Source organism: Amycolatopsis sp. NPDC059657, from assembly GCF_042734395.1.
GTDB lineage: Bacteria > Actinomycetota > Actinomycetes > Mycobacteriales > Pseudonocardiaceae > Amycolatopsis.
In genome coordinates, this window is record NZ_JBHWEB010000001.1 from 1 (window position 1) to 57071 (window position 57071).

Here is a 57071-nt window from a genome sequence, read left to right on the forward strand (position 1 = left end):
GGGTGCGTACTACGCACCCAACGGCCCCCTCACCTCAAGCCCGCCCGAGGCTTGCCCCCCCCGCCGGACTTGGTGAAGGAGTCCCTCACCAGCCAGCCACATTCGGCTTTCCGCGCAATAGCCGTCGGGAACGCTCACGACCTCGGTCAGGCGAAGTGGCGCGAAACTCGGTACGAAGTGTCGGACCCCTCGGGCAGACTGCGGGGCATGAGTGCAGAACCCAAGCGTCCCGAACCCGAGATGGTCGGGGATGAGCGCGCCCAGCTGACCGGCTTCCTCGACTTCCTGCGCGCCACCGTGGTGTGGAAGGTGAGGGGGCTCACGGACGAGCAGGCCCGCCAAACCCTCCTGCCCAGCAAGCTGTTCACGATCGCGGGGATCGTGAACCACCTGTACCTCGTCGAGAACTACTGGTTCGGTGTCGTACTCAACGGGGAAGAGGACAGCTGGAAGGAGCGGCTCGACGAAGACCCGGACGCCGAGTTCCGCGAAGCGCTCGACAAGCCGCTGAGCCAGATCATCGACGACTACGAGAAGGAATGCCTGCGCTGCAGCGAGATCGTGGCCAAGCTCGGCTTCGACCACGAGGTGCCGTACCGGGACAAGCGGGTGAACGTGCGCTGGGTCGTCACGCACATGATCGAGGAGACCGCCCGGCACGCCGGTCACCTCGATCTGCTGCGGGAACTGACCGACGGGCTTACCGGGGAGTGACGTTCTTGCGCGGTGGCAACGGGAAGAAGCCGCTGGTGCGCTCGACGTAGTAGGCGTAGCCGGGCCGGGAACGCCGCATGCCCTTTTCCAGCAACGGTTTCCCGGTGCCCTTCGCCAGCAGGTAGGTCATCGCGATCGGGGACAGCACGGTCGCCGCGCCCGCCCAGGTGGTGCACGCCATGAGGTACAGGCCCCACCAGAGGCAGGCGTCGCCGAAGTAGTTGGGATGCCGGGTGTAGCGCCACAGACCGGTGTCGAGGACCTTGCCCTTGTTCTCCGGGGCGGCCTTGAAGCGGCGCAGCTGGTCGTCGCCGACGGCCTCGAACGCGAACCCGACGATCCACACCACCACACCGAGCCAGCTCACCCAGCCCCAGCCGGAAGCGAGCTGGACCGGCAGCGAGACGAACCACAGGATCACCGCTTGCAGCAGGTACACCCGCAGGAACATCGGCAACGCCGGGTTCGGGCCCATCCGCTTGGCCATCTTCACGTAGCGCGGGTCCTCCGGGAGGCCGTGGTTGCGCAGATGGAGATGCACCGCCAGCCGGACACCCCAGACCACGGTCAGCGCCATCACCACGAACGGCGTGTCCGCGACCAGGAAACTCGTCACCGCGACGATCGCGAAGCCGAGGCCCCAGAAGGTGTCGATGGTGTCCCAGCGCTTGCGCGCCACGGCGATGCCGAACGTCAGTGTCACCGCCACGAGCGTGACGCCCGCGTTGACCGCCAGTGTCGTGCCGATCATCCGAAGTCGCGGGTGGCCGGCATCCCGCTCGATCCCTCATCCGTCGGCCGCACCGCGAGAATCTGATCCACGCCCATCCTGTTCTCTTCGAAGGCCATCGCACCGCCGACGAGGTACAGGCGCCACACGCGCGCGCCCGCTTCGCCGATCAACGCCACCGCATCATCCCAGCGCGACTCCAGTGTGGCAGTCCAAGCACGCACAGTGTCGACATAGTGCTCACGCATCGCGTGCACATCGCGGATTTCGAAGCCTGCGGACTCGAGGTGCCCCAACGTCCGGGACAGCGGCCGCATGGTCATGTCCGGAGCGATGTACCGCTCGATGAACGCACCGCCCCCGGGTGCCACCGCGCCGCGCGACATCTGCTGCAACACGAGCCTGCCGGTGGGTTTGAGCATGCGGAACAGCGTGTTCGTGTACGTCGGGTAGTTGTCCTCGCCGACGTGCTCGCCCATCTCTATGGACGCGACGGCGTCGAACGGCTCGTCGGCCAGTTCGCGGTAGTCCTGGCGGCGTACTTCCACCCGATCGGTGAGATCGTGCTCGGCGAGCCGCACCCGGATGTGCTCCAGCTGCTCGGCGGACAGCGTGATGCCGACGGCTTCGACGCCGTGATGTTTCGCGGCGTGGACGAGCAGCGAGCCCCAGCCGCAGCCGACGTCCAGCAGGCGCATGCCCGGCTGGAGGCCCAGCTTGCGGCAGATCATCTCCAGCTTGTCCCATTGCGCTTGCGCCAGCGAGGTCTCTTCGAACCGGAAGTACGCGGACGAGTAGGCCATGGATTCGTCGAGTAACAGCTGATAGAAGGCATTGCTCGTGTCGTAGTGGTGTGCGATCGCGGCCTTGTCACGCAAGAGGCTGTGCAACCGGCCCTTCAGCCGCGCCTCCTCGGCCGGCGGACGCGGCGGCAGCCCGAGCACGCCCAGCGAGGCCGCCAGGCGGACGGCTTCGGCCCACTCGCGCGGTCCGAGCCGCACCCGGTTGAGCGCACCCGACCGGGTGAGCGCCCAGATCCGCCGGAAACCCTCGGTGAGATCACCTTCGACGTCGAGATCGCCGGAGACGTACGCGCGGGCGAGCCCGAGCTCGCCGGGGGAGTAGAGCAGCCTGCGCAGCGCCCTGCGGTTCCGGAGCACCACGGTCGGCGCGTCGGACGGACCGATCCGCACGCCGTCCCAGGTGCGAAGGCCCACCGGGAGCGCGACACCGAGAAGCTTCTCCACGAAATCCACCAGACGATGACAGCTGCTGTTCGGCATAGCCGTGATTCGGCACCCGGCGGCGAGCGGATTGGTCCGTGACCCGATCCAATCCACGCGCGGACCCGCTCCGAAACACCTTCGTGCAGACATCCAAGCAACGCATCGGCGTGGTCGGCGGCGGGGTGGCCGGACTGACCGCGGCCTACCTGCTGCAACGGCGCTACGACGTCCTGTTGTTCGAGGCCGACGACCGGCTCGGCGGGCACGCCCACACGCACGACGTGCCCAGCGCGCACGGCGGCACCATCGGCGTCGACTCCGGGTTCATCGTGCACAACAAGCGGACATACCCGTACCTGCTGCGGCTCTTCGGCGAACTCGGCGTGCGCACGCAGGACACCGAGATGTCGATGAGCATCCGCTGCGACGGCTGCGGCCTGCAGTACGCGGGCGCCAAGGGCGTGCGCGGCATGTTCGCCCAGCCGCGCAACCTGGGCCGCGCGAAGTACCTGCGCATGCTCGCCGAGGTCAAGCGCTTCCACCTGCACGCGCACCGGCTGCTGCGCGCGCCGGACACCGGCGACGTCACGATCGGCGCGTTCCTCGCGATCGGCGGGTACACGAAGTACTTCGTCGACCATTTCATGCTTCCGGTGGTCTCGACCGTGTGGTCGGCCGACCGCAAGGACACCCTGCGTTACCCCGCGCGGTACCTCTTCGAGTTCCTGCGCAACCACGGCATGCTCTCGATCGGCGATTCACCGCGCTGGCGCACGGTCACCGGCGGCTCCCGCGAGTACGTCGAACGCGCGGCGAAGCAGCTCACCGCCGTGCATCTGTCCACACCGGTCCGCAGCGTCTCGCGCACGGTCTGGGGCGTGGAGGTCCGCGACGACGCCGACACCGTGCACTCGCTGGACCATGTGGTCATCGCGGCACACGCGGACCAGGCTTTGGGGATGCTCGCCAAGCCCACGGCCGCCGAGTCCGAGCTGCTCGGCGCGTTCCGCTACTCCGCCAACGAAGCCTGGCTGCACACGCACGACGCGATCCTCCCGTCGGCGCAGGCCGCGCGGGCGGGCTGGAACTACTCGGCGGCCGAATGCGGCGCGCACGACGGCGCAGTCCAGGTCAGCTACGACATGAACCGCCTGATGTGCCTGAAGGAACCGAAGGGGTACGTCGTCACGCTCAACCCGGCCGCCCCGCCGCCCGCGGCGTCCGTCATCGCGAAGATGAACTACGAACACCCGGTCTACACGCCCGAGTCCGTCGCGGCCCAGCGCCGGCTGCCCGAGCTCAACGACGGCAAGCTCGCCTTCGCGGGCGCCTACCAGGGCTGGGGTTTCCACGAGGACGGCTGCGCGTCGGGTGTGCGCGCCGCGGCATCGTTCGGAGTGGACTGGTGACCGCGCTCTACGACGCCACGGTCGCGCATGTGCGGCGGATCGACCCGCCGCACTCCTTCGCGCACCAGATCTACCTGTGGCTCGTCGATCTCGACGCGCTGCCCGAACTTCCGTGGTACCTCAAGCCGTTCGCCGGCTTCGACGGCCGTGACCACTTTGGACCCGGCGACCCCGGCAGCATCCGGTCCAAACTGGACGCCTGGCTGGCCACCCGCGATGTCGACCTGCGCGGCGGCAAGGTCGCGATGCTCGCGAGCGCGCGCGTGCTCGGCTACGTGTTCAACCCGATCACCGTCTACTGGTGCCACTACCCGGACGGCGAACTCGCCTGCGTCGTCGCCGAGGTGCACAACACCTACAAGGGCCGCCACGCGTACCTGCTCCATCCCGACTACGACGGCTCGGCGCGCGCGGACAAGGAGTTCTACGTGTCGCCGTTCCAGTCGATGGAGGGGGAGTACCGGATGCACCTGCCGCGGCCGGAGGCGTTCCTCGCGGTCACCGTGGCGTTGCGGCAGCGCGGGGACACCGTGCTCACGGCTACCCTTCGCGGGGTGCGCCGCCCGGCGGGCCGCCGGGCACTCGTCCGCCTGCTGCTGGCGAGGCCGCTGCTGCCGCAGCGGGTCGCCGCGCTGATCCGCAAGCACGGCATCACACTCTGGTTGAAGAAGGCACCGCTGATCCGGGAGACGAGCAATGGATGAGCCGGTACGGTCCCGCATCGCCCCGGTCCCGTCGGGGCCGAGCGCCGAGGACCTGCTCGTGCGGGTCGCTAAGGGCGACGAGCGCGCGTTCGAGCAGCTCTACGACAAGCTCGCCGGGCCGGTGCTCGGCCTGGTGCGCCGGGTCGTGCGCGACGGCGCGCAGTCCGAAGAGGTCGCGCAGGAGGTGCTCGTCGAACTCTGGAAGACCGCCACGCGGTATTCGCCGGACAAGGGGAGCGCGCTGAACTGGGCGCTCACCCTCGCGCACCGGCGCGCGGTCGACCGGGTGCGCTCGGCGCGCGCGAGCACCGACCGCGAGCAGAAGGCGACCTTCGAGGCCGCCAGGAACCGTCCCTTCGACGAGGTGGCCGAGGCGGTCACCTCGCGCTGGGAACGCTCGCAGGTGCGCAAATGCCTGTCGAACCTGACCGAGCTGCAACGGGAATCGGTGCTGCTCGCGTACTACCAGGGCTACACCTATCGCGAGGTCGCCGAGGTGCTGTCGACCCCGCAGGGAACCATCAAGACGCGGCTTCGTGACGGGCTGATCCGGCTGCGTGACTGTCTGGGGGTGACGGCATGAGCTCACCGGAGATGCACACGCTCGCGGGTGCTTTCGCCGTGAACGCGTTGTCCGAGCACGAAAGGGCGCGCTTCCAACGGCATATCGAGGAGTGCGAGTCCTGTGCGCAGGAGGTCCGCGAACTCCGCGCGACCGCGGCCAGGCTCGGCGCGGCCGTCGCGGAGGAGCAGACGAGCCCGCAGCTCAAAGCACGCGTGCTCGCCGAGGTCCGCGCGACCAGGCAGGAACCGCCGACCGCGCGGCCGGAGCCGGAGGAGTCCGTCCGCACGGCGGCCAGGGTGCCGCGCTGGGCGCTCATCCTGAGCACCGCCGCGGCGGTGATCGGGCTGGCGCTGGCCGGTGTCTTCGGCGGGATCGCGCTCAACACGCAGAACCGGCTCGAGACCGCGCAGTCCAAGTACGCGCCGGTGGCCGAACTGCTCGCCGCGCCGGACGCGCAGACCCTGCACGGGCGGTCGGCGATCGGTGGCGGCGGGACGGTCGTCATGTCGCCTTCGCTGGACAAGATGATGTTCATGGCGTCGAAGCTGCCCAGTCCCGGCGACCGGGATTACCAGGTGTGGCTGATCCAGGACGGCAAGGCGCGCTCGGCCGGTGTGCTGCCGAAAGCCGCGGGCGGGCAGCTCGTGCTGGCCAGCGGTCTCACCGGAACCACGCAGGTCGCGGTCACTTTGGAGCCGCCTGGCGGGTCACCGGAACCGACCACCGACCCGTTTTTGCGGGTTTTCACGGCTTGATGACGAAAAACCCTGTGGCGAAACAGTTTTGACGACACACGGCGTGGCAACTGGATTAAAGGCCTCCTTTTACCTACCTTCCAGTCAACGCAGGTGGTTGACATAACTCTCAGCCTAGGGTTTAGGTCGAGGGTTCGACGCTGCCAGCGTGGCTGTACGGGCAGAACGAAAAGGAAGGCGGACCCGATGACGCCCCCGCACAACTACCTTGCGGTGATCAAGGTCGTCGGTATCGGCGGCGGCGGCGTGAACGCCGTGAACCGCATGATCGAGGTCGGCCTCAAGGGTGTCGAGTTCATCGCGGTGAACACCGACGCTCAAGCACTGCTCATGTCCGATGCCGACGTGAAACTCGACATCGGCCGCGAACTGACCCGCGGCCTGGGAGCCGGCGCCGCCCCCGAGGTGGGGCAGAAGGCCGCCGAGGACCACCGCGAAGAGATCGAAGAGGTCATCAAGGGCGCCGACATGGTGTTCGTGACCGCCGGTGAGGGTGGTGGCACCGGCACCGGTGGCGCTCCCGTGGTCGCGCAGATCGCCCGCAAGCTGGGCGCGCTGACCATCGGTGTGGTCACCAGGCCTTTCACCTTCGAGGGCAAGCGCCGCGGCAAGCAGGCCGAGGACGGCATCCAGGCGCTGCGCAACGAGTGCGACACGCTCATCGTCATCCCCAACGACCGGCTGCTGCAGCTCGGCGACATCGGCGTCTCGCTGATGGACGCCTTCCGCTCGGCGGACGAGGTGCTGCTCTCCGGTGTCCAGGGCATCACCGACCTGATCACCACCCCCGGCCTGATCAACCTGGACTTCGCCGACGTCAAGAGCGTCATGTCCGGCGCGGGCTCCGCGCTGATGGGCATCGGTTCGGCGCGCGGCGAGGGCCGGGCGATCCAAGCAGCCGAAAAGGCGATCAACTCGCCGCTGCTCGAAGCGTCGATGGACGGCGCGCACGGCGCGCTGCTGTCGATCGCGGGCGGCTCCGACCTGGGCCTGTTCGAGATCAACGAGGCCGCCTCGCTGGTGCAGGAGTCCGCACACCCGGACGCCAACATCATCTTCGGCACGATCATCGACGACTCGCTCGGCGACGAGGTCAGGGTCACGGTCATCGCGGCCGGGTTCGACGCGGGCACACCGACGCACAAGAAGCTGGACCCGTCGACCTTCGCGTCGGCACGCAGCAGCTCGACCGCGTCGGCCACCTCCGGTCACGTCGGCCAGGGCGCGACCCCGGTCGGCTCGAACACCACGCCTTCGCAGCAGACGACCAGCAACGGCTACCCGGTCGCCCCGCCGCGCACGCACACCCCGGTCGGCTCGACCGGGTCGATGTCCGGCGGCCTGCCGCAGCCGGGCAACTCGCGTGGCTACCCGGCCCCGCGCAACACCTCGGGAACGGGCAGCCTGCCGGGACGGGCGATGCCGGTGCAGGACGACCCGTCCGATGACGACGTCGACGTGCCGCCCTTCATGCGCCGGTAAGTTTCCGCAGCTCAAGGCTCGTGAGTGTGCCCGCCGGTGAGAACCGTCGGCGACACTCACGAGCCTTTGCTTTGTCAGCGATAGGGTCGAAAGCGTGAAGATTCGCAGGGTAGTGACGACTCGTGCGGGCGGGGCGTCACGCGCTCCGTACGACACGTTCAACCTCGGTGACCACGTCGGCGACGACGAGGGCGCCGTGTACGCGAACCGCAAGCGGCTCGCGGCCGAGCTCGGGCTGGCCGAGGACAGGCTCTCCTGGATGGAGCAGGTCCACGGCCGCACCGTGACCACGGTCGACGGGTCCGAGACCTCGGCCGCGGAAGCGACCGACGCGCTCGTGACTGCTCAGCCCGGCGTCGCCCTGGTCGTGCTCGTCGCGGACTGCGTGCCCTTGCTGCTGGCCGACTCCGAAGCCGGAGTCGTGTCGGCGGTGCACGCGGGCCGCGTCGGCACCCGGGTCGGCGTCGTTCCCGCGGCCGTCGAGGCGATGGTCAAGGCGGGTGCCGAGCCGCATCGCATCGAGGCCTTGCTCGGCCCGGCGATCTGCGGCGACTGCTACGAGGTCCCCGCCGATATGGCGGCCGACGTCGAGAAGCATGTGCCGGGCAGCGCCTGCAAGACCCGCAAGGGCACCTCCGGCCTCGACCTGCGCGCCGGTCTCTGGCGTCAGCTGGCGGATCTCGGCGTCGGAAAGATCGGCGTCGACCCGCGCTGCACCAATGAGGACAAGACCCTCTTCAGCTTCCGCCGCGACGGCACCACGGGCCGCGTCGCCGCGATCACGTGGATCGAGGCATGAGCGAGCGGCTCGCCGAGCTCGAGGCGAACCTCGCCGAAGTCGAGGACCGCATCGCCCGCGCGTGCGCGGCGGCCGGGCGCGCCCGTGACGAGGTCCGGCTGCTCGCCGTCACCAAGACCTTCCCGGCGTCCGACGCGGCGCTCCTGGCCGATCTCGGTGTAACCCACATGGCTGAAAACCGCGATCAGGACGCCAGCGTCAAGGTCGCCGAGATGGCCGTGCTGCGGCCGGACGCGGCCATCAGGTGGCACATGGTCGGGTCAGTGCAGCGGAACAAGGCGCGTTCGGTCGCCCGGTGGGCCGACGAGGTCCAATCCGTGGATTCGCCGAGGCTCGCGGCCGCGCTCGCGAAAGCGGTCCGAAGCGCCCTCGACGAAGGGCAACGCACGGCGCCTTTGGACGTCTTGATCCAAGTGAGCATCGACGGCGACCCGGCGCGCGGAGGCTGCCCCATCGGGCAGATTTCGGCGCTGGCGGAGGAGATCACTCTTACGGGTGATTTGAATCTCGGCGGCCTGATGGCCGTCGCGCCCATCGGTGCTGACCTGGACAAGGCGTTTCACACGTTGGGGCAAGCAAGCGAGCGGCTACGCCAAGATCACCCAAATGCCCGTGAGCTTTCCGCTGGAATGAGCAATGATCTGGAGCAAGCGATCGCGGCGGGCTCGACCTGTGTGCGTGTCGGAACCGCGCTGCTCGGCAGGCGCGGTTTAGCCTCGCCTTAGGGAGTATCGGCCCGGCGGCGAGGGGAAAAAGTTTGAACGTCCGCCGAGCCGGGTAGCACGGTGCGGGAGCGGCGAGGCTAGGGAGAGGGCATGAGCGCGCTACAGAAGCTGAAGGCCTACTTCGGCATGGTCCCCGCCGATGACGACGGGTACGAGTACGAAGACGGTGCCGACGAGGATTACCGGCGTGGCTCGTATGCCGACGACTCCTACGACGACTACGAAGAGCAACCGCGCCAGCGCACCAGGTACCGCGCCATCGACGACGAGGGTTATGAGCCCGCCGTCCGCACGCGTCCCCGCACTTCGCTGCCGGAGCCGTCGACGCACGGCGCGCTCGCCGTCGATCGTCAGCCCGAGCCGGTGGCCAGGCTGCGGCCGGTCATGGAGCCCGCGAAGCCGCCGATGCGTGACGCGCTGAGCCGCATCACCACGCTGCACCCGACGAACTACGCCGAGGCGCGGGCGATCGGCGAGCACTACCGCGAGGGCATCCCGGTGATCATGAACCTCACCGAGATGGAGAACGCGGACGCCAAGCGTCTCGTCGACTTCGCGGCCGGGCTCGCGTTCGCGTTGCGTGGCTCGATGGACAAGGTGACGAACAAGGTGTTCCTTCTCTCACCGCCGGATGTCGACGTCACCGCCGAGGATCGCCGCCGGATCGCCGAGGGCGGACTGTTCCTCCGCGGTTGATCCACACCGACACGCCGTCGGCTACGGAACGTGAGAAAACCGACTCAGAGCCACGAAGTACCCCTCCAACTGCGTCTTCCGGGCTGAGCCATGGCAGAGTGGTGACGTGGATTTGGTCTGGCTCATCGTCTGGTACGTGCTGTTCGCCTTCTGGTTGTTGCTGACAGCACGTGTCGTCATAGAGCTCGTGCGCGCCTTCGCGCGCGAGTGGCGTCCCGCTGGAGGGGTTGCGGTAACGCTGGAGACCATCTACACAGTTACGGACCCGCCGGTCCGTTTGGTCCGTCGGATAATCCCGATGGTGCGGATTGGCGGCGTCGGACTGGACTTATCGATTATGGTGCTGCTGTTGGTTGTGTTCATAGCGATGCAACTGGCGACGCCCAAGTGACTCGGGGATGCTTGGGTGGACCTGCAGGCCATGGAGTGCGTGAGGTGATCTGATGTCGTTGACCCCCGCTGACGTGCATAACGTCGCGTTCAGCAAGCCTCCTATTGGCAAAAGGGGCTACAACGAAGACGAGGTAGATGCCTTCCTCGACTTGGTGGAGACCGAACTTGCCAGGTTGATCGAGGACAACAACGAACTCCGGCAGCAGGTGGAGCAGCTCGATGCGGAGCTCGAGTCCACCCGCGGCGAGCTGGAGAACGCGAAGGTGAGCGCGGTGCAAGCCCCGCCACCGGTGCGTGAAGAGCCGCGGCGGCTTGCCCCGGTGCCGCCACCCGCTTCGGCGATGGAGCAGACCCAGTCGCACATGATGGGCGGCGACAACGGCGAGCCCAACGTGCAGGCGGCCAAGGTGCTGGGCCTGGCCCAGGAGATGGCCGACCGGCTCACGGCCGAGGCCAAGACCGAGTCCGACGGGATGCTGGCGGAGGCCCGGACCAAGTCCGAGCAGCTGCTCTCCGACGCCCGCTCGAAGTCGGACTCCATGGTCAACGAGGCGCGCACGCGTGCCGAGACCATGCTGAACGACGCTCGGACCAGGGCGGAGACCCTGGAGCGGCAGGCGCGCGACAAGGCGACCACCATGGATCGCGAGGCGCAGCGCAAGTACACCGAGACGATGAACAACCTCAACGCCGAGAAGACGTCGCTGGGCAAGAAGATCGAAGAGCTGCGCACCATAGAGCGGGAATACCGCACTCGGCTGCGTGGGTTCCTCGAGTCCCAGCTCCGCGAACTCGACGATCGGGGATCAGCGGCACCCGCTTCGGCGGCCCCGGGTTCCGGCCAGCAGGGCCAGGGCGGATCCGGTGGCAGCGGCGGCGGTGGCCAGGGCTACTCGTTCGGCCCCCGCGCCGAAGCCGGCTGATAGTTGCTTGACTGACGGAAACGGTTCCGGCACTCCTTGCGGAGGGTCGGAACCGTTTCCGTGCGTCCACGTGTTGTAATGCACCGTGCTCTACATCGTGCTCGTACTGGTGCTGGCGGCTCTCGGGCTGTTGGTCACGGCGCTCATCACCGCCAATTCGCTCTGGGCCTACATCTCGATCGGCCTCTCGGTGCTGGCCGGGATCATCCTGTTCGCCGACTGGCTACGCAGAAAGTCCCGGAAACCCGCTGAGGCGGCCGGCTCGGTGGATACGCCCGAGGAAACCGTCGAGGATTCGGACGACGCCGAGCAGACGGCGTTGCTCCCGGCCACCGGCGAGCTCGACGAATCCGCGGCCGAAGACTCGGCCGACACCGTGGTCGTACCGGTCGTCGAGTCCACGGAAGAGCCGGAGCCAGAGCCCGAACTCGAGCCTGAGGTCGAGCCCGTCGCGGCCCCGGTCCGCGCGAAGGACGAGGGCGACCCCGGCGAAGAGCCCACCGACGCAGCCGACCTGCTCATCGTGTCGGAACTCGACGTCGAGGTGGTCGTCGTCGACGAGTACCCCCGCTACCACCTCCGCGCCTGCACCTGGCTCGCCGACCGCGACCTCATCCCGATCGGCGTCTCCGAAGCCCGCGAACTCGGCTTCACCCCCTGCGTCCGCTGCGGCCCCGACGCCAAGCTCGCCACAGCCCACCGCACCAAGAAGAAGTCCAAGGCCGACAGCTGACCCTCGCGCCCAAGCTTCCCGCTGGGCCCGCCCAACCTCGCCTTCTCCGTCCCCGGCCGGACGACGCGCGCACGCGGATGGACGACGCGCGTACCTGGATGGACGACACGTGTGCCTGGGGAGTCGGCGGCGTACACAGAGAGTCGGAGCGCGAGCCTGAAGAGTCGGCTCGCGTACCCCGGCGGTCGGCACGCGTGCCTGAGGAGTCGGCACACCCGGCCCGGACGTAGGACACGAGAAACCTGAGCGTGGGACACGCCGGGTGCGTTGGCCGGGCGGCGTGTCGAACGTCGGGGTAGGCCGTGTCCCACCGTCTGGTCTCTCGTGTCCCACGTTCCGGCACCTTGTGGTGAACAGTCGCGCACCCGCATCCCGACTCCCTGGGTACCCGTGCCGACCCTCCTGGCACGCGACCCGGCTCCTCAGGTACGGGTGCCGACTCCTCAGGTACGGGTGCCGACCGTTCCCGTACGCGAGCTTGCCGGTCGCGCGCCGGGTCTGGCCTGGCTCGGGGCGTGGGGTTAGGGGGTCAGGTCGTCGAGGAGGGCTTGGAGCTGGGCGCGCTGGTGGGTGGCTTCGGCGGGGAGGGCGGCCAAGGCGTCGGTGAGGACCGCGCGGGCCTCGGCGGGGCGGTCGAGGTCGCGGAGGATCCGGCCGTGGAGGGAGCCGGCGATCGCCACCTCGGTGAGCGCCTCCAACGCGACGAAGCCTTCGGTCGCCTTCACGATGCGGGGCAAGGCCTCGGCCGGGCGGTCGAAGTTGGCGAGGATGCGCGAGGCGTCGTAGTTCAGCATCGAGTGCTCCCAGAGGGTTTGGGGATCCTCGGCAGGGAGCGTGGCGGCGAGTGCGTCGGCGACCGCGAGTGCGGCGAGGGACCTGTCCTGGTCGCGGGCCCAGTGCCAGGAGAGGGTCGCGCGGCGGCGGGTGCGGAGTTCGTCGACGCTGAAGCCTGACTCGGCGAAGAGGTCCGCGGCGCGGGTGAAGCTCTCGGCCGCCTGGGCGTCGCGGTCGAGTTCGTCGAGGATCTCGCCGGAGAGGTCGTGCATCTGGCCAGCGCCCGCCTGGTTCTCCTGGGCGAGACACAGCGCGGCGACTTCGTCGAGCAACTCGAGTGCCTGGTCCGGCTGACGCAGTTCGCGGTAGGCCTTGGCCAGCAGGAACTGGGGCTGCGAGATGTCCGCTTCGAGGCGGCTGAGCACGGAGATCGCGTCTTCGAGTGCGTCGGCGGCTTCTTCGGGGCGGTCGGCGCGGAGACAGAGCCCGCCGAAGTCGACCCGTGCCTGGGCGGCGGCGAGCGGGTTGCCGAACGCGGTGAAGTCCGCGATCACTTGGGGGAACAGGCCGTAGGCCGCTTCGACGTCGCCGAACGCGGCCTTCAACCTGGCCAGCGTGTGCGTGGCCCCGGTCGCGCGGATCGGGGCGCCCGCCGCGCGGAAACGTTCGGCCGCGTCTTCGAGCAGCTCGATCGACTCGATGGTGAGCTCTTCGCCCAGCGCGGCGGAGAACTCCGCCGTCTGGTTCACGAGCTGGGCCGTGAGCAGCGGGATGTCCGCCTCTTCGGCGGGCTTGCGTGCCTCGTCGAGAGTGGCCATCGCGCGGTCGGGGTCGCCGGTGACGAGTGCGGCCTGCGCCAGCCGCAGCAGGCTCCACGCGTACTGCTCCGCGTCGCCAAGCCCGGCCAAGCGCTCGACACTCGCGGTGAGGTCGTCGAGCCCCTCGCCCGCGAAGCAGCTCAGCAAGCCGAGACGCGCACGCACGGCTTCGTAGCGGACCTCGTTGCCGAGTTCGCGGTAGACCTCGGCTGCCCGCGTCCAGTGCCGACCCGCCGCGTCGCGATCTTCGTTCACCACCAGGCTGCCCGCGGCGACCAGGCGGCGTGCGAGCAGATCCCCTTCCGGGGCCGGGAGAAGCTCGTCGAAGCGCGCCCAGGTCACGGCGGACGCCGAGTTGTCGTCGATCATGAACTGGTGCTCCGCCAAGGTCGCCAGCTCAGCCGGACTGTCCGGATAGGACACCGCGACCGGCTCGGGGACCGAAGGCATCGGGCCGGACAGCGGGAGCCTGTCGAGCAGGGGACGCGCGTCGAGGATCGCCTGGATTTGGGAGCTCTGCGTGGAATTCCCGTTGCGGGCGTCGAAGCGCGCCGCGACGGCGAGTGCCCGCGACGTGAGCTCCGCGAGCAGGTCACCGGCGGAGACCGGGCCGTCCGGCCGCTCGATGGCCGCGTCGGCGTGGCCTGATTCGGCGACCACCCGCAACGCCAGCGCGGCCATGGCGCAGAACGTCATCTCCGCCATCGGGGTCGGCGCCTCGGCCAGCCAGCCGAGATGACGCTCGATCAGTTCGAGCGCGCGGCCCGGATTACCGGTGAGCGCGCAGAATTCGATGTGCTCGGCGACCGTGTACAGGTACGCGGGCTGGGTACGGATCGCACGGTACGCCTGCCGGTGCGCACTCGCCGCTTCCGCAAGCCGTCCAGTGTGGACATACGCGAGCAGCAGTGAGGACTGCATCGAGTGCGGCTGCTCGGAGCAGGTGAGCGTGCCGGCGAGCACGGGCTCCGCGAGCTGGACGGCTTCCTCGTGACGGCCGAGCCATTTCAGGTGCGCGACCTTCGAGTCCGGCTCGCAGCCGACGCAGTCGGACATCTCGCCGCGCGGCGAGGCGTTCCAGAGCCGGTACTGCTCGGCGGCGGTCTCCTTGTCGCCGAGGTGGCGCGCGACGCTCTCGCGGTGCTGGTGCACCGGGTTCATCGTGTGCCCGGCGAGCCGGTAGCGCCGCTCCATGTCGTCGAGCACCGCGTAGGTGCGCTCCAGCGGGATCTCCGGGAAGTTGGTCATCGAGCTGACCATGAACTTGAAGTACCACAACAGGTTCGAGTCCCAGCGGGAGTCGGCCTCGCCGCGGTCGTGCATCGCGAGGCACCACGAGAACGGCACGAACGCCTTCGCGGGCTCGCCACCTTGCTGGTACGCGCTGGTGATGAAGATCCGCACGGCGTACTGGATCTCGGGGGAGCCCTCGGCGTCGGCGCGGCGCAGCACCTCTTCGAACGCCGCGATCTGCCCCTTGCCGTGCGGCAGCCGCTCGGCGGCCCAGAGGCGCTCCCAGAGTTGCTCGTCGCTCATCGGTTCTCCTCCGTGGGAACGGCCTGATCGAGCAGGCCGAGGAACGACCGATTGAGCAGTGCCGCGTCGGCCGGGCGAATGGGGTGGTAGCCGAGCAGCAACGCCTGGCCGTAGAGCGCTTCGACCGCGAGCGCGGTCAGCGCCTCGTCACGCAACGCGGAAATCCGCCGTACCAAAGGATTCCGGTGATTGAGAACCAGCTGCGGGCGATCGTCAGCGGGCTTTTCGAAGGCCGACAGCACGCCCGCCCACAGTTCGTCCACTTTGTCCTTGGTCGCGCGCAGTTCGCTCTGGAAGGCCGCCGAGCGGTCCACGAGATACAGCACGGGCAGCGACGCCGGTTCGAACTCGCGCAGCACGACCTCGCAGCCGAGCTTGTCCATGCTGCGCTGCGCCGAGCCGACGAACGGCCGCGTGGCCAGCTCTTCCGCCCGGCCGAGCGGCGAGAACGCCGTCGCCAGCGTGCTCGGGTCGAGCCGTTCGACGGTCAGCCCCGGCTCGATGCCCGGCAGCCGCTCGATGATCTCGCTGTCGTAGGTGTACCCGCCGTTGACCAGCGCGAGGTCCTGCGCCGCGGCGACCCCGGCCAGCTGCCGGAACTCGTCGGTGGTCGCGCTGTAGCGGACCAGCCCGTGGCGGGCGCGGAACTCGGCGAGCGTCATCCGGCCGACGTTGGTCTCCATCGGCCACCACTGCTCGACCAGCCGCAGCATCTCGTCGTCGTGCAACGCGAGCGCCTTGACACCCAGGTGGTGCACGCCGAGGAACCGGGTCAGCCGCTCCGGGCTGGTCCGCGCGAGCCCGACGAGCCAGCCGCGCAGCCGGTCGCCGAGTGCTTCGCGGGTCGCGTCCAGCAGCCCGTCGTCGTAAAGTGCCTCACGGCTCGCGGTCGGCCTGAGTTCGCTCGCGTCGACCACGCAGCGGGCGAAGAACGCCCAGTCCGGCAGCAGGCTGGTCGCGCTTTCGGCCAGCAGCATGCGCTTGAGGTACACGCGGTGCCCCGCGTGCTCGGCCGGGTTGGCGGGGAACGGCAGCACGTACGCGACGCCGGTCAGCCCGGCCTCGGGCACGTCCAGCTCGATCACGTCGAACGGCGTGAAGCCCAGCAGCTCCTGCGCGTGCCCGACCAGATCGGCCTGCCGGTGCCCTGGCGAGCGGCCATCGGCCCGCCACGGCACCTCGGTGGTGACGGCGACGCCGTTGACCGTGACCTCGAATGGCAGCATCGAGCCGTACAGCCGCGCCAGGTCGGTGACGGTTTCGGGCACCAGCCACTGCTCGGCGCCCGGCCGCGCCTTCAGCGTGACCGTGGTGCCGATCGCGTCCCGCTCGGCGGGCTCGATCGCGTAGGTCCCATCGGAGCGGCCGGTCCAGGCGACCGCGGGCGCGCCGGTGGCCGAGCGGGTGACGACGCGGACCTCGTCGGCGACCAGGAAGGCCGACAGCAGGCCGATGCCGAACTGGCCGAGGAACTCATGCCGCGCGAAACCCAGGTCGTCGCGCTTCGAGCTGCGCCCGATGGTCGCGAGCAGCTCGTGCACCTGCGCCTCGGACAGGCCGATGCCGGTGTCGGTGATCGTGAGCGTGCCCTCGCCGACCGCGATCGCGATCGAGGACTCGGCGCCGCGCGCGGTGACCGCGTCGACGGCGTTCTGCAGTAGCTCGCGGACATAAACGCGCGGGCTGGAGTACAGGTGCTGGCTCAGCAGATCGACGACACCGCGCAGATCCACCTGAAAGGTGCGGCTCAAAATGAAAGTCCCCCTGATTGATGTGCGCCCATCGTAGCGATAACCAGGCCTGTGCAAACCCGCTTTACCGTGGGCGTTAACCTAGAGAGACAAGGCGTTGATCCGGCCATCACCGGGAAGCCTCCGGAAGAACAGGGCGCCGGCGCCCCCAGTAGAACCGGACGGGTACGGCCCGTCACAGCCGAAACGAAGCGGCTCATGTGAATGAGCAAGCGGGGTGGTACCGCGGAACCGCCGGAAACGGCGCGTCTCGTCCCCGTGTAGGCGAACAGCCTGTACGAGAAGACGACGAGGAGCACCGCCGATGTACCCCAAGGCCCAGCTGGACGGAGAGACCACCGTCCCGTCCCAGCCCTCATTCCCCGAACTCGAGAAGCAGGTGCTCGCGTACTGGGAGACCGACCGGACCTTCCAGGCGAGCATCGACGCGCGTGAGGCCGGGGTCAACGGCGCCAACGAATACGTCTTCTACGACGGCCCGCCGTTCGCCAACGGCCTGCCGCACTACGGCCACCTGCTCACCGGGTACGTCAAGGACCTGGTGCCGCGCTACCAGACCATGAAGGGCAAGCGCGTCGAGCGCCGCTTCGGCTGGGACACGCACGGCCTGCCCGCCGAGCTGGAAGCCATGCGCCAGCTGGGGATCACCGAGAAGTCCGAGATCGACGCGATGGGCATCGACGTCTTCAACGACGCCTGCCGCGAGTCCGTGCTGCGCTACACCGGTGAGTGGGAGGAGTACGTCACCCGCCAGGCGCGCTGGGTCGATTTCGACAACGACTACAAGACACTCGACGTCAAGTACATGGAGTCGGTGATCTGGGCGTTCAAGCAGCTGTGGGACAAGGGCCTGGTCTACGAGGGCTACCGCGTCCTGCCGTACTGCTGGCGCGACGAGACGCCGCTGTCCAACCACGAGCTCCGGATGGACGACGACGTCTACCAGAGCCGCCAGGACCCGGCCGTCACGGTCGGATTCCGCTTGGAGGGCAACGAAAACGAGCTCGACGGCACCTACCTGCTGATCTGGACCACGACCCCGTGGACGCTGCCGTCGAACCTCGCCACGGCCGTGCACCCGGACGTGCAGTACGTGGTCGTCGAGTCCGACGGCAAGCGGTTCCTGCTGGCCGAAGCCCGCGTCGCCGCCTACGCGCGTGAACTCGGCGAGGAGCCTGTCGTCGTCGCGCACTACACCGGCACCGAGCTGCTCGGAACCCGTTACGTGCCACCGTTCCCGTACTTCGCCGGGCACGAGAACGCGCACCGCGTGCTGTCCGCGGACTACGTGACCACAGAGGACGGCACGGGTGTCGTCCACATCGCGCCCGCCTACGGTGAAGAGGACAAGGCGGTCACCGACGCGCACGGCATCGTGCCCGTGACACCGGTCGACTCGCAGGGCAAGTTCGACTCCACCGTGCCCGACTACGCGGGCAAGCTGGTCTTCGACGCGAACCCGGAGATCATCAAGGACCTCAAGAACGGCACGGGTTCCGCCGGCCGTCAGGGCGCGGTCCTGCTGCGCCACGAGACCTACGAGCACCCGTACCCGCACTGCTGGCGCTGCCGCAACCCGCTGATCTACCGCGCCGTCTCGTCGTGGTTCGTCGCGGTGACCGAGTTCAAGGACCGGATGGTCGAGCTCAACCAGCAGATCACCTGGTACCCCGAGCACGTCAAGGACGGCCAGTTCGGCAAGTGGCTGGAGAACGCCCGTGACTGGTCGGTCTCACGCAACCGGTACTGGGGCACGCCGATCCCGGTGTGGCAGTCCGACGACCCGAGCTACCCGCGCACCGACGTCTACGGCTCGCTCGACGAGCTGGAGCGTGACTTCGGCGTGCGCCTGGACAACCTGCACCGGCCGTTCATCGACGAGCTGACCAGGCCGAACCCGGACGACCCGACCGGCCGCTCGACCATGCGCCGCGTCGCGGACGTGCTCGACGTCTGGTTCGACTCTGGCTCGATGCCGTACGCGCAGGTGCATTACCCGTTCGAGAACGCGGAGTGGTTCGAGCACCACTACCCGAGCGACTTCATCGTCGAGTACATCGGCCAGACCCGCGGCTGGTTCTACCTGCTACACGTGCTGGCGACGGCGTTGTTCGACCGGCCGGCGTTCCGCGCCTGCGTCTCGCACGGCATCGTGCTCGGCTCTGACGGCGCGAAGATGTCCAAGTCGCTGCGCAACTACCCGGACGTCAACGAGGTCTTCGACCGCGACGGCTCCGACGCGATGCGCTGGTACCTGATGGCGAGCCCGATCCTGCGCGGCGGGAACCTGATCGTCACCGACAAGGGCATCCGCGACGCGGTGCGCCAGGCCGTGCTGCCGCTGTGGAACTCGTACTACTTCCTCGCGCTGTACGCCAACGCCGAGGGTATCGAGGGCACCTGGCGCACGGACTCCAAGCACGTGCTCGACCGCTACGTGCTGGCGAAGACGCACCAGCTGGTCACCGACGTCGAGTACGCGCTGGACACCTACGACGTGGCGGGCGCCTGCTCGATCGTGCGTGAGTTCCTCGAGGTGCTCACGAACTGGTACGTGCGACGGTCGCGTGACCGCTTCTGGGCCGGCGAGCAGGACGCGATCGACACCCTGCACACCGTGCTCGAGGTGACCTCGCGCGTGGTCGCGCCGCTGCTGCCGCTGACCGCGGAGTCGGTGTGGCGCGGGCTGACCGGTGGCCGTTCGGTGCACCTGACCGACTGGCCGAACACGGTCGAGCTGCCGGCGGACGCCGCGCTGGTGACGGCGATGGACCACGTGCGTCAGGTCGCCTCGTCCGCGCTTTCCCTGCGCAAGGCCAACAAGCTGCGCGTGCGCCTGCCGCTCGCCCGCCTGCTGGTCGCGGCGGACGACGCCGAGCTGCTGCGCGAGTTCACCGACATCCTGCGTGACGAGGTGAACGTCAAGTCGGTCGAGCTGACCACGGACGTCGCCGCGCACGGCGAGTTCCAGGTCGCGGTCAACGCCCGCGCAGCCGGGCCGCGCCTGGGCAAGGACGTGCAGACGGTGATCAAGGCCGTCAAGGCCGGTGACTGGTCGACGTCCGCGTCGGGCGCCGTGGTCGCCGCCGGGATCGAGCTGGTCGAAGGCGAGTACGAGCGCAAGCTGGTCGCCAAGGACTCGGGTGCGGCCGCCGAGCTGCCGGGTGGCGGCGGGCTGGTGCTGCTCGACACGGACGTCACGCCCGAGCTGGCCGCCGAAGGACTCGCGCGGGACCTGATCCGCGTGGTCCAGCAGGCCCGCCGCGACGCCGGACTCGACGTCGCGGACCGGATCGAGCTGGTCATCGACGCGCCTGACGAGGTCGTCGAGGCGGCGAAGGCGCACGAGAAGTTCGTCGCTTCGGAGACGCTTTCGCTCGCGGTGAGCTACGGCGAAGTGACCGGCGGATCCGAGGGCACCGTCGGCGAGGGCGTCAAGGTGACGGTCTCGGTGGCAAAAGTGTAGATCCTGTGATGGTTCGGAACACGCACAGGAAACTCGGTTAATCTCGGCCTCCAGTAGCGCATAACTGGGGGATTGTGAACGTGAGTACCGCGCGTAAAAGAGGGATTCTCATCGGGGCCGCGGTGGCGGTCGTGGCGATCGTGCTGGCTGGGGTGGTGCTGCTCAACAGCGGTTCCACCCCGGACGCGGCCGCCGGTGAGTCCGCTCCGACCACCACCGCCGCGCCGGGCCCGAAGGACATGGCGACCAAGTACGTGCTGGCGTTTTCGTCACACGACGCGGCGAGCGCAGGCAAGTACACGGACAACCCGGCGGCGGCCACGGCCGCCATCACCGACGTGTATTCGGGTGTCTCGCAGAAGGCCCAGGCGTCGCTCACCGAGGTGGCGCCCGCCGGGGCGGAGGCGACCACGAGCACTGGGAAGTTCCATCTCGTGTGGAGCCTGAGCAGCGGCAAGTGGGACTACGACGTGCCGATGGAACTGGTCCGCACGGGTAAGGACTGGAAGGTCCACTGGACGCCGGCGCTGCTGCATCCCGACCTCAAGGAAGGTCAGCGGCTGCTGCTCAAGACCGCGGGCAAGCAGCCGGCCGTCGTCGACCGGGACGGCAAGGCGCTGGTGGGCGGCGACGTGACCACGCCGCTGGTCCCGCTGCTCGACTCCGCGCTGACCAGCGCGAAGGCCCAGAGTTCCGGTGACGCCGGGTTCGCGATCGGGATCGTCGACGGCGCGGGTGCCGTGGTCAAGGAGGTCTTCACCAAGGCAGGCACGGGTGGTGAGGCCAAGCCCGCCACGTCGACCGTGAGCCTCGCGACGCAGGCGGCCGCGCAGGCGGCGGTCGATTCGGCGGGCGGCAGGCCCGCCGTGATCATCTCGATGAAGGCGAACGGCGAGATCACCTCCGCCGCGCGCAACGCGGCCGCCGCCGCCAAGAACACCAACCCGTTCAGCGGCCAGTTCGCGCCGGGCTCGGCCTTCAAGATCGCCACCGCGACCGCGGCGCTGGAAAGCGGGATCGGCGCGAACGACGTCCGTGACTGCCCGGAGACCGCGACGATCGGTCAGCGCACGCTCAAGAACGACGGTTTCGGCTTGCCGCCGAGCCCGCTGCACACCGCTTTCGCACGGTCGTGCAACACGACGTTCGGCCAGATCGCGGCGGACCTGCCCGCGGACGGGCTGAAGAAGGCGGCCGACCAGTTCGGGCTGAACGCCGACTTCTCCATCCCAGGGCTGACCACCGAAGCGGGCAAGGTCGAGGCGGCTGACGACAAGTCGCAGCGGGTCGAGGACGGTATCGGGCAGGGCCGGGTCACGGTCAGCCCCTTCGGCGCCTGCCTGATGGCGGCGACCGTGGCTTCGGGCAAGGCCGTCACCCCGCAGCTGTTCACCGACCTGCCGACGGAGGTCGGCACCGGCTACAAGGCGCCGCCCGCCGGCGTGCTGGGCCCGCTGCGGTCGATGATGCGCGAGGTCGTCACGGCCGGGACGGCCACCGGCCTCGCCAAGAGCGGTGACGTCCGCGGCAAGACCGGGACCGCGCAGTTCGGCAGCGGTGAGAACGCGCATGGCTGGTTCGTCGGCTACAAGGGTGACACCGCGTTCGTGGTGTTCATGGAGGGTGCCGACTCGTCGAAGCCCGCGGTGAGCGTGGCTGCGAAGTTCCTGGGGTGACGTGTCGGCCTCGGCCGACACATTCCTGACCTACCGTGGGCTGATGGAGACGATCGCGCTGGCCGAGGTGGCCGCCGTACTGGCCGACCCGAGCCGGGCGGCGATGTGCCTGGCGTTGCTCGACGGCAGGGCCTGGACGGTCGGCGAGCTCGCGGCGGCGGCGAAGATCGCGCCGTCGACCGCGAGCGAGCACGTCACGCGGCTGCGCGAGGCGGGGTTCGTCGGGAGCCTCAAGCAGGGGCGGCACAGTTACGTCCGCATCGACGACCCGAGGGTGGCCCAGCTCATCGAAGGCCTCGCACAGCACGCCGACCATCGCCCGGCCATCGGCCTGCGCACGTCGACGCGCGTGCGGAAGCTGGAATTCGCGCGGACCTGTTACGACCACCTGGCCGGGAAACTCGGCGTGGCGCTGCGGGACGGGATGATCGCGGCCGGGCTGCTCGAGACCTCGTCGGGCCTGACGCTGACCTCGCGGGGCAGGTCCGTCCTCGATGGACTCGGCGTGGTGATCGAGCAGGCGCCGCCCGCTGCTGCGCGAGTGTCTGGATTGGACAGAGCGCCGCGAGCACCTGGCCGGTGTGCTGCCCGCCGCGATCCTGCACCGCGCGGTGGACGCGGGATGGCTCTCGCATGACCCGTCGAGAGCCATCCGGATACTCCCCGCGGCGCAGGAACCCTTCGCCCGCTTGGGTGTGGACAGCTCACTCCTCATCCCGGCAGGCTCGCCGAAACTTGTCGGTACCCGCCGATAAGCTGGATACCGGGGGCCGGAGGCCGTAGCACAACAGAAAACCCCGCCGCTCCGGTGATCCACGATCGAGTGAACGACCCAGCCTCTCTATTCTGATAGCCCACGGGGCGACCGGGACGGAGGCATGCATGGAGCAGCTCCCGATCGTGCTGGGCACCGGTGGCCTCGTGCTCCTCTCCGCCGTGATCGCCGTCCGTGTCTCGATCCGCCTCGGCCTGCCCTCGCTGCTGCTCTACCTGGCGATCGGCGTCCTGATCGGCGAAGCCGGGTTCGGCGTCGAATTCGACAATCCGGGGCTGACCCAGTCGCTGGGGCTGGCCGCGCTGGTCATGATCCTCACCGAAGGTGGCCTCACCACCCGCTGGAGCGCGGTGAAACCGGGGCTCGGCACCGGAATCGCACTGTCCACAGTGGGCGTTGGCGTCAGCATCGCGATCACCGGCTCCGCGCTGCACTGGCTGCTCGACCTCGACTGGCGGATGGCGCTGCTCTGGGGCGCGGTGCTCGCGTCCACCGACTCGGCCGCGGTGTTCTCCGTGCTGCGCACGATCGGCGTCGGCAAACGGCTGGTCGGCACCCTCGAACTCGAATCCGGTATCAACGACGCGCCCGCGTACATCGCCGTCGTCGTGCTCGCCGAAGCCACGGTCGTCGACTGGACGTTGCCGCTGCTGGTCGTCTACGAACTCGCGCTGGGCCTGGGTCTCGGCCTGCTCTTCGGCTGGGGCGGCGCGCAGGCGCTGCGCCGGGCCGCGCTGCCCGCGACCGGCCTGTATCCGCTGGCCACGGTCGCGGTGTGCGTGCTCGCGTACTCGAGCGGACAGCTCGCGCACGCGTCCGGGCTGCTGGCCACCTATGTCGCCGGGGTGGTGCTCGGCAACTCCCGGCTGCCGCACCGCTCGGACACGCTCTCGTTCGCCGAGGGCCTCGGCTGGCTCGCGCAGATCGGGCTGTTCGTGCTGCTCGGGCTGTTCGCGTCACCCACCAGGCTGCTGGACGCGATCGTGCCAGGCCTCATCGCGGGCGCGGTGGTGCTGGTGCTCTCGCGGCCGATCTCGGTGCTGATCGCCGCGCTGCCGTTCAAGGTGCCCTGGCGGGAACAGACCTTCCTCGCCTGGGCGGGGCTGCGGGGCGCGGTGCCGATCGTGCTCGCGATGATCCCGCTTTCCGAGGGCGTCCCCGGCGCGCAACGCCTGGTCGACGCCGTGTTCGTGCTGGTCATCGTGCTGACGCTGCTGCAGGGCGCGACGCTCGCCCCGCTGGCGCGCAAGCTCGGGCTCGACGCGGTCCGCGAGGCCAAGGAGATCGAGGTCGACTCGGCGCCGCTGGACGAGCTCGGCGCGGAACTCCTGCAGGTCCGCATCCAGACCGGCTCCAAGATGCACGGCGTCTACCTGACCGAGCTGCGGCTCCCGGAAGGCTCGACGATCAGCCTGGTCGTCCGCGACGGTCAAGGCTTCACTCCGCAGAAGACCACCCGTTTGCAGGAACAAGACCAACTACTTGTAGTCACCACCGCCGCGGCTCGTGATGCCGCCGAACGACGGCTCCGCGCGGTCGACCGCGCCGGCCGTCTGGCCCGCTGGCGCGGGGAGTCCGGCCACTAGAAAACGGCCGTTTCCGTACGCGGGCAGCAGACCCGTGTACACGAAAAGCAAGCATGCGTACGCGGAGAGTAAACTCGCTGCGCTTTAGTCTGCGCTGCTCAGGGGCCTGTGATCACCGTCCCTGTACGTGTGCTCGCTGTTGCGTACCGCTGGGTGGCTTTTTTGGCGCGCGAGCTGCGGGAATGTCTCGGTTAGGACTCGTACCGGTGTCGCGAGGGACTCGGGCTTGTCTCGTTAATGTCTCGAAAAGTAGACGAAAGACTATTCACTTCAAGATCGCGATGCCTTACCTTGCGTTCAATCGTGTTAGTCCGTTTGGGGGAGTGAGTCCAGAAAAGGAGGACGCAGAGTGACGAAGGTTCGCATGCGTCTTGGCTTTGTCTCCGCCGCGGCCGTGCTCGCGGGTGTGCTGGTCGGGCTGCCGACCGCGGCCCACGCGGAGGCGTTCCCGGCGTTCGCGCTGCCGTTCCAGACGGGCCAGCAGGTCTACTCGGCCGGAATCCACTCCGACGACGGCAACTCGGGCGTGAAGAACGCCATCGACTTCTCGCCGTACGACAAGACCGTGCGTGCGCCACTGGCGGGCACCGTCGCGATCCAGCACTGTTCCGGCGGCGACTGGGTGACCATCGACCACGGCAACGGCTGGCGTACCGGGTACTACCACATGGAGAACATCGCGGTCACCGACGGCCAGGCCGTCGAGGCGGGCACCGTGCTCGGCAAGACCGGGAACGCGTTGCCGTGCGGTGGATCCTCGACCGGCGCGCATGTGCACTTCACGCTCTGGTCACTTCAGGAAAGCGCTTCCAAGATGCGGGTGGACAAGGTCGCCGCCGGCAACTGGAGCGGCATGTCGTACGAGCAGGTCTCGGCCGACGTCGCCGAGGCGTTCGGCGAACCCGTCGACGGCAAGACGCTCGGTGGTTACAAGTTCACCGCGGGCGCCGAGCAGTACACCGGCACCGCCACGCGCGTGCGTGACAACGCGGTCACCCAGCTGCCCGGCCGATTCCGCTTGGACCGCTGAGAAAACGCCGGTCGCGCGGGTTTTCGTTCCAGAATCTGGGACGGGGGTTCGCGCGATCGGCGGATCTTCGGGTAGTGTCCCGAATCAGGTCACGAGTGCCAGCGTTCAGCCCCGGCTTGCTGGCCGGCAACCCTCCAACCGCGGTGGGGTGCCCCGGGTGAGGACCAGGCCTGTCGCACACGGCGACGGGCAAGCGCGGGCCCTCATGCGATGCGGGTCCCTGGACCCGGAGGCGTCATGACACTCGCACTCGATCGCACTGAAACCGTTGCCGCGCAGGACATCCCGGCCGTCGCGGGCGCCGAGCTCCGGGTGCCGCTGGTGACCGGCGAGGCCATCGGCTACGCCAACCTCGACCACGCGGCGAGCGCACCCTGCCTCGGCGCGGTGCGCGACGCGGTCGACGAATTCCTGCCCTGGTACGCGAGTGTGCACCGCGGCGCGGGCTTCGCGTCGCAGGTCTCCACCAAGCTTTACGAGCGCACACGCGGCATCCTGCGCGACTTCGTCGACGCACGCGCCACCGACACCGTGGTGTTCACCCGCAACACCACCGATTCCTTCAACCTGCTGGCCCGCAGCCTGCCGAAGGGCACCTCGGTCGTGGTGTTCGACACCGAGCACCACGCGGCCCTGTTGCCTTGGCGTGGCCCGAATGTGCGCCGCGTCCAGACCCCGCGCACCCGGCTCGCCGCGGTGTCCGCTGTGGACAGTGCACTGGCCGAGTGCCCGGAAGGCCCGCGCCTGGTGGTGCTCACCGGCGCGTCCAACGTGACCGGCGAACTGTTGCCCGTCAAGGAGATCGCGGCCGTCGCACGCAGGCACGGCGCCCGCATCGCGCTCGACGCGGCCCAGCTTTCCCCGCACCGCAAGATTTCCGTGCGCGAACTCGACGTCGACTACGTGGCTTTCTCCGGCCACAAGCTGTACGCCCCGTTCGGCGCCGGCGCGCTGATCGGCCGCGCCGACTGGCTGCGCGCGGCCCAGCCGTACCTCGCGGGCGGCGGCGCGACCAAGATCGTCACCGGCGACGCGGTGGTCTGGAACAACGGCCCCGAGCGCCACGAGGCCGGTTCGCCCAACACCGTCGGCGTGTACGCGCTCGGCGTCGCCTGCCAGACGCTCGCGAAGCAGTGGGACGAGGTCGTCGAGCACGAGACCGTGCTGCTCGACCGTCTGCGCAAGGGTCTCGCCGCCGTCCCCGGTCTCACCGAGCTGAGCCTGTTCGACGCACCGGTCGACCGGGTGGGCACGCTCAGCTTCGTGCTCGACGGCTTCGAGCCCGGCTGGGTCGCCGCGGTGCTGTCGGCCGAGTACGGCATCGGCGTCCGTGACGGCGCGTTCTGCGCGCACATCGCCACCAAGCGCCTGATCGGCGAGGCGGGCGCAGCCGGTCAGCAGGCGCTGCGCGTGAGCCTCGGCCTCGGGACCACCGAAGAGCACGTCGACCGGTTGCTGCTCGCGCTCCGGCAGATCGTCGCCAGGGGAGCGCGCTGGACCTATGCCAAGGTCGACGGCCGCTGGGCGCCCCTCGACGACCCTCGTGAGCTGCCGGGCTTCCTGCGCTGAAGGGCTCTCGCTGGCTAAACTCGGCCCATGGGGGCTAGGTATTGGTTTCCGCTGGCGTTGCTCGGCTTCGCGCAGATCGCCATGGCCGCGCTGTCCGACGCCGGGGCGGGCTGGTTCGAGTCGACGCCGTTCGCCTACACCGACCAGACGTACGGGCACCTCAAGGCCTTCGTATCCAGTGAGGCTTACGAAGCGTCGCTGAACCTCTCGTTCGACCGCGGTGTGACCCGGTTCTGGCCATACCTCATGGCGGTCGTCTTCCTGGCGACCGTCGTCTGGTATGCGGTCAAGGCGCATCGCGCGGGCACGCCGTACCCGCTGCCGCGGACGCTGGGGATCGCGTTCGGCGGGCTGGTCGCCATCGCGGTGGCCGAGTTCGTCTCCTACTCCGGGTTCGGGTTGTCCGCCCATCTGCGTGACCCGGTGATCGTCACCGCCGGGCTGCTGGTGCTGGTCTGGCTGGAGCGCAGCGTGCTGCTCCTGGTGGTCACCGGGTTGTTCCTGCTCACGGCGTCGCTGTTCACGCCGGGTCTGGCCGGGCTGCTGATTCCGGCCGTCGTGGTGCTCGCGGGGGCGTTCGTGGCGCTCGCCGGCCGGGGCAGGCCGGGCCCGGCCAGCAGCTAGTGGACAATGGGCAGGTGAGCACCGAGCCCGAATCGCAGCCAGACACCGTTCCCGACGAGCAGCCGGAGGCTCCTCCGCTGCCGAAGCGGCGGATCGTGCTGGTCTTCGCGGTGGCCTTGGTCGCGTTCGCCGCGGATCTGATCAGCAAGATCGTCGTGGTGTCCACTTTGGAGGGCAAGGAACCGGTCAAGGTACTCGGCGGGCTGCTCTACTTCCAGCTCGTGCGGAACCCTGGCGCGGCGTTCTCGCTGGCCACGGGCATGACGTGGATCCTGGCCATCGTGGCGCTCGGCGTGGTCATCGCGATCGTCTGGCTCGCCAGGCGGCTGCGGTCGACCGGCTGGGCGATCGGGCTCGGGCTGGTGCTCGCCGGCGCCTTCGGGAACCTGGTCGACCGGATCTTCCGCGCCCCGTCGCCGTTCCAGGGCCACGTCGTCGACTTCATCTCGGCGTTCGCGCCGGACGGCCGCGGGTTCGCGGTGTTCAACGTCGCCGACTCGTGCATCTGCGTCGGCGGCGCACTCATCGTGCTGATGTCACTGCTCGGCAGGGACTACGACGGCACGTCCACAAAGGACAAGAAGAAGGAAACCAAGTGAGCGCGCGCATGCTGCCCATTCCCGACGGGCTCGACGGGATGAGGGTCGACGCCGGGCTCGCCAAGATGCTCGGCCTGTCCAGGACCGTCATCGCCGACCTCGCCGAAGCCGGTGAGGTGCTGCTCGACGGCCGGGTCGCGGGCAAGTCGGACAAGCTCGTGGCCGGTGGCCTGATCGAGGTCACCCTGCCGGACCCGCGGAACAAGCTCGAGGTCGTCGCCGAGCCCGTCGAGGGCATGGTGATCCTGCACGACGATGACGACATCGTGGTCATCTCGAAGCCGGTCGGCGTCGCCGTGCACCCCAGCCCCGGCTGGACCGGCCCGACCGTGATCGGTGGCCTCGCCGCCGCCGGCCTGCGGATCTCCACCTCCGGCGCCGAGGAGCGCCAGGGCGTGGTCCACCGGCTCGACGCGGGCACGACCGGTGTCATGGTCGTCGCGAAGAGCGAGCACGCGTACACCGTGCTCAAGCGTGCCTTCAAGGAGCGAACGGTCGACAAGGGCTATCACGCGGTCGTCCAGGGCCACCCGGACCCGACGCGCGGCACCATCGACGCGCCGATCGACCGGCACCCCAAGCACGACTACAAGTTCGCCGTGGTCCAGGGCGGACGCGAGAGCGTCACGCACTACGAGGTGGTCGAGGCGTTCCGCGCGGCCTCACTGGCCCAGATCAAGCTGGAGACCGGCCGTACGCACCAGATCCGCGTGCACTTCTCGGCGATGCGCCACCCCTGCGTCGGCGACCTCACCTACGGCGCGGACCCGGTGCTCGCGCGCAAGCTCGGCCTGACCAGGCAGTGGCTGCACGCCAAGACGCTCGCGTTCGCGCACCCGTCGGACGGCCGCTGGGTCGAGTTCGAGTCGGAGTACCCGGACGACCTGGCGAAGGCACTCAAGATCCTCCGCGACGAGAACTAGTCGTCGATCGACCAGGTCAGCGTGCGCTCGTCCGGCTCAGGCCGAGGGCTCCAGCGCACGCTGACCACCCTGGTCGCCTCCGGCAGCACGTAGACGGTGTGCCCGCCGAGGGTTTCACCCGGCGGCACGCCGATCTTGTGCGGCGGCCGTGAGGTCAGCGAGACAGGCGCCTTGCCGATGGTCTTGCCCTCGGCGGTGAGCAGTTCCAGGTAGTTGTCCGGGAGCGAAGCGAACGGGATGCCGCCGCGGTTGGTGATCTCGGTGTGCACCACCACCGCGCGTTCGCCGTCGTCGAGCCGGTAGCCCGCCGCGCTGAACAGGAAGTCGGCCGGGTCCTGGACCTCCAGCAGCTGGATGGTGAGCTGCTCGCCCTCCAGGCCCTGGGTCTCCATCACCTCGCCGATGCGGCCGCGCTTGCCGCTGCCGGGCTTCGGCGCGGACGACGGCTCGTCGCCGCGCGCCCACGACGCGCTCTGCGGCGGACCCCAGGTGCTCAGAACCGGGTCCGGTGGCGGCGGCGGGGTGAACTGCCGTGGCGGTGGCTGCTGCGGCGGCGCTTGCCGGGGCGGCGGTCCCTGGTAGCGCCCGGACGGGGTGCCCTGCACGTTGTACACGCCCGACGGCGTGCCTTGGACGTTGTACGGCCCCGACGGCGTCCCCTGCGCCGGCGGCCTGTTCTGCGGGATGCCCTGCTGGGCGCCGTAAACACCCGAAGGGGTGCCTTGCACGGGATGCTGGGGCGGCGCCTGCTGGTGGACTTGCTGCAGTGCCGCGCGCAGTCCGTTCGGGTCGCTTTCGACACCGACGAGCAGCGGCAAACCACTGCCGGACAACGCCACCAGCCGGTACGCGACCTCGCGAGGGTCCATCCCGACCTTCGCGGCGAGTTCGTGCACGGCCGCCTTGCCCGTCTCCGCCAGCGCGGCGAGGATTCGGGCATCCTGAGGATCGGTCACAGCCACTCGCCGAACGCTACCGCACGGTTAGGGTGGCCCTCATGAGTGATGTCGCGGCGCTCGCCGATGAGTTCGTGGAAGCCTTGTTCGATCAGAGTCCACTCTGGCCTGCCCTGCTGGGGATGCCGTCCACGCGCCAGGGACTCGGCGAGGTCAGCGCCGAAGCCGATCAGGCGTTCCGCGCGACGCTCGTGTCGTTCATCGACCGGGCGAAGGCACTCGAGCCGTCGGTCACCCGCGAGGTGCTGATCGCGCAGGCCGAGGGCAAGATCCAGCAGATCGACGCGCGCGTCGACGAGTTCACCATCAGCGACATCTTCATCTCGCCCGCTTCGGGGCTGCTCGCCACGCTGCCGATGGTCGCGGTCGGCGACGCCGAGCAGGCCGAGGCCCAGCTCGCCAGGCTCGCCGCCATCCCCAAGTACCTCGACCAGGTCGCGCGGCGGCACCGCGAGGGCGTCGCCGACGGGCTCGTGCCGGTCGCCCACCTCGTCGAAGCCGCGATCAAGCACCTCGACCGGTACCTGGCCGAGCCGGACTCCGACCCGCTGCTGCGCCAGCCGGCGCCCGACGAGGACTTCGCCAACCGCCGCGCCGACCTGCTCGCGAACGTCGTGCGGCCCGCGTTCGCCGCGTACCGCGAGGTGCTCGCCACCGAGATCGCCCAGCACGGGCGCCCCGCAGACAAGCCGGGCGTCTGCTGGCTGCCCGACGGCGAGCGGATCTACGCGCTGCTCGCGTCGCACCACACGACCACCGACCGCAAGCCGCAGGAGCTGCACGACACCGGGCTCGCCCTGATCGCGAAACTGAACGAGGAGTACCGCGAGCTGGGCCGGCGGGTGTTCGGCACCGACAAGCTGCCCGAGATCTTCGAGCGGCTGCGCGACGATCCGGCGCTGAGGTGGAGCAGCGGCGAAGAGATGCTGGAGAGCGCGCGCTCGGCGATCGGCCGCGCGGAAGCCGAGGCTCCGAACTGGTTCGGCCGCATCCCGCCGCAGCCGTGGGTCGTCGAGCCCGTTCCGGCGGAGGCGGCGCCCGGCGCGCCCGCGGCGTACTACATGTGGCCGTCGCAGGACGGTTCCCGGCCTGGCACCTTCTTCACGAACACCTACAACGCCACCGAGCGGCAGCGGCACACGGCCGAAGCGACCGCGTACCACGAGGCCATCCCCGGTCACCACTTCCAGCTGAGCACCGCGATGGGCCTCGACGAGCTGCCGCTGCTGCGCAGGCTCGGCGACTTCAACGCCTACATCGAAGGCTGGGGCCTCTACAGCGAGCGCCTCGCGTTCGAAATGGGTCTTTATTCGGATGACGTCGCGCTGCTCGGCATGCTCACCTTGGACTCGATGCGCGCGGGGAGGCTGGTCGTGGACACGGGGCTGCACGCGCTCGGCTGGAGCCGCCAGGAGGCGATCGACTACCTGGTCGCGAACACGCCGATGGCCAAGGGTGAGATCGAAGCCGAGATCGACCGCTACATCGCCTACCCGGGCCAGGCGTTGTCGTACATGGTCGGCCGCCTCGAGATCCAGCGCGTCAGAGCCGAGGCCGAAGCGGTCTTGGGGGAACGATTCGACATCAAGGCGTTCCACGACCTGGTGCTCGGCGGCGGTGCGCTGCCGCTCTCGGTGCTGGACGCCGTCGTCACGGAATGGGCCAACGCATGATCAACGACCTCGCCGACGAGTTCACCGACATCCGATTCACCGCGGATCCGCTGTGGCGGTCCATCCTGGGCCTGCCCGGTGACGAGGACAAGCTGCCCGATGTGAGCGTCGAGGGGGAGCGGCGCACCCGCGCGGCGCTCACGGACCTCATCGCCCGCACCGAGGCGGTCGATCCCGCCACGCTGCCCGCGACCGACGCGGTCACCCGCGAGGTCATCCTCCAGCAGGCGCAGAGCATGATCGACCTGTACGACTCGCGGGTGCACGACTTCTCGGTGAGTGACGCGTTCGCCGCGCCGGTGCAGTTCCTGCTGCTGGTCATGCCGAGTCTTTCGCTGAACAGCGAAGAAAAAGCCCGAGGCTATCTGGCCAGGCTCGCCGCCATCGCGTCCTATGTGGACATCTTGATCGAGCGGCAGCGCGCCGCGCTCGACGATCACCTGGCGCCGGCGAAGTTCCTGGTCGAGATCGGCATCGAGTACTTCGACCGCTACCTGGCCGACCCGGCCAAGGATCAGCTGCGGATCGAACCCTCGATCGAGGTCGACGGGTTCATCGAGGAGCGTGACCGGCTGCTCGCCGAGGTCGTGCACCCCGCTTTCGCGCGGTACCGCGACTTCCTGGCCGTCGGCGTGCTGGCGCGCGCCGTGCCGGACGACGAGCCGGGCCTGTGCTGGCTGCCTGGCGGCGCGGAGAAGTACGCCAAGCTCATCCGGGTGCACACCACGACGTCCTCGTCGGCGCAAGAGTTGCACGACCTCGGGCTGAGCGTGATCTCCGGGCTGGAGGCCGAATACCGCGAGCTGGGCAAGCGCGTGTTCGACACCGAGGACCTCGCGGAGATCTTCGAGCGGCTGCGCACCGATCCGGCGCTGCGCTGGAACTCCGGCGAGGAACTGCTCGACGCCGCGCGCGAGGCCATCACGCGTGCCGAAGCCGTCGCGCCGCAGTGGTTCAACTCGGTGCCGGAGAAGCGCTGCCAGGTCGCCCCCGTGCCCGTGTCGGATGCCGAGAGCGGCACGATCGCGTACTACCTGGAGCCCGCGCTCGACGGTTCGCGCGAAGGCGTCTACTACGCGAACACCTTCGGAGCGCAGGAGCGGCCACGGCACACCGCCGAGGCCATCGCGTTCCACGAAGCCGTCCCGGGGCACCATTTCCAGATCGTCACCGCGCAAGGCCTGACGAATCTGCCGTTCCTGCGCCGCAACGCCGACATCAACGCCTACGCCGAGGGCTGGGGGCTCTACGCGGAGCGTCTCGCCGACGAGATGGGCCTGTACTCCGGCGATCTGGCCAAGCTCGGCATGCTCACCCAGGATTCGATGCGCGCCGGCAGGCTGGTGGTCGACACCGGCATGCACGCGCTCGGCTGGAGCCGCCGCCAGGCGGTGGACTTCCTGCGTGAGAACACGCCGATGGCGCAGCTGGAGATCGAGAAGGAGATCGACCGGTACGCGGGCAATCCCGCGCAGGCGTTGTCGTACATGGTGGGCCGGCTGGAGATCCAGCGCATCCGCGCCGAGGCCGAGAAGACGCTCGGCGACCGGTTCGACATCAAGGCGTTCCACGATGTCGTGCTCGGCAACGGGGCACTGCCGATGTCGGTGCTGGACGGCGTGGTCAAGGCCTGGGCTTCGGCATGATCGATGCGCTCGCCGACGAGCTCATCGAGATCCGGTTCGCCGCCGATCCGATCTGGCCGTCGCTGCTCGGGCTGCCCGCCGACCACGGCAAGCTGCCCGATCCGACGGCGGAGGGGGAGCGGCGTACACGTCTCGCGCTCGCCGGCGTCGTCGCGCGTGCCGAAGCTGTCGACCGCTCCGGTTTGTCCACTGTGGACGCGGTGACCCGCGATGTCATCATCCAGCAGGCGAAGAGCATGCTCGACGTGCTGGACTCGCGGCTGCCGGACTACACGGTGAGCGACGCGTTCAGCGCGCCGGTGCAGCGGCTGCTGCTCTTGATGCCGAGCCTGATCTTGTCCGACGACGAGAAGTCCCGTGGCTTCCTGGCCAGGCTGGTCGCCATACCGTCCTATGTGGATGGTGTGATCGAGCGGCAGCGCGCGGCGCTCGAGGAGGGTTTCGCGCCCGCGGGGTTCCTGGTCGACATGGGCGTCGACTTCTTCGAGCGTTATCTCGCTTCGCCGGAGACCGATCCGTTGCGGGTCGAGTCGGAGCTGGACGGTTTCGTTTCCGAGCGCGACCGGCTGCTCGCCGAAGTCGTTCGTCCGGCTTTCCTGCGGTACAAGGACTTCCTGGCACTCGAAATGAAGCCGCGGGCCAGGCCGGACACTCAGCCCGGGCTGTGCTGGAAGCCGGGTGGTGCCGAGAAGTACGCGAAGCTCATCCAGGTGCACACCACGGTCTCGATGACCGCCGAGGAGTTGCACGAGCTGGGGTTGAGTGTTCTGGCCGGGCTGGCGACCGAGTATCGGGAGCTGGGCGAACGCGTCTTCGGTGTCGATGATCTCGCGGAGATCTTCGAGCGGCTGCGTACCGATCCGGCGTTGCGGTGGAACTCCGGGGAGGAACTGCTGGAGTCCGCTCGCGCGGCCATCTCGCGCGCGGAAACCGTCGCGCCGCGCTGGTTCAACTCGGTTCCTCCGACGAAGTGCCTGGTCGACGCGATCCCGGCGGCACAGGCCGACGGCGGCACGATGGGCTACTACCTGGAACGCGCGCTCGACGGCTCGCGCGAGGGCACGTACTTCGCGAACACCTTCGACGCGCACGAACGGCCACGTCACGTTTCCGAGGCCATCGCGTTCCACGAAGCCGTTCCAGGGCACCATTTCCAGATCGAACTCGCCCAGGAGCTGACCGAGCTGCCGCTGCTGCGCCGTATGGCCGAGGTCAACTCCTACTCCGAGGGCTGGGGACTCTACGCGGAGCGTCTCGCCGACGAGATGGGGCTGTATTCCGGGGACGTGGCCAAGTTCGGCATGTTGCTCCAGGACTCGCTGCGCGCGGGCAGGCTGGTGGTCGACACCGGCATGCACGCGCTCGGCTGGAGCCGCGCACAGGCGGTGGGGTTCTTGCGGGTCAACACCCCGATGACCCCGCTGGAGATCGAAGCCGAGATCGACCGGTACGCGGGCTGGCCGGCGCAGGCGTTGTCGTACATGGTGGGGCGGCTGGAGATCCAGCGCATGCGTACCGAGGCCGAGAAGGCGCTCGGGGACCGATTCGACATCAAGGCGTTCCACGACGTCGTGCTCGGCAGCGGGGTGCTTCCGCTGCCGGTGCTCGCGAAGCTCGTCGAAGATTGGGTGGCGGCACAGTGACCTGGTTGGATCTGCCGGAGGACACCGCCTTCGGCCTCGCGAATCTGCCCTACGGCGTGTTCTCCCGGCAGGGGCAGGAGCCTCGCGTCGGCGTCGCGGTCGGCTCGTCCGTGCTGGACGTCGGCACGCTGGCCGAGGCCGCCGGCGCCGCGTTCGCTCCGGTGCTGTGGGGACCGTCGCTGAACCCGTTCCTCGCGGCGGGCCGCGAAACCTGGTCGCTGGTCAGGGAAAAGATCACCGAGTGGCTCACGGACGCGGCCCATCGCGAACTCGTCACGCCGCACCTGGTGCCGTTGGCCGAGGTGCGACTGCATCTGCCGTTCGAGGTCGCGGACTACGTCGACTTCTATTCGAGTGAGCATCACGCGATCAACGCGGGCAAGATCTTCCGGCTCGCCGACACCGTCACCGACGCGCTGACGCCGAACTGGAAGCACCTGCCGATCGGCTATCACGGGCGCGCCGGGACCGTCGTCGTCTCCGGCACGCCGGTCGTGCGGCCGAGCGGGCAGCGCAAGCCCCGCAACGAAGAAGCGCCGACCTACGGCCCGTCGCTGCGGCTCGACATCGAGGCCGAGGTCGGTTTCGTCGTCGGCACCCCGTCGAAGCTCGGCGAGCAGGTCGGCGTCGGCGCGTTCGAGGACCACGTCTTCGGGGTGTGCCTGGTCAACGACTGGTCCGCGCGTGACATCCAGGCGTGGGAGTACCAGCCGCTCGGCCCGTTCCTCGGCAAGTCGTTCGCGACGTCCGTCTCACCGTGGATCGTGCCGCTCGAAGCGCTCCAGCACGCGCGTGTCGCGTCCCCGCCGCAGGATCCCGAGCCGCTGCCGTACCTGCGGGGCGACACCCATTGGGGGTTGGACCTCGGCATGGAGATCCGGCTGAACGGGCACGTCGTCTCGCGGCCGCCGTTCGCGACGCAGTACTGGACGGCGCCGCAGCAGCTGGCGCACCTGACGGTCAACGGCGCGAGCCTGCGCACCGGCGACCTGTACGCGTCCGGCACCGTCAGCGGGCCGGAGAAGGACCAGCGCGGCTCGTTCCTGGAGCTCAGCTGGGGCGGGCGTGAGCCGTTCGACTTGCCAGATGGCTCACAGCGGACTTTCCTCGAAGACGGCGACGAGGTGATCATTACCGCGACCGCACCGGGCCCCGACGGCGCCAGGATCGGTTTCGGCGAGGTGGCGGGGCGCGTGTTCCCGGCCGTGACGGAGGAGAAGTAATGCGGATCGGTACCGCGATCAACTACTCGGGCGGGTTCGCCGAGAGCGTCGAGGACATCGTCGAGCTGGAGAAGGCCGGGCTCGACATCGTGTTCGTTCCCGAGGCCTACTCGTTCGACGCGGTCAGCCAGCTCGGGTATCTGGCGGCGAAGACGTCCACCGTCGAACTCGCCTCCGGCATCTTCCAGATCTACACCCGCACGCCGACGCTGACCGCGATGACCGCGGCCGGGCTCGACTTCGTGTCGAACGGGCGCTTCACGCTCGGGCTCGGCGCGTCCGGCCCGCAGGTGATCGAGGGCTTCCACGGCGTGAAGTACGACGCGCCGCTGGGCCGCACCCGCGAGCTGATCGACATCTGCCGTCAGGTGTGGCGCCGCGAGAAGGTCGTCCACGACGGCAAGTACTACAAGATCCCGCTGCCCGCCGAGGAGGGCACAGGGCTTGGTAAGCCGCTGAAGCTGATCAACCACCCGGTGCGTCAGCGGATCCCGATCCTGCTCGCCGCGCTCGGCCCGAAGAACGTCGCGCTGACCGCTGAGGTCGCCGAGGGCTGGGAGCCGATCTTCTTCCACCCCGAGAAGGCGGCCGGCGTCTGGGGCGCCTCACTCGCCGAGGGCAAGGCGAAGCGCGATCCGGCGCTGGGCGAACTCGACACCGTCGTCGGCACGGCGCTCGCGATCGGCGACGAAGTTGACGGACTACTAGATCATCTTCGCCCGTATTTGGCGCTCTACATCGGCGGCATGGGCGCGCGCGGCAAGAACTTCTACAACACCCTCGCCTGCCAGTACGGCTACGAAGCCGAGGCGAAGGAAATCCAGGACCTGTACCTGGACGGCAAGAAGGACGAGGCCGCCGCTGCCGTGCCGCTCGAACTGCTGCGCGCGATCTCGCTCGTCGGGCCCGCCGGGTACGTGAAGGAGCGGATCGCCGCGTTCCGTGAGGCCGGCGCGACCACGCTGGTGGTGAACCCGCTGCAGCCGGGTCGTGAGGCCCGTGTCGACGCGGTGAGCCGCTTGCGTGAGCTGCTCTAACTCGTGTGGGTCAGCTTCGCGCTGACCACGACCAGCGGCGAGTAGTCGCCGTGCAGGTCGAAGTCGTCGGGGGAGGTCGTCAGCCGCAGTTCCGGGCCGGCGGTCTCCTTCGGCGGCTCGGACGGGCCGGTGGTCACCCGGTACGCGGTGAACACCGCGCGCCTGCCGTCTTCGCGGTACACCGTGATCGTGTCGCCTGTCTTGAGCTCTTTCAGCCGCTTGAACGGCCCCACCTCGTAGCCATAGCCGGAATGCCCGGTGACGACGGCGGTACCCGGCTCGCCCGGTGTCGGCGACGAGGCCGTCCAGCCCAGTGAGCCGACCGTGCCGGGTACTTCCTGCTTCCCGCCCGGCGTCACCCGCAGCGCGAAAACCGCCTGGTTGAGCACCCCGATCGCCGGGATGTCGATCGCCAGCGGCCGCGATTCGGCCAGCGCGAGCCCGCTGCCCGACGCGACGGGGCTGTCCGTGGGCGAAGTCACCAAGTCGATACAGGCGAGCACGCCGCCAAGCGCGACCGTCACGGCCAAGGCGGTCGCGAACAGGCTCCCGAGACCGCATTTCCTTCTGGATTCACTCACTCGCACCCGCTTCACCCGCATGTCGTACACCGGCCAAATCGTCACGGGACGGGCGTTCCGTTACCGTATTCCCTGGTGCGGCCACGGACCTCACCCGTTCGGGTTACCGGATCGTGATCTGAACCGGATAGTTGTGGGTACCCGTTGAGAGTGTCGTTGACGACTCTCCGTGGTTGGCTGCTACTGGGGGTTACGGGCTAGAAAAGAGGTGCTCGAATGCGGCGTGGTGTCGCTGAGGTGGTGGGAGTGCTGGACGTCGGATCGTTCAGCGCCCGGCTTGTGGTGCTCCCGAGGGGAGGCTCACCGCTGGAGCCGGTGCTGACCCACCAGACGCGGCTACGCCTCGACCGCGACCTCGACGCCGAAGGCAGACTCAGACCAAGAGGGATCGCGGCCATCTCCGCCGCCGTCTGCGCCGCGGCCAAGGTCGCGGAGAAGAACGGCGTCCCCGAGGTGTACTCCTTCGCCACCTCGTCCATCCGCGACGCGGTCAACGCCGAAGAAGTGGTGGCCTCGGTAGCCAAGGATACCGGTGTCCGCCTCCGTTTCCTGTCCGGCAGAAGGGAAGCCGAGCTCACCTACGTCGCGGCCCGCCGCTGGTACGGCGCCTGCTCAGGCCCCTTGCTCGTCTTGGACATCGGCGGCGGAACCGTCGAACTCGCCGCGGGACAAGGAGAGCAGGCTTCCTTCGCCCGTTCGCTCCCGCTCGGCGCCCGCTCGATGACCCGTGATTGGCTGCCGCACGAGATCGCCACTCCCAAGCGCATCGCCGCCCTGCGCGAGCATGCCCTGACCGAGGTGCGCGCGGCGCTGGATGACGTGTCTTTGAAGGAATACCGGGCAGTCGGCTGCTCGAAGGTGCTGAATCAGCTTGCTCGGCTCGCCGGTGCTCGACCCGGTCGGGGCCAGGAGCTGGCTTTGGACGACCTCCGCAAGTGGATTCCGCGTCTCGCGGTGCTTCCGCCTGCTCGTCGCGCTGAACTTCCTGGCATTACAAGGCAACGTGCGCATCAGGCGCTGGCCGGCGCGATCATCGCCGAGGTTTTGCTGACGGTTTCGGCGGGCCGGATCTCGGTGTGCCCGTGGTCCACCCGTGAAGGCTTGTTATTGGGCATGCTGGACGGGGTACGTCCGGAACGGCTGGGAAAGCTCCAAGCTGCCTAAGGTGGTTGTCATGCGCGAACACGAGACTCGTAAGCAGGACGAAGACGAAGAGCTGCCCCCGTTGCGCACGCCGCCGTTGAATACCGAGGTCCCCTCGGTGCCGAACCGCGACGTCGGCACCGGCGGTACCAAGGAGGTCGACGACCCGCCCAACACCGACGACGGAGTCCTGCCCCCGTCCTAGCCGCCTGCTGTTCTAGCCGCCTGCTGGCCTAGTTGCCTGCTGGTCAGGCGGGCCGGTCGGCACGCGGATCCTCGGGCCGATCTAGCAGCGCTACTCGATCTAGCGCTGCTACTCCACCTAGCGTCGCTAGGTCACCTAGCAGCGCTAGACAGGCGACGACCTGGACTGCTTGCTCACCTAGCAGCGCTAGGTGGCAGACGACCTAGCGCTGCTCGCTCACCTAGCACTGCTAGTCGGCCCAGCACTACTCGTTGACCTAGCAGCGTTACGTTCTGTGGAGCGAGTGGGCAAGGGCGACAGCCGCAAGCTCGGATGAGCGAGTGGAACCTTTACTGCGTTAGATGCAGCAGAGTTTCCACTCGCCCACCTCGCATGTTTCGCGCCGAGCAGCGCTAGCCCGCCGAGCAGCGCTAGCCCGCCGAGCAGCGCAAGTCCGCCGAGCAACGCTAGCCCCAAGCAGTGCGAGTTTGCCGAGCGGCGCTAGCTCCCCCCGAGCGGTTCCAGCTCGCCGAGTAGATGTAGCCCGCCGAGCGGATCTAGCATTGCCAGCAGGTCTGGCTGGCCTAGCGGCGCTCGGTGAACTAGCGCAGCTAGACCGCCTAGCAGCGCTAGAAGCAGTAGCGTCGCTAGGCGGGCCAGCAGTGAAACGGGCTAGCAGTGAAAACCCGTCAGTGCCGCAAGGGCGCTCGCCCGAACGGCTGCAGCGGCGGATCGCCGGGCTTGATCTTCGGGATCGGCATGCTGACCGGCTCGGCGGCGAGCAGGAATTTCTCGCCGTGGTGAGTGAGTTCGAGCGGTTCGCCATCCATGAGCAGATAAATCGCGTGCCCGTCGTGGATCTCAACAGAGAACCGGGTCTCGCGAAAGCAGACCCGGAAAGCGATCCTGGCTAGCTGGGCAGGCAGGCGCGGCGAGAATGTCAGGCCGCCGCCGTGGTCCCGCAGCCCGCCGAAACCCGCCACGACACCCAGCCAAGCTCCCGCCAGCGAAGCCATGTGCAAGCCATTGCGCACGTTGTTGTGCACGTCGTGAAGATCGGTCAGCGCCGCTTCGGCGAGGTACTGGAACGCCAGCGAGAGATGCCCGGTCTCCGCCGCGAGCACGGCCTGCGTGCCCGCCGACAGCGAGGAGTCTCGCACCGTTCTTGCCTCGTAGTAAGCGAAGTCGCGTGCTTTCTCGTCTGCGGTGAACGAATCGCCGCACATGTGCAGTGCGAGCACGAGATCCGCCTGCTTGACGACCTGCTTGCGGTACAAGTCGAAATACGGATAGTGCAGCAGCAGCGGGTAATGCTCGGGCGGCGTGGCGGCGAAGTCCCAGTCCGCGTGGCGGGTGAATCCCTCGGATTGGGGGTGCACTCCGAGTGCCTTGTCGTACGGGATGACCATCTCGTCGGCCGCGGCACGCCACATGCCGATCTCCTCGCCGTCGACCGCGAAATGCGCGGCCACTTCGGGATGCCGCTCGCAGGCCGCCGCAGCGGCGCGTAGATTCCGTTGGGCCATCAGGTTTGTGTAGACGTTGTTGTCGGCGACCGCGGAGTACTCGTCGGGGCCGGTCACGCCGTCGATGCGGAACCCGCCGTGCCGGTCGTGGTGTCCGAGCGAGAGCCACAGTCGTGCGGTCTCGAGCAGGAGTTCGGTGGCGTAGTGGCGATCGAAGTCCTCGTCGCCGGTCGCGTTGAGGTACCGGGTGACCGCGTCCGCGATATCGGCGCTGACATGGAAGGCCGCCGTGCCCGCAGGCCAGTATGCCGAGCATTCGGCGCCGTCGATGGTCCGCCACGGGAATGCGGCGCCCCTGAGCCCGAGCTGGACCGCGCGCTCGCGCGCCTTGTCCAATGTGGAGTGACGCCAGCGCAGCGCGTCGCGCACGGCGTCCGGCATCGTGTACGTCAGGACCGGGAGCACGAAGGATTCGGTGTCCCAGAAGGCATGGCCGTCGTAGCCGGGCCCGGTGAGACCCTTGCCGGGAATCGCCCGGCTTTCCCCGCGTGCCCCGGCCTGCAGCAGGTGGAACAACGCGAACCGCACCGCCTGCTGGAGCTGCTGGTCGCCGTCGATCTGGATGTCCGCGGTGGCCCAGAAGTCGTCGAGGAACTTCTTCTGCTCGGCGAGCAGGCCTTTCCAACCGGTCTGGCGTGCGCCGGCCAGCGCGGCTTCGACTTGCGCGCGGACCGCGGGGATGGACCGCGTCCCCGACCAGCCGTACGCGATGAACTTGGTGATGGTGAACTTCTCGCCCTTGGGCACATCGGCGGCGACGGTGAGCCTGGCGAGGTCCTCCTCGGCCTCGATCCTGACCCGCAGCCCGTTGCCGACGTCGAGTTTGTGGTCCATCGCCGCGGCCATCCGCAGCCCAGAGACGCGCGTTCGGTGCACGAGCACGGCGTGATAGTCCTTGGCGGCGGCCAATTCCGCCACCAGCGGCGACTCCAGTGCGGCCGCGACACGTGGGTCCTTCGTGTCGGACTCGATCGGCTCGTTGGCGAGCAGGTCCGATTGGGCGACGAGCTGGAGTTCGTCGTCGAGCGGCTCGACCTCGTACTTGATCGCCGCCACCGCGCGCTGGGTGAACGAAACGAGCCGCTGCGTGCGGACTCGGACCCGCCTGCCGGTGGGGGAGGCCCACACGGTCGAGCGGGTGAGTATGCCGGTGCGGAAGTCCAGCACACGGTCGTGTTCGATGGCCTCGCCGTAGCGCATGTCGAGCGGCTCGTCCTCGACCAGCAACCGGATGATCTTGCCGTCGGTCACGTTGACCACGGTCTGGCCTGCCTCGGGGTAGCCGTAGCCGCCCTCGGCGTATGGCAGCGCATGCTCCTCGTAGAAGCCGTTCAGGTAGGTGCCGGGCAGCCCACGAGGTTCGGCCTCCTCGAGCGTGCCGCGCAGCCCGATGTGGCCGTTGGACAGCGCGAACGTGGACTCCGTGCGCTGCAGCGCGTCAACGTCGAGTCCACGCCAGCGTAGTTCCCACGGCGAGATCTCGTAGCCGTGTTCCTCGGTCACACTTCCTCCAGCAGTTCGGCCAGATCGTCGACCACCACGTCGGCGCCGTGTTCCTTCAGTTCCTCGGCCTGGTTCGCCCGGTTCACCCCGACGACGTATCCGAAGTCACCTGCTCGGCCGGCTTGGACCCCGGCGAGAGCGTCCTCGAACACGGCAGCGTGCTGCGCCTCGACGCCAAGAACTTTCGCACCCGCGAGGAACGAGTCGGGTGCAGGTTTGCCGCGCAGGTTCTGCTCGCGCAGCGTGTTGCCGTCGATCCTGGCTTGGACGAACGGCGTCAGCCCGGCGGCTTCGAGTACCTTCGCACCATTGGCCGATGACGTGACGACGCCGATCTTGAGGCCGTTGTCCCGCGCCGCTTCGAGGTAGCGCCGCGAGCCTTCGTAGGGGGCGACGCCACGGTCCTCGATGATGCGGAGCACGAGTTCGTTCTTGCGGTTGCCGAGGCCGTTGACGGTCTTGGCGTCAGGTCCGTCGTCAGGCCCGCCTTCGGGCAGTTCGATCTTCCGCGCGGCGAGGAATGAGCGGACGCCGTCGGCGCGTGGCTTCCCGTCCACGTAGGCGGCGTAGTCGTGGTCGGTGAACGGCTCGTCCGGTATGCCGTGTTTCACCAGGAACTCGTCGAAGGTCTGCTTCCACGCTTCCTTGTGCAAGGCGGCCGTTCCGGTCAGTACCCCGTCGAGGTCGAACAGCAGTGCGGAAACGGTCTCGGGAAGTCCTAGCATGCTTCGACGCTACCGGCTCCCGGCGACTTACACTGATCACGTGAGTCCGGTCCGGCTTGCGGTGCGGGTCTCCGGCGTGGTGCAAGGGGTCGGCTACCGGCCGTTCGTGCACGCCCTGGCGACTCGGCTCGGCCTCGCCGGGCACGTCGGGAACGACGCGTCCGGCGTCTTCATCGAGGTCGAAGGCGCTCACGAGACCGTCGATGTCTTCGTGGCCGGTTTACGCGCGGAGGCGCCGCCGCTCGCGGTCGTGGAATCGGTGCGGTCGGTTTCGCTCGCTGCCGAAGGCTCGTCCGGGTTCCGGATCGTGGCGAGCCCGGCAGGCGGTTCGGCCAACACGCTCATCTCGGCTGACAGCACCACCTGCGCCGAGTGTCTCCGTGAGCTGTGGGACCCAGCCGACCGTCGCTACCGCTACCCGTTCATCAACTGCACCCACTGCGGCCCGCGCTTCACGATCGTTCGAGGTGTGCCGTACGACCGTCCGCTCACCACTATGGCGGGCTTCGCCCTGTGTACGGAGTGCGCGACGGAGTACGCCGACCCGGCAGACCGGCGTTTCCACGCCCAGCCGGTCTGCTGTCCCGTGTGCGGACCACGCCTGTTTCTCGACGGTGTCCCGGACCTGGACGGTGCCCCGGACCCGCTGGCGTCCACTGTGGAGTTGCTGGCCGCCGGACAGGTGGTCGCCGTCAAGGGGCTCGGTGGCTACCACCTGGCGGTCGACGCGGGTAGTGACGACGCCGCGGCCCTGTTGCGCTCTCGAAAGCACCGCGAAGACAAACCGTTCGCCATCATGGTCCCGGACCTGGCCGCGGCCCGTACGTTGTGCGCGGTGGACGACTTGGCGGCGTCGATGCTGACCAGCCGCCGTCGCCCGATCGTGCTACTCCCGCGCCTGGCCGATGCCGCGGTCGCGCCCGCCGTGTCGCCTGGCAACCGCCGTCTCGGCCTGATGCTGCCGTACACGCCACTGCATCATCTGCTGCTCGCCGATCTCGGCCGCCCGATGGTGCTGACAAGCGCCAACATCTCTGACGAGCCGATCGTCTACCGCGATGACGAGGTGGGGCGTTTGTCCGGGATAGCGGACGCGGTCCTCAGCCATGATCGAGCGATCCACATGCGCACCGACGACTCGGTGGTCCGCCCGTTCCGCGGCAGGGAGCAGGTGCAACGCCGTTCGCGTGGCTACGTACCGGAACCGCTCAGCGTGCCGTTCTCCGGACAGGTGCTGGCATGCGGCGCCGAGCTGAAGAACACCTTCTGCCTGGCCAAGGGCGGGCACGCCTTCCTGTCCCATCACATCGGGGACCTGGAGAACTACGAGACCTTGCGATCCTTTGTAGACGGAATTGATCACTTCGGACGCCTGTTCGACATCCACCCCGAGGTGGTCGCCCACGATCTGCATCCGGAGTACCTGTCGACCAAATACGCGCTCGACCTCCCGGACGTCGAACTGGTGAGCGTGCAGCACCATCACGCGCACATCGCGTCGTGCCTGGCCGACAACGGCTTCGACGGCCCCGTGCTCGGCGTCGCCTTCGACGGCACCGGCTACGGCCCGGACGGCACCATCTGGGGCGGCGAGTTCCTGCTCGCCGACTACTTCGGCTACTCGCGCCTGGGCCACCTTGAGCCAGTGCCGATGCCAGGTGGTGCGGCGGCGATCCGCTCGCCGTGGCGAATGGGCTTGGCGTACCTGGGTTCCGACGCGCCCGACGCGCTTGTTTCGCGGCATGTGACCTGGTCCGCGGTGTCCTCGATGGCCCGCGCGGGCGTCAATTCACCTCTGACTTCCAGCGCTGGCCGCTTGTTCGATGCAGTCGCCTCGGTCGCGGGCCTGCGCGACGTGATCAACTATGAGGGGCAGGCCGCAATCGAGCTGGAGCAGATCGCGGACATCGAGGAACCGGGTGCCTATCCGGTTCGTGTGGTGGAGGGCGAGCAGGTTCGGGTGTTCGGTGTCGACCTGGTCCGGGCGGCTGCTTCGGATTTGTCGGGTGCCGGTGTGGTATCGGCGCGATTCCATCGGGGCTTGGCGAACGCGGTGATCCAGGTGTGCTCACTGCTCCGGGACCGCACTTCGGTCGGCGTGGTGGCTTTGTCGGGCGGGGTCTTCCAGAACTGCCTTTTCTCGGATCTCGTCGTGACAGGATTGGAGTCCTCGGGTTTCACGGTGTTGACGCATTCGCGTGTGCCGACGAACGACGGCGGTGTTTCGCTGGGGCAAGCCGTGATCGCCGGGGTTACGCGGTGCGGGCGGCAAGGCCTTGACTAGTAGGCGGTAGTCGCTCTCGTGGTGGCGCCGCGTTGGTGGGCGACAGGAGTTCTGTTGCCCACCAACGTGATCGGTGCTAGGTGGAGGCATAGGCGTCGTGAGCGGTGTTGCGCCGGGGTGTGCGCAAGGGATCGAGGTAAGCCGGAGGTATGAAGATGGGCCTGCCGTCGTCGTCCATCTGTATCTCCCATGGCGAGTTGTGGATCAGCCGGTGATGATGGGCGCAGAGCAGGCACAAGTTGTGGAGCTTGGTTTCGCCGTTGTTGAGCCAGTGGACGAGATAGTGGGCGTCACAGTCGCGCGGTGTGCGTCGGCACCCCGGGAACGCGCATCCCTTGTCCCGCAAGGCTAACGCTCGCCGTTGACCGGGGCTGGCGTAGCGTTGCAACCTCGACAGGTCCAGTGGGACATCCTGGCCGGAGAGAATGCCGACGTAGGCATCGGCTTCGCAGCACGCCCGACGTGCGTCCCGCGCGGAGATCTGCTGTCCGCCTTCCAAGGTTACGAACCCTGACTCGGCGAGAAGTTCCGGGATGGTGGTGGTGAGGGTGAGCTGGAGTGGGATTCCGGCTTGGTCGGGCTGGTCGGGGTCGCCGGTCGCGCGGGCGAGGATCTCCGCCCAGGCGTCACCGAGTTTTTCCTCCCGACTGCGTGTATCGGTCTCGTCGTCGCAGACGAGCGGGGTGTGTTCGGTGGTGTAGAGCCCGGCTTGGGCGGCCGCGACGCCGGTGAGGGTCAGCTTCCATTCCACGCGCCCATCGGGCCGCGTTCTGCTGCGGGCCTCGTTGCCGAGTTCGCGGACGGGTGAGGAGTTCGGCTCTGGCCCGTCCGGGTTCGCCTGGGTGAGCATGGCGGCGGCCTTTTTGGCGAGATCGGGCGGGGCGACCTCGCGGGCGAGGTCGCCGAGGAGTTTCTCCCCGGATTCGCGATCCGCCGCGGAAACGGTGGCAGGCATCTTCTTCAGCGTGGTGACGATGATGTCGATGTGGTTGTCGCTGATCGCGCCTTCACTAGCGGCGGCACTGGCGGTCGGCGCAGCGGCGGGAGCGTTGGATCCATCGGGGCCGCGGGTGGGGTTGAGGGCTCGGGCGCGTCTGACGCGTTGATTCGCTTCTGATCGAGAGATGGTCAGCAAGTGCATCAAAAAACTGGCGGTGGTGTGGTACCCGAAGAGGGCTTTCACACCACGGGTCTCGATCTCGGCGATCAACGCACCGGCACGCGCCTCCGCGACGCGGGAGATACGGATCTCCTCGCGCAGGGCGTCGGCAAGCTCGGACGGGGCTAGGTGCCACGTCTCAGGAGCATCGGTGGTGGTCATGACTCCACTTTACCTGCGAATAGAACACGTGTTCGCGCACTATTGGGTGGACTGAATGCCACGGACAGCGATCGGCGAAACGCGTTTAAAGCGTTCTAGGCAGCGTTAAAGCGTCACCTGATTCGGGGATCGCGGTCGAGAATTCGGATGCGGAGCGTGGGGTCGGTCGTGAAGGCTGTACGGGTGGACGAGCCTGAGGATCACGCAGTTGCGACAAGGCGAGCAGGCGTCGGAGGAGAGTGGCTTCTTGTGATTCAAACCGTGCATACCGGCGACCTCGCACCCGAGATTCTTGGGCGCGCCAAAGCTTTGCTGTACGAGGTCTTCGACGACATGACCGAGGAGGACTGGGAACACGCGCTGGGTGGCATGCACGCGCTCGCTTGGGATGGTGACGATCTCGTCGGGCACGCCTCCGTGGTTCAACGTCGGATCCTGCATCAAGGCAAGGCGTTGCGGGCGGGGTATGTCGAGGCTGTCGCGGTGCGTGAGGACAAGCGGAGACAAGGCGTGGCCGGGGCGATGATGGCTGAACTGGAACGCATCATCAAGGGCGCGTACGACGTCGGTGTGCTGGGCGCGTCCGATGAGGGAGCGGCCTTTTACGTCCAGCGGGGCTGGCGATTGTGGCAAGGGAGGACGTTCGCGTTGACGCCCGGCGGGATCGAGGCGACGCCTGAGGAAGACGACTGTGTCTTTGTGCTGCAAGGGGATGTGGCGCTGGATCTCGCGGGCGAGATCACGGCGGACTGGCGGGATGGGGACGTTTGGTAGGGCGTATAACATCCTATGCAGCGGCGGAACGGAGCCACTTGTACCACTCCTCGACGCCTTCGCCGGTGGTCGCCGACAACCGCAGCACGGAGACGCCGGGGTTGACCTTGCGGGCGTCGCGGAGGAACGCTTCAACGTCGAAGTCGACGTAGGGCAGCAGGTCGATCTTGTTCAGGATGATCAGGTCGCTGCTGGCGAACATATGGGGGTATTTCAACGGCTTGTCCGGGCCCTCGGTGACCGACATGATCACCGCGCGGTGAGCCTCGCCGAGGTCGAAGAGTGCTGGACAGACCAGGTTCCCGACGTTTTCGATGAACAGGATCGAGCCGGCCACCGGGCTCAGGGTTTCGAGCGCGCGCGAGAGCATGTCCGAGTCGAGGTGACAGCCAGCGCCGGTGTTGATCTGGATGACCGGGGCGCCCGTCGCCTTGATGCGTTCGGCGTCGAGGAGGGTTTCCTGGTCGCCTTCGATGACCGAGATGGGCAGTGCCGACTCCCGGATCGTGCGGGTGAGCAACGTGGTCTTGCCTGCACCGGGTGAGCTCATGACGTTGATCGCCAGGATGTCGCGGGCGGTCAGCCAAGCTCGGTTGTGGTCGGCGCCCGCGTCGTTCTTGGCGAGCAGATCTTGCTCGAGTGTGACGGTGTGGCCGTGACCATGGCCATGACCGTGGACGTGCTCGATGCGGACGTCAGAGTCGGAACAGCCACAGGTCGCACACATCACGCCACCTCCACAGACTTGATGCGCAGCTCGCGCCCCGAAAGGACTTGCACGTTCGCGCTGCCACACGGGCAAAGCAGGATCAGGTCGTCCACCGAGAACTCCGCCCCGCAATCGCGGCAGGCGGCGACGCCGGGTGGTTCGGCGATGACCAGCGAGGCGCCTGCCAGTGTGGTCCCGGCGCAGATCACGTCGAAACAGAAGCGGACCGAGTCCGGGACCACGCCCGACAGTTTGCCGATTTCCAGGCGTACGCAGGTGATGACCGCGTCGTCGAGCTTCTCGACGATCGCGTCCACGACGCTCTGGGTGATCGACATTTCGTGCATCAGCAGATCCGGGGCAACGGGTCGCCGACAAGGAGGTCGACGATGCGGGTGCCGCCGAACGTGGTGTTCAGCAGCACCAGGCCCGGCGGGTCCTCGGCGACGCGGCCGATGATCGCGGCCTCGGCGCCCAGCGGATGGGCGCGGAGGACATCCAGCGCGGAAGCGGCCTGTTCACCGTCGACGACGACCACGATGCGGCCTTCGCAGGCGACGTAGAGGGGATCGATGCCGAGCAGCTCCGCCGCACCGCGGACTTCCGTTTTGACCGGGATGGTCTTCTCGTCGACGATCACCGCGACGTCGGCGGCTTTGGCGATCTCGTTGAGGATCGTGGCCACGCCGCCGCGGGTGGCGTCGCGCATGCCGCGGACACCGGGGACCGCAGCCAGCAACGAGGAAACCAGGGAGTGGACGGGGGCAGTGTCGGACACCAGGTCGGCGTCGATGTCCAGTTCGCCACGGGCGAGCATGATGGTGATGCCGTGCTCGCCGATCGGGCCGGACACCAGGATCGCGTCACCCGGCCTGGCCGTCGAAACGCCGAGGTCGCGGCGGATGAGGCTGCCGACGCCCGCCGTGTTGATGTAGCAGCCGTCCGCTTTCCCGCGTTGGACGACCTTGGTGTCGCCGGTGACGATCGAGACGCCGGCGGCCGACGCGGCTTCCTTCATCGAGGCCACGATCGTCAGAAGGTCCTTGATCGGGAAGCCTTCTTCGAGGATGAAACCGGCCGTCAGATACAACGGGCGCGCGCCGGACACGGCCAGGTCGTTGACCGTGCCGTTGACCGCCAGGTCGCCGATGTTGCCGCCAGGGAAGAAAATCGGCGACACCACATAGGAATCCGTGGTCAGCGCTAGCGCGGCGCCGTCGACGGTGAACGAGGCGGCGTCATCGAGTGGTTCCAGCAACGGGTTGCGGAAGGCCTCGAGGAACACGGCCTCGATCAACGTCTGGGTCGCCTTGCCGCCGGAGCCGTGCGAAAGCGTGATGCGCTCTTCGCGGACCTTCGCGCGGCGACGGCGTGCCTTGTCGATGCGGTCGAGTACCTGCTGCTCTCGATCGGTCGGAACGGTGGTCATGCCTGGCTCGCCTCCCGCACACGCTGGCGGCTGAAACGCCCGAAGTTGTAGTAGGCCGCGCAGGCACCTTCCGGCGACACCATGCAGGTCCCGATCGGTGTCTCCGGCGTGCACGCAGTGCCGAATACCTTGCATTCCCAAGGCTTAAGAACGCCTTTGAGCACTTCGCCGCATTGGCAAGCCTTGGGGTCCGCGACGCGCAGACCCGGTATCGCGTAGGTGCGTTCGGCGTCGAAGGCGGCGTACTTGTCACGCATGGCCATCGCCGAATGCGAGATGAAGCCGAGTCCGCGCCACTCGAAGTACGGCCGTAGCTCCATGACCTCGTTGATGGCGCGCAGCGCGACGAGATTGCCGTCCCACGGGACGACCCGTGAGTATTGGTTTTCCACCTCGGACCGACCCTCGGCCAGCTGTACCATCAGCAGGTAGATCGACTGCAAGATGTCCAAGGGCTCGAAACCGGCCACCACTACGGGTTTGCCGTAGTCGCGCGCGATGAATTCGTATGGGCGGCAACCGATCACCGTGGACACGTGGCCGGGGCCGATGAACCCGTCGAGCCGGAGATCCGGCGAGTCCAGGATGGCCTTGATCGCGGGAATGATCGTCACGTGGTTGGCGAACACCGAGAAGTTCGTGATGCCTTCGGCCGCCGCGCGCAGCACGGTCATCGCCGTGGACGGCGTGGTCGTTTCGAACCCGATCGCCATGAACACCACGCGCAGATCCGGGTTCTGGCGGGCGATCTTCAACGAGTCGAGCGGCGAGTACACCATTCGGATGTTGGTGCCTTCCGCGTTGGAGTCGAAGAAGTTCCCGCCGGAACCCGGCACGCGCATCATGTCGCCGAACGAGGTCATCAGCACATCCGGCTGGCGCGCGATGTGGATGGCGTCGTCGACACGGCCCATCGGGATCACGCATACCGGGCAGCCGGGGCCGTGCACGAGCGTGATGGTCTCCGGGAGGTAGTCTTCCAGCCCGTGCTTGTAGATGGTGTGCGTGTGGCCGCCGCAGACCTCCATGAACTTGTATCGCCGCCCCGGCTCGCACAACGACGTGATCTTCGCGGACAGCGCCCGTGCCTTGTCCGCATCGCGGAACTCATCGACGTATCGCATGACTTTCCTTACTCGATGCGGGATTCGGCCAGTGCGGCCAGCTCGTCTTCGTAGGCTTTGCCGATGCTTTCCAGGAACTCCAGTGCGGCCGAGGCCTCCGCCTCGTCGATCTTGGACAGTGCGAAGCCGACGTGGATGAGGATCCAGTCGCCGGGCGCTGGCGGGTCGTCTTCGAGCAGCCCGATGTTGATCGTCCGCTTGACGCCGCTCACCGAGACCTTGGCCAGATCGGGCCGCTCGGAACTGATCTCGATGATCTCACCAGGAATTCCCAGGCACATGGCTACATCCTGCTCATTTCCAGATACCGCTTGACGTCCGGTTCGATCAGTTTCGCGGCCCAAGCCGTCGCTCCGACCAGGCAGAGCAGGACCAGCAGGCGCTTGAACATGGCTTCAAACCTCCGTTTTCTGTTTCGAGAGATGCGGGCTCGTGCCCCAGGCCAGTTCGGTGACGACCCGGACGGCTTCCGGCACGGCGGCCTCGACCGCCGCGCTCAGACCGATCCCGCTTGCGGTGGTGGCGGGCTCGCAGCCGACCACCAGTACCCGCCCGGCGTCACCGCCGAGCATGGTGAGCAGCCGGAACACCGCGTCCGGCTGCATGCCGTGCGCGTCGGGCTGCATGCTCGACTGCGACAGCTCGTCGATGTCGGCCTCGAGCAGGTAGATCGTGCCCGGTGCCTCGCCGCGGGGTGACGCGTCGATCAGGATCGTGGTGTCGTAGCCGCCGAGCAGGTCGTAGGCGAGGTGCATGCCGCTGATCCCGTAGTCGGCGATTTGGACCCAGTCCGGCAGTTTGACGTGCTCCAGCTCCTTGATCACCTCGACGCCGAACCCGTCGTCGCCGAGGAAGATGTTGCCGATGCCCGCCACCAGGACCCGTGGCTTCATTGCCGCGCCTCCAAAATAGGTTCGATCTCGTCGGGGGAGAAATAGCGGAAACGGCCGTGCGTGTTCTGCAGGTCGGCGGCGGGGTCGTCGTCGACGGTGACCGCGATGTGCGTGTCTCCGTCCACGTCGGACAGCACGGCGCGCACGGTCGCGATCCGGCCGGTGAGGAACATGTCCTGCGCGTCCGACCGTTTCAAACCGGGGTTGAGCCTGACCTTGGCGCCCGCCGCGACGGCGATGCCTGCGACGACCACGGAGTCCGTTTCGGGGGAGACGGACTCGTCGGCACCGGGATCCCACCAGGGAACGTCGGCGGGTTCGCCAGTGACCGAGCGCAGATAGCGGACCGTGCCGTGTAGCCGGTCCAGCAGCTCCTGCGGCATCGAGTCGACGCGGTCGACGATCTCGCGCGCACGCGGGTCGGTGGCCCGCGCCTGTCGTTTCTCGTCGTCGGTCATCGCCATCGTGCGCAACGTCAGTATCTCGTCGATCTCGGTGCCGTCGAACAGCTCGCCTTGGCTCTCGGCGGCGATCGTCGGGTTGTCGTAGAGGATGATCGGCGACGCCAGCACGGCCTGGCTGCGCTGCTCGTCGCCGATCAGGATCGGCCAGACCCGGTCGTTGACACAGGCCGCGACCGCGGGTTTCGCCCATTCCGGTGGGTCCAGCATCGAGAGGAAATGCCCGGCGTCGACCGAACAGACCAGGTGTGCGGCCAGCAGTGCGTGGTGCAAGGCCTGTTCCCTGGTCGGCTCGGGGGACGTCCAGGTGCTGGTGTTCGCCAGGTCCACCGTCAACCGGGCGCCGCCGAACGGACCGTCGAGCGAGTCGAGCCTGGCGGTCAGCCTGCCCGAAAGCTCCTGGGTGCGCCGCACGAGACAGCCTTCGGTCGTCTCGGCCGCCGGTACGGTGAACGGCAGTTCGACGCGCTGGGCGAGCAGTTCGGCCGCGGGCACGACCATGTCGATCTCCTGCTCGACGGCCTCGTCCCACGCGGTGTATTCGACGCCGTCGACGGTCAGCGAGTCGACGAATGCCTGTCCGTCATGGACGAGCCGGGCCTGCGCCTGCAGGAAGCGGATCTTGAGGTGGAGCGTCGCGTGCGAGCCGGGTTCCAGCAGGCATTCGGTGTGCGAGTACGAATACTCGCCGATGTCGTCGGACGCGAACGACGGCGGCATCAGCACGCCCCACTGCCATCGCAGCCGGTTCTTGGCCGCCGAAGCCCGGTACGGATACAGCAGATAGCCCTCGTACAGCACCGCGTCGCCGATGGCCTTCGCCTGCTCCAGCACAGTACTCATGACTTCACCGCCGCCAGCAGTTTCGTCATCGCCTCATCCCAGGTCGGGATCGCGTGCGCCGCCTTGAACTTCAGCAGCGCGTCGAGGGTCTCTTTGTGCAGCTTGATCCAGGTGGCCTGAGGGAAATGCAGCGCGATCAGCTGATCCCATACCTCGATCGGCATCCGGCACTCGGCTTCGACGTGCCACGGCACCGGCTCGACCCAGAAGCCCTTGTCGCCCTTGCCGAAGATGGTCCCGCTGAAGAGCAGGACCATCGGCACCACACCGTTCTGCAGCGCGTGGAAGTACTTGCCCGCCGCGACTTCCAGGTCATAGCTGACCGGCACTTCGACGTCGACCTCGATGGACCCGGTGAAGCTCTTCACCATCACCGCGACACTGCTGAACTGGAACGGCCGTAACGTGTCGCCCCAGCGCGATGGGTCGCCGAACAGATGTGTCAGCAGCTCGGCTTCCTCGGGGCCATAGCGGCGGCGTTGTGGTTCGATGCGGATCTGCACGCGCAGCGCCATCGCGTGGATCGACTGCCCGCTGACCTCGGCGATGCGGAGCTTGAACGTCAGCGTCGGTGCGGCGCTGTACCGCATCGGCTGGACGTCCACGACGTCGAAACTCAGCTCAGCCACCGCTCACGACCTCGCTGCGCTCGCGCAGAGCGGCGAAGAAGCCGTCGATCGCGGTCCACGCCTCACTGCCGCCGTCGAAGCCACGCCAGTGCAGCTTGACCAACCCGACCAGCTCGTAGCAGATATCGATGGGCACTAAGAAGCATTCAAAGGTGTTGTCCAGCTTGTTAAGCAGCAGGGCCTCCACATCCGGCGACACGGTCGCGAACTCGGCGTTGGCCGCCAGGAGCTCTTCCCAAGCACCCATCGGCAGCAGTGACTCGGTCGCGCCCGCCGGGCTCGGGTAGAACGCGACCGTCTTGTCCAGCACCGAGTTCCGGAACAGGAACGCCATCCGGACCGGGATGCCGATGGACTCCCACACCCCGGCGGCCTGCGTGAAGTCGGGCGCGTGCAGGTACCGCTGTGGCACCGCCCGATGCCGTTTGCCGCCGGCGCCGGAGTGGGTGAACAGCAGGTAGCAGCCCCGGCACGTGCACATGATCACCCGAGACTCCAAGTCGATCACGTGCCCGTGCTCCTCGGAAATCGGCTCGGTGCACATCTCGCACCGCTCGCCCGGCTTGGCGCGCGGGGCGGGTTTGAGGAAGCGGCGTAACCCTTCGGTCATGCCGACTCCGCGGGGACCGGGCATTCGAGTGCCTGTAAGGGCAGCAGCGTCCGCCCGCCAGGACCGGTTTCCGCCACGACGCCGGAGACCTCGATATCGGTGATCTCCGGCGCCGCGGCGTGAATGGCCTTCTCGATCGCGTACTTCACGGTCACCGTCGACGAGGGGCATCCGTCGCAGGTTCCCCTGAGTTGCAGCCGCAGCACCCCGTCGTCGGTGATGCCGACCAGGTCGACGTCGCCGGCGTGCGAGCCGAGATACGGCCGCACCGTCTCGAGTGCCGCGGTGACCCGCTCCACGGTGGACTGTGGATGCAGGTCGTGCAGGATGAGCAGGCCTTTCACGTGGTCGTCGGCGATGAGCCGCTCGAGCAGCGGCGCACCGCCGATCTCCACGATCTTGGACAGACCGGCGCCGTAGAACTCCATCAGGGTGTGGACGAGGTCCTCGGCCTTGTCCACATCCTCCATCTCACCGAGCAGCTGTTCGATGCGCTCGCCGACCTGACCGGCATCCATGGTTCAGACGTCCGTGGTGAACGCGTGCGGGGTGTGCAGTTTCTCCAGCACCTTCCCGTTCCCGGTGTACATGTGCACACCGCAGGGCAGGCACGGGTCGAAGCTGCGGACCGCGCGCATGATGTCGATGCCCTTGAAGTTCTCCTGCGTGTTCTCCTCGAAGATCGGCGTGTTCTGCACGGCGTCCTCGTACGGGCCCGGCGTGCCGAAGGAGTCGCGGACGCTGCCGTTCCATGGTGTCGGCGGGTACGGGTGGTAGTTCGCGATCTTCCCGCCCCTGATGACCATGTGGTGTGACAGCACGCCGCGGACGGCTTCGGTGAACCCGCAACTGACGGCCTCGTCCGGTACCTTGAACTTCTCCCAGGTCTTCGTATTGCCCGCGCGGAGTTCGGCGAGCGCCTTCTCAGCGGAGTGCAGCGCGATACCCGCCGCGTACGCTTGGAAGTACGTGCGCGCCCGGTTGCGCTCGAGTGCGTTGCTCCACTTCGGGATCTTCCACTCGAAGGTGACCTCGGGCTTCAAGGCCGTGCGCGGCAGGTTGATCACCACGCTGTGCCCGGTGGACTTGACGTAGGCCGTGTCGACCAGGCCCGCCAGCGCGGTCACCCACAGGCGCGCGAGCGGGCCGCCGCCGGTGTCGAGCGCGAGGTGGTCCTTGCCGTCGAACCAGCGCGGCGACATCGTCCACGAGTACTTCTCGCCGAAGTCCCGTTTCTGCGGCCGCGGGATGGTGTGCTGGTTCCACGGGTGCCTGCCGTCGACCGGGTTGCCGAGTGGGTCGTGCGTGACGAACTTCTCCTGGCCTTCCCAGTCCTCGTAGTAGGAACTGCCGAGCAGGATCCGGATGCCCAGGTTGATGTCGACCAGGCTGGTGGTGACCAGCTTGCCGTCGACCACCACACCGGGGGTCACGAACATCTTGCGACCCCACATCTCCATGTTCTCGTAGGTGAAGTCGCAGTACTCAGGGTCGTTGAGACTGCCCCAGCAGCCGAGCAGGATCCGGCGCCTGCCGACCTCTTCGTAGCCCGGAAGTGCTTCGTAGAAGAAGTCGAACAGGTCGTCGTGCATCGGCAGGCAGCGCTTCATGAACTCCACGTACCGCATCAATCGGCTCATGTAGTCCGTGAACAGCTGGATGGTCGCGATGGTGCCGACGCCGCCTGGGTACAAAGTGGACGGATGGACGTGGCGGCCTTCCATCAGGCAGAACATCTCGCGGGTCGAGCGGCTGACCTGCAGTGCCTCGCGGTAGAACTCGCCTTCCAGCGGGTTGAGCGAGCGCATGATGTCGCCGATGGTGCGGTAGCCGTGGTCGGCCGCGTGCGGGGATTCGGTGCGGTTGGCCAGTTCCAGCACACCGGGGTTGGTCTCGGCGACCATCTTCTCGCAGTAGTCGACCCCGACCAGGTTCTCCTGGAAGATGTTGTGGTCGAACATGTATTCCGCGGACTCGCCGAGGTTGATGATCCACTCGCCTAGATGCGGCGGACGGACCCCGTAGGCCATGTTCTGGGTGTAGACCGAGCACGTCGCATGGTTGTCACCGCAGATACCGCAGATCCGGCTGGTGATGAAATGCGCGTCGCGCGGGTCCTTTCCCTTCATGAAAATGCTGTAGCCGCGGAAGACGGACGAGGTCGAGTGACACTCGACGACCTTCTTCTGTGCCCAGTCGATCTTCGTGTAGATACCCAGACTGCCGACGATGCGCGTGATCGGGTCCCACGACATCTCGACAAGGTCGTCCTTGGGCTTGGAAGCCATGTCAGTTCCCTTCAGCGCCAAGAAGAGCGGTAGCCGGTCTCGAGTGCTTTACCCTTGTGACGCCACTTGGGTTCCTTGTCCGCCTTGCGTTCGGTGATCTTGCGCAGGCGCCGGATAACCGAGCCGTACGCGCCGCTGGCCATCGACGAGATGTGCGCGCCTGGCGGCTCGTCCATGAACGGCATGAACTTGTCGGGGAAGCCGGGCATCGTGCAGCCGATGCAGATCCCGCCGACGTTCGGGCAACCTCCGACGCCGTTGATCCACCCACGCTTGGGCACGTTGCACTTCACGACTGGGCCCCAGCAGCCGAGTTTGACCAGGCACTTGGGCGAGTCGTAGGTTTCGGCGAACTGGCCCTGCTCGTAGTAGCCCGCACGGTCGCAGCCCTCGTGCACGGTGGCGCCGAAGAGCCACTGCGGACGGAGATTGTCGTCGAGCGGGATCATCGGGGCCTGGCCCGACGCCTGGTACAGCAGGTAGGTCAGCGTTTCGGAGAAGTTGTCGGGATGCGTCGGGCAGCCGGGGATGCACACGATCGGGATGCCCGCCGCCGACTTCCAGTCCCAGCCGAGATAGTCGGGCACGCCCATCGCGCCCGTCGGGTTGCCCTCCATGGCGTGGATGCCGCCGTAACAGGCGCACGTGCCCGCGGCGACCACCGCCAATGCCTTGGGCGTCAAGCGGTCGAGCCATTCACTGGTGGTCATCGGCTCGCCGGTGTCGAGGTTGTTGCCGAACCCGCACCAGTAGCCTTCCTTCTTGATGGCCTCGTTCGGGATCGAGCCCTCGATGACGAGCACGAACGGCTCGAGTTCTCCTCTGTCGGCTTTGTGGAACCATTCGATGAACGTGTCCGCGCCCTTGTCGGGCCCGCACTCGAAA

General features: G+C 68.0%; 51 protein-coding genes, 1 pseudogene and 1 riboswitch (1 of these 53 running past the window's edge). Of the genes and pseudogenes, 30 read left to right on the forward strand and 22 right to left on the reverse strand.

Annotation, left to right across the window (positions count from 1 at the left end; all coding sequences use genetic code 11):
* Positions 1-207: 207 nt before the first annotated feature.
* Positions 208-714 (forward strand): DinB family protein, encoded by a 507-nt coding sequence (locus ACFV15_RS00005; RefSeq protein WP_378347879.1) that lies wholly within the window; start codon positions 208-210, stop codon positions 712-714.
* On the opposite strand, the gene ACFV15_RS00010 is transcribed toward ACFV15_RS00005, so the two are convergent.
* Both ACFV15_RS00010 and ACFV15_RS00015 read right to left on the reverse strand, forming a co-directional pair.
* Complete coding sequence (locus ACFV15_RS00010) at positions 701-1465, reverse strand: DUF1295 domain-containing protein (RefSeq protein ID WP_378347880.1); 765 nt, start codon at positions 1463-1465, stop codon at positions 701-703. The two genes, ACFV15_RS00005 and ACFV15_RS00010, sit on opposite strands and share 14 nt — an antisense overlap.
* Positions 1462-2727: a class I SAM-dependent methyltransferase gene (locus tag ACFV15_RS00015; protein ID WP_378347881.1), complete on the reverse strand. Its 1266-nt coding sequence runs from the start codon at positions 2725-2727 to the stop codon at positions 1462-1464. Before ACFV15_RS00015 ends, ACFV15_RS00010 begins: the two co-directional genes overlap by 4 nt.
* Before the next feature lie 38 nt (positions 2728-2765).
* On the opposite strand from ACFV15_RS00015, the gene ACFV15_RS00020 reads away from it, so the two are divergent.
* From ACFV15_RS00020 to ACFV15_RS00070, 11 genes are all read left to right on the forward strand, one after another.
* On the forward strand, positions 2766-4079 hold the full coding sequence (locus tag ACFV15_RS00020; protein ID WP_378347882.1) for an NAD(P)/FAD-dependent oxidoreductase: 1314 nt from the start codon (positions 2766-2768) through the stop codon (positions 4077-4079).
* Positions 4073-4783, forward strand: a complete 711-nt coding sequence (locus tag ACFV15_RS00025) for a DUF1365 domain-containing protein (RefSeq protein ID WP_378348111.1) — start codon at positions 4073-4075, stop codon at positions 4781-4783. The genes ACFV15_RS00020 and ACFV15_RS00025 overlap by 7 nt, the downstream gene beginning before the upstream one ends.
* Positions 4776-5366: an ECF RNA polymerase sigma factor SigK gene (gene sigK, locus ACFV15_RS00030; protein ID WP_378347883.1), complete on the forward strand. Its 591-nt coding sequence runs from the start codon at positions 4776-4778 to the stop codon at positions 5364-5366. The genes ACFV15_RS00025 and sigK overlap by 8 nt, the downstream gene beginning before the upstream one ends.
* Positions 5363-6103, forward strand: coding sequence for an anti-sigma factor domain-containing protein (locus tag ACFV15_RS00035; protein WP_378347884.1), 741 nt, complete (start codon positions 5363-5365; stop codon positions 6101-6103). Before sigK ends, ACFV15_RS00035 begins: the two co-directional genes overlap by 4 nt.
* 186 nt (positions 6104-6289) lie before the next feature.
* Entirely contained in the window at positions 6290-7585 is a 1296-nt protein-coding gene (gene ftsZ, locus ACFV15_RS00040) for a cell division protein FtsZ (RefSeq protein ID WP_378347885.1), read from the forward strand.
* A 94-nt stretch (positions 7586-7679) separates the two neighbouring features.
* Positions 7680-8384 carry a peptidoglycan editing factor PgeF gene (gene pgeF, locus ACFV15_RS00045; RefSeq protein ID WP_378347886.1) on the forward strand — a complete coding sequence of 235 codons (705 nt, stop codon included), beginning with the start codon at positions 7680-7682 and terminating at the stop codon, positions 8382-8384.
* Positions 8381-9109, forward strand: a complete 729-nt coding sequence (locus ACFV15_RS00050; RefSeq protein ID WP_378347887.1) for a YggS family pyridoxal phosphate-dependent enzyme — start codon at positions 8381-8383, stop codon at positions 9107-9109. Before pgeF ends, ACFV15_RS00050 begins: the two co-directional genes overlap by 4 nt.
* A gap of 90 nt (positions 9110-9199) precedes the next feature.
* Complete coding sequence (locus ACFV15_RS00055; RefSeq protein WP_378347888.1) at positions 9200-9805, forward strand: cell division protein SepF; 606 nt, start codon at positions 9200-9202, stop codon at positions 9803-9805.
* Positions 9806-9911: 106 nt separating this feature from the next.
* On the forward strand, positions 9912-10196 hold the full coding sequence (locus ACFV15_RS00060; protein ID WP_091290819.1) for a YggT family protein: 285 nt from the start codon (positions 9912-9914) through the stop codon (positions 10194-10196).
* Between the two features lie 52 nt (positions 10197-10248).
* Positions 10249-11121 (forward strand): DivIVA domain-containing protein, encoded by an 873-nt coding sequence (locus ACFV15_RS00065; RefSeq protein ID WP_378347889.1) that lies wholly within the window; start codon positions 10249-10251, stop codon positions 11119-11121.
* Positions 11122-11206: 85 nt separating this feature from the next.
* Complete coding sequence (locus ACFV15_RS00070; protein ID WP_378347890.1) at positions 11207-11854, forward strand: hypothetical protein; 648 nt, start codon at positions 11207-11209, stop codon at positions 11852-11854.
* A gap of 521 nt (positions 11855-12375) precedes the next feature.
* On the opposite strand, the gene ACFV15_RS00075 is transcribed toward ACFV15_RS00070, so the two are convergent.
* The gene (locus ACFV15_RS00075; RefSeq protein WP_378347891.1) at positions 12376-14982 is read right to left on the reverse strand and encodes a tetratricopeptide repeat protein; all 2607 of its coding nucleotides are present in this window, start codon (positions 14980-14982) and stop codon (positions 12376-12378) included.
* Positions 14979-16733: an HSP90 family protein gene (locus ACFV15_RS00080; RefSeq protein ID WP_378347892.1), complete on the reverse strand. Its 1755-nt coding sequence runs from the start codon at positions 16731-16733 to the stop codon at positions 14979-14981. The genes ACFV15_RS00075 and ACFV15_RS00080 overlap by 4 nt, the downstream gene beginning before the upstream one ends.
* Positions 16734-17037: 304 nt before the next feature.
* On the opposite strand from ACFV15_RS00080, the gene ileS reads away from it, so the two are divergent.
* The 9 genes and pseudogenes from ileS (at position 17038) to ACFV15_RS00125 (ending at position 28981) form a co-directional block, all read left to right on the forward strand.
* Positions 17038-20199 carry an isoleucine--tRNA ligase gene (gene ileS / locus ACFV15_RS00085; protein ID WP_378347893.1) on the forward strand — a complete coding sequence of 1054 codons (3162 nt, stop codon included), beginning with the start codon at positions 17038-17040 and terminating at the stop codon, positions 20197-20199.
* 80 nt (positions 20200-20279) lie between these two features.
* Positions 20280-21875, forward strand: a complete 1596-nt coding sequence (locus tag ACFV15_RS00090; protein ID WP_378347894.1) for a penicillin-binding transpeptidase domain-containing protein — start codon at positions 20280-20282, stop codon at positions 21873-21875.
* 43 nt (positions 21876-21918) lie between these two features.
* Positions 21919-22630 (forward strand): annotated as a pseudogene (locus ACFV15_RS00095) (ArsR/SmtB family transcription factor).
* Positions 22631-22757: 127 nt separating this feature from the next.
* The gene (locus ACFV15_RS00100) at positions 22758-24236 is read left to right on the forward strand and encodes a potassium/proton antiporter (protein ID WP_378347895.1); all 1479 of its coding nucleotides are present in this window, start codon (positions 22758-22760) and stop codon (positions 24234-24236) included.
* 349 nt (positions 24237-24585) lie between these two features.
* Positions 24586-25266 carry a M23 family metallopeptidase gene (locus tag ACFV15_RS00105; protein WP_378347896.1) on the forward strand — a complete coding sequence of 227 codons (681 nt, stop codon included), beginning with the start codon at positions 24586-24588 and terminating at the stop codon, positions 25264-25266.
* Between the two features lie 87 nt (positions 25267-25353).
* A riboswitch (SAM riboswitch) is annotated at positions 25354-25468 on the forward strand.
* 35 nt (positions 25469-25503) lie between these two features.
* Entirely contained in the window at positions 25504-26835 is a 1332-nt protein-coding gene (locus ACFV15_RS00110; RefSeq protein ID WP_378347897.1) for an aminotransferase class V-fold PLP-dependent enzyme, read from the forward strand.
* A gap of 27 nt (positions 26836-26862) precedes the next feature.
* Complete coding sequence (locus ACFV15_RS00115; protein ID WP_378347898.1) at positions 26863-27459, forward strand: hypothetical protein; 597 nt, start codon at positions 26863-26865, stop codon at positions 27457-27459.
* A 14-nt stretch (positions 27460-27473) separates the two neighbouring features.
* Positions 27474-28058: a signal peptidase II gene (gene lspA, locus ACFV15_RS00120; RefSeq protein WP_378347899.1), complete on the forward strand. Its 585-nt coding sequence runs from the start codon at positions 27474-27476 to the stop codon at positions 28056-28058.
* On the forward strand, positions 28055-28981 hold the full coding sequence (locus tag ACFV15_RS00125; protein WP_378347900.1) for an RluA family pseudouridine synthase: 927 nt from the start codon (positions 28055-28057) through the stop codon (positions 28979-28981). The genes lspA and ACFV15_RS00125 overlap by 4 nt, the downstream gene beginning before the upstream one ends.
* Here ACFV15_RS00125 and ACFV15_RS00130 read toward each other — a convergent pair.
* Entirely contained in the window at positions 28978-29943 is a 966-nt protein-coding gene (locus ACFV15_RS00130; protein ID WP_378347901.1) for an AsnC family protein, read from the reverse strand. The two genes, ACFV15_RS00125 and ACFV15_RS00130, sit on opposite strands and share 4 nt — an antisense overlap.
* A gap of 35 nt (positions 29944-29978) precedes the next feature.
* Here ACFV15_RS00130 and ACFV15_RS00135 point away from each other — a divergent pair, with 35 nt between their 5' ends.
* From ACFV15_RS00135 to ACFV15_RS00155, 5 genes are read left to right on the forward strand one after another with little or no spacing between them, the layout of a single operon-like run.
* Positions 29979-31610 (forward strand): DUF885 domain-containing protein, encoded by a 1632-nt coding sequence (locus ACFV15_RS00135; RefSeq protein ID WP_378347902.1) that lies wholly within the window; start codon positions 29979-29981, stop codon positions 31608-31610.
* Entirely contained in the window at positions 31607-33256 is a 1650-nt protein-coding gene (locus tag ACFV15_RS00140) for a DUF885 domain-containing protein (protein ID WP_378347903.1), read from the forward strand. The genes ACFV15_RS00135 and ACFV15_RS00140 overlap by 4 nt, the downstream gene beginning before the upstream one ends.
* Positions 33253-34899 carry a DUF885 domain-containing protein gene (locus ACFV15_RS00145; RefSeq protein ID WP_378347904.1) on the forward strand — a complete coding sequence of 549 codons (1647 nt, stop codon included), beginning with the start codon at positions 33253-33255 and terminating at the stop codon, positions 34897-34899. Before ACFV15_RS00140 ends, ACFV15_RS00145 begins: the two co-directional genes overlap by 4 nt.
* Positions 34896-36122, forward strand: a complete 1227-nt coding sequence (fahA, locus tag ACFV15_RS00150) for a fumarylacetoacetase (protein WP_378347905.1) — start codon at positions 34896-34898, stop codon at positions 36120-36122. The genes ACFV15_RS00145 and fahA overlap by 4 nt, the downstream gene beginning before the upstream one ends.
* Positions 36122-37159, forward strand: coding sequence for an LLM class F420-dependent oxidoreductase (locus ACFV15_RS00155; protein ID WP_378347906.1), 1038 nt, complete (start codon positions 36122-36124; stop codon positions 37157-37159). The genes fahA and ACFV15_RS00155 overlap by 1 nt, the downstream gene beginning before the upstream one ends.
* Here the strand turns inward: ACFV15_RS00155 and ACFV15_RS00160 are convergent.
* On the reverse strand, positions 37156-37740 hold the full coding sequence (locus tag ACFV15_RS00160; RefSeq protein WP_378347907.1) for a class F sortase: 585 nt from the start codon (positions 37738-37740) through the stop codon (positions 37156-37158). The two genes, ACFV15_RS00155 and ACFV15_RS00160, sit on opposite strands and share 4 nt — an antisense overlap.
* A gap of 216 nt (positions 37741-37956) precedes the next feature.
* On the opposite strand from ACFV15_RS00160, the gene ACFV15_RS00165 reads away from it, so the two are divergent.
* Together ACFV15_RS00165 and ACFV15_RS00170 are read left to right on the forward strand one after the other, a co-directional pair.
* Complete coding sequence (locus tag ACFV15_RS00165; RefSeq protein ID WP_378347908.1) at positions 37957-38904, forward strand: Ppx/GppA phosphatase family protein; 948 nt, start codon at positions 37957-37959, stop codon at positions 38902-38904.
* Positions 38905-38914: 10 nt separating this feature from the next.
* Positions 38915-39088 carry a hypothetical protein gene (locus ACFV15_RS00170; RefSeq protein WP_378347909.1) on the forward strand — a complete coding sequence of 58 codons (174 nt, stop codon included), beginning with the start codon at positions 38915-38917 and terminating at the stop codon, positions 39086-39088.
* Between the two features lie 668 nt (positions 39089-39756).
* Here ACFV15_RS00170 and ACFV15_RS00175 read toward each other — a convergent pair.
* Together ACFV15_RS00175 and ACFV15_RS00180 are read right to left on the reverse strand one after the other, a co-directional pair.
* Positions 39757-42096, reverse strand: coding sequence for a glycoside hydrolase family 65 protein (locus ACFV15_RS00175; protein WP_378347910.1), 2340 nt, complete (start codon positions 42094-42096; stop codon positions 39757-39759).
* A complete protein-coding gene (locus ACFV15_RS00180; protein WP_378347911.1) occupies positions 42093-42821 on the reverse strand; it encodes an HAD family hydrolase in 729 nt (242 codons plus the stop codon). Before ACFV15_RS00180 ends, ACFV15_RS00175 begins: the two co-directional genes overlap by 4 nt.
* A 40-nt stretch (positions 42822-42861) precedes the next feature.
* Here ACFV15_RS00180 and hypF point away from each other — a divergent pair, with 40 nt between their 5' ends.
* Positions 42862-45105 (forward strand): carbamoyltransferase HypF, encoded by a 2244-nt coding sequence (gene hypF, locus ACFV15_RS00185; protein WP_378347912.1) that lies wholly within the window; start codon positions 42862-42864, stop codon positions 45103-45105.
* A gap of 76 nt (positions 45106-45181) precedes the next feature.
* Here hypF and ACFV15_RS00190 read toward each other — a convergent pair whose 3' ends face one another.
* The gene (locus tag ACFV15_RS00190; RefSeq protein WP_378347913.1) at positions 45182-46426 is read right to left on the reverse strand and encodes a DUF222 domain-containing protein; all 1245 of its coding nucleotides are present in this window, start codon (positions 46424-46426) and stop codon (positions 45182-45184) included.
* Positions 46427-46675: 249 nt separating this feature from the next.
* Here ACFV15_RS00190 and ACFV15_RS00195 point away from each other — a divergent pair, with 249 nt between their 5' ends.
* A complete protein-coding gene (locus ACFV15_RS00195; protein ID WP_378347914.1) occupies positions 46676-47200 on the forward strand; it encodes a GNAT family N-acetyltransferase in 525 nt (174 codons plus the stop codon).
* 13 nt (positions 47201-47213) lie between these two features.
* On the opposite strand, the gene hypB is transcribed toward ACFV15_RS00195, so the two are convergent.
* The 13 genes in view from hypB to ACFV15_RS00260 are tightly spaced (at most 11 nt apart) and all read right to left on the reverse strand, a layout consistent with a single transcriptional unit that may run on beyond the window.
* Positions 47214-47927, reverse strand: a complete 714-nt coding sequence (hypB, locus tag ACFV15_RS00200; RefSeq protein ID WP_378347915.1) for a hydrogenase nickel incorporation protein HypB — start codon at positions 47925-47927, stop codon at positions 47214-47216.
* Complete coding sequence (hypA, locus tag ACFV15_RS00205) at positions 47927-48256, reverse strand: hydrogenase maturation nickel metallochaperone HypA (RefSeq protein ID WP_378347916.1); 330 nt, start codon at positions 48254-48256, stop codon at positions 47927-47929. The genes hypB and hypA overlap by 1 nt, the downstream gene beginning before the upstream one ends.
* Positions 48256-49338, reverse strand: coding sequence for a hydrogenase expression/formation protein HypE (gene hypE, locus ACFV15_RS00210; protein WP_378347917.1), 1083 nt, complete (start codon positions 49336-49338; stop codon positions 48256-48258). Before hypE ends, hypA begins: the two co-directional genes overlap by 1 nt.
* Positions 49335-50462 (reverse strand): hydrogenase formation protein HypD, encoded by a 1128-nt coding sequence (hypD, locus tag ACFV15_RS00215; protein WP_378347918.1) that lies wholly within the window; start codon positions 50460-50462, stop codon positions 49335-49337. The genes hypE and hypD overlap by 4 nt, the downstream gene beginning before the upstream one ends.
* Positions 50463-50470: 8 nt before the next feature.
* Positions 50471-50743: a HypC/HybG/HupF family hydrogenase formation chaperone gene (locus ACFV15_RS00220; RefSeq protein ID WP_378347919.1), complete on the reverse strand. Its 273-nt coding sequence runs from the start codon at positions 50741-50743 to the stop codon at positions 50471-50473.
* Between the two features lie 2 nt (positions 50744-50745).
* On the reverse strand, positions 50746-50853 hold the full coding sequence (locus ACFV15_RS00225) for a DUF6893 family small protein (RefSeq protein WP_378347920.1): 108 nt from the start codon (positions 50851-50853) through the stop codon (positions 50746-50748).
* 4 nt (positions 50854-50857) lie between these two features.
* Entirely contained in the window at positions 50858-51355 is a 498-nt protein-coding gene (locus ACFV15_RS00230) for a hydrogenase maturation protease (protein ID WP_378347921.1), read from the reverse strand.
* A complete protein-coding gene (locus tag ACFV15_RS00235; protein WP_378347922.1) occupies positions 51352-52659 on the reverse strand; it encodes a hypothetical protein in 1308 nt (435 codons plus the stop codon). The genes ACFV15_RS00230 and ACFV15_RS00235 overlap by 4 nt, the downstream gene beginning before the upstream one ends.
* On the reverse strand, positions 52656-53288 hold the full coding sequence (locus ACFV15_RS00240) for a DUF6084 family protein (RefSeq protein ID WP_378347923.1): 633 nt from the start codon (positions 53286-53288) through the stop codon (positions 52656-52658). The genes ACFV15_RS00235 and ACFV15_RS00240 overlap by 4 nt, the downstream gene beginning before the upstream one ends.
* Positions 53281-53898 carry a DUF5947 family protein gene (locus tag ACFV15_RS00245; protein WP_378347924.1) on the reverse strand — a complete coding sequence of 206 codons (618 nt, stop codon included), beginning with the start codon at positions 53896-53898 and terminating at the stop codon, positions 53281-53283. The genes ACFV15_RS00240 and ACFV15_RS00245 overlap by 8 nt, the downstream gene beginning before the upstream one ends.
* Positions 53895-54416: a NifU family protein gene (locus tag ACFV15_RS00250; protein ID WP_378347925.1), complete on the reverse strand. Its 522-nt coding sequence runs from the start codon at positions 54414-54416 to the stop codon at positions 53895-53897. Before ACFV15_RS00250 ends, ACFV15_RS00245 begins: the two co-directional genes overlap by 4 nt.
* A 3-nt stretch (positions 54417-54419) precedes the next feature.
* Positions 54420-56186, reverse strand: coding sequence for a nickel-dependent hydrogenase large subunit (locus ACFV15_RS00255; RefSeq protein WP_378347926.1), 1767 nt, complete (start codon positions 56184-56186; stop codon positions 54420-54422).
* Between the two features lie 11 nt (positions 56187-56197).
* Positions 56198-57071: the 3' portion of a hydrogenase expression protein HypE gene (locus tag ACFV15_RS00260; RefSeq protein ID WP_378347927.1), read on the reverse strand. 194 nt of this gene lie beyond the right edge of the window; 874 of the gene's 1068 nt are visible here — the last part of the coding sequence; the start codon falls outside the window, past its right edge; its stop codon occupies positions 56198-56200.

What these genes read in the sequence shown, in the direction of transcription:
- ACFV15_RS00005 (WP_378347879.1), top strand. Translation starts at nt 208, where the DNA reads ATGAGTGCAGAACCCAAGCGTCCCGAACCCGAGATGGTCGGGGATGAG.
- ACFV15_RS00010 (WP_378347880.1), bottom strand. Translation starts at nt 1,465, where the DNA reads ATGATCGGCACGACACTGGCGGTCAACGCGGGCGTCACGCTCGTGGCG.
- ACFV15_RS00015 (WP_378347881.1), bottom strand. Translation starts at nt 2,727, where the DNA reads ATGCCGAACAGCAGCTGTCATCGTCTGGTGGATTTCGTGGAGAAGCTT.
- sigK (WP_378347883.1), top strand. Translation starts at nt 4,776, where the DNA reads ATGGATGAGCCGGTACGGTCCCGCATCGCCCCGGTCCCGTCGGGGCCG.
- ACFV15_RS00035 (WP_378347884.1), top strand. Translation starts at nt 5,363, where the DNA reads ATGAGCTCACCGGAGATGCACACGCTCGCGGGTGCTTTCGCCGTGAAC.
- ftsZ (WP_378347885.1), top strand. Translation starts at nt 6,290, where the DNA reads ATGACGCCCCCGCACAACTACCTTGCGGTGATCAAGGTCGTCGGTATC.
- ACFV15_RS00050 (WP_378347887.1), top strand. Translation starts at nt 8,381, where the DNA reads ATGAGCGAGCGGCTCGCCGAGCTCGAGGCGAACCTCGCCGAAGTCGAG.
- ACFV15_RS00055 (WP_378347888.1), top strand. Translation starts at nt 9,200, where the DNA reads ATGAGCGCGCTACAGAAGCTGAAGGCCTACTTCGGCATGGTCCCCGCC.
- ACFV15_RS00065 (WP_378347889.1), top strand. Translation starts at nt 10,249, where the DNA reads ATGTCGTTGACCCCCGCTGACGTGCATAACGTCGCGTTCAGCAAGCCT.
- ACFV15_RS00075 (WP_378347891.1), bottom strand. Translation starts at nt 14,982, where the DNA reads ATGAGCGACGAGCAACTCTGGGAGCGCCTCTGGGCCGCCGAGCGGCTG.
- ileS (WP_378347893.1), top strand. Translation starts at nt 17,038, where the DNA reads ATGTACCCCAAGGCCCAGCTGGACGGAGAGACCACCGTCCCGTCCCAG.
- ACFV15_RS00100 (WP_378347895.1), top strand. Translation starts at nt 22,758, where the DNA reads ATGGAGCAGCTCCCGATCGTGCTGGGCACCGGTGGCCTCGTGCTCCTC.
- ACFV15_RS00110 (WP_378347897.1), top strand. Translation starts at nt 25,504, where the DNA reads ATGACACTCGCACTCGATCGCACTGAAACCGTTGCCGCGCAGGACATC.
- ACFV15_RS00115 (WP_378347898.1), top strand. Translation starts at nt 26,863, where the DNA reads ATGGGGGCTAGGTATTGGTTTCCGCTGGCGTTGCTCGGCTTCGCGCAG.
- ACFV15_RS00135 (WP_378347902.1), top strand. Translation starts at nt 29,979, where the DNA reads ATGAGTGATGTCGCGGCGCTCGCCGATGAGTTCGTGGAAGCCTTGTTC.
- ACFV15_RS00140 (WP_378347903.1), top strand. Translation starts at nt 31,607, where the DNA reads ATGATCAACGACCTCGCCGACGAGTTCACCGACATCCGATTCACCGCG.
- ACFV15_RS00145 (WP_378347904.1), top strand. Translation starts at nt 33,253, where the DNA reads ATGATCGATGCGCTCGCCGACGAGCTCATCGAGATCCGGTTCGCCGCC.
- ACFV15_RS00155 (WP_378347906.1), top strand. Translation starts at nt 36,122, where the DNA reads ATGCGGATCGGTACCGCGATCAACTACTCGGGCGGGTTCGCCGAGAGC.
- ACFV15_RS00165 (WP_378347908.1), top strand. Translation starts at nt 37,957, where the DNA reads ATGCGGCGTGGTGTCGCTGAGGTGGTGGGAGTGCTGGACGTCGGATCG.
- ACFV15_RS00170 (WP_378347909.1), top strand. Translation starts at nt 38,915, where the DNA reads ATGCGCGAACACGAGACTCGTAAGCAGGACGAAGACGAAGAGCTGCCC.
- ACFV15_RS00180 (WP_378347911.1), bottom strand. Translation starts at nt 42,821, where the DNA reads ATGCTAGGACTTCCCGAGACCGTTTCCGCACTGCTGTTCGACCTCGAC.
- ACFV15_RS00190 (WP_378347913.1), bottom strand. Translation starts at nt 46,426, where the DNA reads ATGACCACCACCGATGCTCCTGAGACGTGGCACCTAGCCCCGTCCGAG.
- hypB (WP_378347915.1), bottom strand. Translation starts at nt 47,927, where the DNA reads ATGTGTGCGACCTGTGGCTGTTCCGACTCTGACGTCCGCATCGAGCAC.
- hypA (WP_378347916.1), bottom strand. Translation starts at nt 48,256, where the DNA reads ATGCACGAAATGTCGATCACCCAGAGCGTCGTGGACGCGATCGTCGAG.
- hypE (WP_378347917.1), bottom strand. Translation starts at nt 49,338, where the DNA reads ATGACCACCGTTCCGACCGATCGAGAGCAGCAGGTACTCGACCGCATC.
- hypD (WP_378347918.1), bottom strand. Translation starts at nt 50,462, where the DNA reads ATGCGATACGTCGATGAGTTCCGCGATGCGGACAAGGCACGGGCGCTG.
- ACFV15_RS00220 (WP_378347919.1), bottom strand. Translation starts at nt 50,743, where the DNA reads ATGTGCCTGGGAATTCCTGGTGAGATCATCGAGATCAGTTCCGAGCGG.
- ACFV15_RS00225 (WP_378347920.1), bottom strand. Translation starts at nt 50,853, where the DNA reads ATGTTCAAGCGCCTGCTGGTCCTGCTCTGCCTGGTCGGAGCGACGGCT.
- ACFV15_RS00230 (WP_378347921.1), bottom strand. Translation starts at nt 51,355, where the DNA reads ATGAAGCCACGGGTCCTGGTGGCGGGCATCGGCAACATCTTCCTCGGC.
- ACFV15_RS00235 (WP_378347922.1), bottom strand. Translation starts at nt 52,659, where the DNA reads ATGAGTACTGTGCTGGAGCAGGCGAAGGCCATCGGCGACGCGGTGCTG.
- ACFV15_RS00245 (WP_378347924.1), bottom strand. Translation starts at nt 53,898, where the DNA reads ATGACCGAAGGGTTACGCCGCTTCCTCAAACCCGCCCCGCGCGCCAAG.
- ACFV15_RS00250 (WP_378347925.1), bottom strand. Translation starts at nt 54,416, where the DNA reads ATGGATGCCGGTCAGGTCGGCGAGCGCATCGAACAGCTGCTCGGTGAG.
- ACFV15_RS00255 (WP_378347926.1), bottom strand. Translation starts at nt 56,186, where the DNA reads ATGGCTTCCAAGCCCAAGGACGACCTTGTCGAGATGTCGTGGGACCCG.